Origin of the sequence: Streptomyces sp. cmx-4-9 (assembly GCF_046548835.1) — a bacterium.
Taxonomy (GTDB): Bacteria; Actinomycetota; Actinomycetes; order Streptomycetales; family Streptomycetaceae; genus Streptomyces.
On the sequence record NZ_JAEBEE010000005.1, the window covers coordinates 227,780 to 285,450 of the forward strand.

At 72.5% G+C, this 57,671-nt stretch carries 45 protein-coding genes, 2 tRNA genes, 1 pseudogene and 1 riboswitch (2 of these 49 running past the window's edge); of the genes and pseudogenes, 42 read left to right on the forward strand and 6 right to left on the reverse strand.

The window, feature by feature from the left end:
• From ACLJTM_RS17405 to ACLJTM_RS17470, 14 genes are all read left to right on the forward strand, one after another.
• Positions 1–552 carry the 3' portion of a sugar phosphate nucleotidyltransferase gene (locus tag ACLJTM_RS17405; protein ID WP_411104516.1) on the forward strand. It extends 201 nt beyond the left edge of the window, so 552 of the gene's 753 nt are visible here — the last part of the coding sequence; its start codon lies beyond the left edge, outside the window; it ends in the stop codon at positions 550–552.
• Positions 540–1,601 carry an iron-containing alcohol dehydrogenase family protein gene (locus ACLJTM_RS17410; protein ID WP_411104517.1) on the forward strand — a complete coding sequence of 354 codons (1,062 nt, stop codon included), beginning with the start codon at positions 540–542 and terminating at the stop codon, positions 1,599–1,601. The genes ACLJTM_RS17405 and ACLJTM_RS17410 overlap by 13 nt, the downstream gene beginning before the upstream one ends.
• A complete protein-coding gene (locus ACLJTM_RS17415; protein WP_411104518.1) occupies positions 1,579–2,358 on the forward strand; it encodes a CDP-alcohol phosphatidyltransferase family protein in 780 nt (259 codons plus the stop codon). The genes ACLJTM_RS17410 and ACLJTM_RS17415 overlap by 23 nt, the downstream gene beginning before the upstream one ends.
• Entirely contained in the window at positions 2,355–3,239 is an 885-nt protein-coding gene (locus tag ACLJTM_RS17420) for a glycosyltransferase family 2 protein (protein WP_411104519.1), read from the forward strand. The genes ACLJTM_RS17415 and ACLJTM_RS17420 overlap by 4 nt, the downstream gene beginning before the upstream one ends.
• Before the next feature lie 95 nt (positions 3,240–3,334).
• The gene (locus ACLJTM_RS17425) at positions 3,335–4,264 is read left to right on the forward strand and encodes an ABC transporter permease (RefSeq protein ID WP_411104520.1); all 930 of its coding nucleotides are present in this window, start codon (positions 3,335–3,337) and stop codon (positions 4,262–4,264) included.
• Entirely contained in the window at positions 4,257–5,039 is a 783-nt protein-coding gene (locus tag ACLJTM_RS17430) for an ABC transporter ATP-binding protein (RefSeq protein ID WP_411104521.1), read from the forward strand. The genes ACLJTM_RS17425 and ACLJTM_RS17430 overlap by 8 nt, the downstream gene beginning before the upstream one ends.
• A gap of 366 nt (positions 5,040–5,405) precedes the next feature.
• On the forward strand, positions 5,406–6,335 hold the full coding sequence (gene hpnC / locus ACLJTM_RS17435; protein ID WP_411104522.1) for a squalene synthase HpnC: 930 nt from the start codon (positions 5,406–5,408) through the stop codon (positions 6,333–6,335).
• Positions 6,332–7,306, forward strand: a complete 975-nt coding sequence (hpnD, locus tag ACLJTM_RS17440; RefSeq protein ID WP_411104523.1) for a presqualene diphosphate synthase HpnD — start codon at positions 6,332–6,334, stop codon at positions 7,304–7,306. Before hpnC ends, hpnD begins: the two co-directional genes overlap by 4 nt.
• A 169-nt stretch (positions 7,307–7,475) precedes the next feature.
• Positions 7,476–8,867, forward strand: a complete 1,392-nt coding sequence (hpnE, locus tag ACLJTM_RS17445; protein WP_411104524.1) for a hydroxysqualene dehydroxylase HpnE — start codon at positions 7,476–7,478, stop codon at positions 8,865–8,867.
• 53 nt (positions 8,868–8,920) lie between these two features.
• Complete coding sequence (locus ACLJTM_RS17450) at positions 8,921–10,021, forward strand: polyprenyl synthetase family protein (RefSeq protein ID WP_411104525.1); 1,101 nt, start codon at positions 8,921–8,923, stop codon at positions 10,019–10,021.
• 120 nt (positions 10,022–10,141) lie between these two features.
• On the forward strand, positions 10,142–12,292 hold the full coding sequence (shc, locus tag ACLJTM_RS17455; protein ID WP_411104526.1) for a squalene--hopene cyclase: 2,151 nt from the start codon (positions 10,142–10,144) through the stop codon (positions 12,290–12,292).
• Positions 12,292–12,942, forward strand: coding sequence for a 1-hydroxy-2-methyl-2-butenyl 4-diphosphate reductase (locus ACLJTM_RS17460; RefSeq protein ID WP_411104527.1), 651 nt, complete (start codon positions 12,292–12,294; stop codon positions 12,940–12,942). The genes shc and ACLJTM_RS17460 overlap by 1 nt, the downstream gene beginning before the upstream one ends.
• 5 nt (positions 12,943–12,947) lie before the next feature.
• Positions 12,948–13,979, forward strand: coding sequence for an adenosyl-hopene transferase HpnH (gene hpnH / locus ACLJTM_RS17465; protein ID WP_411104528.1), 1,032 nt, complete (start codon positions 12,948–12,950; stop codon positions 13,977–13,979).
• Positions 13,976–15,391, forward strand: coding sequence for an aspartate aminotransferase family protein (locus ACLJTM_RS17470; RefSeq protein ID WP_411104529.1), 1,416 nt, complete (start codon positions 13,976–13,978; stop codon positions 15,389–15,391). Before hpnH ends, ACLJTM_RS17470 begins: the two co-directional genes overlap by 4 nt.
• 21 nt (positions 15,392–15,412) lie before the next feature.
• On the opposite strand, the gene ACLJTM_RS17475 is transcribed toward ACLJTM_RS17470, so the two are convergent.
• A complete protein-coding gene (locus tag ACLJTM_RS17475) occupies positions 15,413–16,252 on the reverse strand; it encodes a tyrosine-protein phosphatase (protein WP_411104530.1) in 840 nt (279 codons plus the stop codon).
• A gap of 312 nt (positions 16,253–16,564) precedes the next feature.
• A riboswitch (cyclic di-AMP (ydaO/yuaA leader) is annotated at positions 16,565–16,726 on the forward strand.
• A 4-nt stretch (positions 16,727–16,730) separates the two neighbouring features.
• Between ACLJTM_RS17475 and ACLJTM_RS17480 the strand changes: the two genes are divergently transcribed.
• The 13 genes from ACLJTM_RS17480 to ACLJTM_RS17540 all read left to right on the forward strand — a co-directional run bounded on the left by ACLJTM_RS17480 (position 16,731) and on the right by ACLJTM_RS17540 (position 28,748).
• On the forward strand, positions 16,731–17,726 hold the full coding sequence (locus ACLJTM_RS17480; RefSeq protein WP_411104531.1) for a peptidoglycan DD-metalloendopeptidase family protein: 996 nt from the start codon (positions 16,731–16,733) through the stop codon (positions 17,724–17,726).
• Positions 17,727–17,888: 162 nt separating this feature from the next.
• Positions 17,889–18,674, forward strand: coding sequence for an SGNH/GDSL hydrolase family protein (locus tag ACLJTM_RS17485; protein ID WP_411104532.1), 786 nt, complete (start codon positions 17,889–17,891; stop codon positions 18,672–18,674).
• Positions 18,675–18,788: 114 nt separating this feature from the next.
• On the forward strand, positions 18,789–20,030 hold the full coding sequence (locus ACLJTM_RS17490; protein ID WP_411104533.1) for an MBL fold metallo-hydrolase: 1,242 nt from the start codon (positions 18,789–18,791) through the stop codon (positions 20,028–20,030).
• Positions 20,031–20,348: 318 nt separating this feature from the next.
• Positions 20,349–22,208, forward strand: coding sequence for a sensor histidine kinase (locus ACLJTM_RS17495; protein ID WP_411104534.1), 1,860 nt, complete (start codon positions 20,349–20,351; stop codon positions 22,206–22,208).
• Between the two features lie 35 nt (positions 22,209–22,243).
• Entirely contained in the window at positions 22,244–22,678 is a 435-nt protein-coding gene (locus tag ACLJTM_RS17500) for a roadblock/LC7 domain-containing protein (protein ID WP_411104776.1), read from the forward strand.
• The gene (locus tag ACLJTM_RS17505; protein WP_411104535.1) at positions 22,675–23,061 is read left to right on the forward strand and encodes a DUF742 domain-containing protein; all 387 of its coding nucleotides are present in this window, start codon (positions 22,675–22,677) and stop codon (positions 23,059–23,061) included. The genes ACLJTM_RS17500 and ACLJTM_RS17505 overlap by 4 nt, the downstream gene beginning before the upstream one ends.
• Positions 23,039–23,689, forward strand: a complete 651-nt coding sequence (locus tag ACLJTM_RS17510) for a GTP-binding protein (protein WP_411104536.1) — start codon at positions 23,039–23,041, stop codon at positions 23,687–23,689. Before ACLJTM_RS17505 ends, ACLJTM_RS17510 begins: the two co-directional genes overlap by 23 nt.
• Positions 23,686–24,234: a GAF domain-containing protein gene (locus ACLJTM_RS17515; RefSeq protein ID WP_411104537.1), complete on the forward strand. Its 549-nt coding sequence runs from the start codon at positions 23,686–23,688 to the stop codon at positions 24,232–24,234. Before ACLJTM_RS17510 ends, ACLJTM_RS17515 begins: the two co-directional genes overlap by 4 nt.
• Before the next feature lie 216 nt (positions 24,235–24,450).
• Positions 24,451–24,524, forward strand: a tRNA-Pro gene (locus ACLJTM_RS17520).
• 342 nt (positions 24,525–24,866) lie between these two features.
• On the forward strand, positions 24,867–26,012 hold the full coding sequence (locus ACLJTM_RS17525) for an MAB_1171c family putative transporter (RefSeq protein ID WP_411104538.1): 1,146 nt from the start codon (positions 24,867–24,869) through the stop codon (positions 26,010–26,012).
• 302 nt (positions 26,013–26,314) lie between these two features.
• Entirely contained in the window at positions 26,315–27,412 is a 1,098-nt protein-coding gene (locus tag ACLJTM_RS17530) for a mechanosensitive ion channel family protein (protein ID WP_411104539.1), read from the forward strand.
• Positions 27,413–27,442: 30 nt separating this feature from the next.
• On the forward strand, positions 27,443–27,775 hold the full coding sequence (locus ACLJTM_RS17535) for a ribosomal protein L7/L12 (protein ID WP_411104540.1): 333 nt from the start codon (positions 27,443–27,445) through the stop codon (positions 27,773–27,775).
• Between the two features lie 157 nt (positions 27,776–27,932).
• The gene (locus tag ACLJTM_RS17540) at positions 27,933–28,748 is read left to right on the forward strand and encodes an alpha/beta fold hydrolase (RefSeq protein ID WP_411104541.1); all 816 of its coding nucleotides are present in this window, start codon (positions 27,933–27,935) and stop codon (positions 28,746–28,748) included.
• A gap of 23 nt (positions 28,749–28,771) precedes the next feature.
• Here ACLJTM_RS17540 and ACLJTM_RS17545 read toward each other — a convergent pair whose 3' ends face one another.
• Entirely contained in the window at positions 28,772–29,398 is a 627-nt protein-coding gene (locus ACLJTM_RS17545; RefSeq protein WP_411104542.1) for a LysE/ArgO family amino acid transporter, read from the reverse strand.
• A gap of 69 nt (positions 29,399–29,467) precedes the next feature.
• Here ACLJTM_RS17545 and ACLJTM_RS17550 point away from each other — a divergent pair, with 69 nt between their 5' ends.
• From ACLJTM_RS17550 to ACLJTM_RS17575, 6 genes are all read left to right on the forward strand, one after another.
• On the forward strand, positions 29,468–30,364 hold the full coding sequence (locus ACLJTM_RS17550) for a LysR family transcriptional regulator ArgP (protein WP_411104543.1): 897 nt from the start codon (positions 29,468–29,470) through the stop codon (positions 30,362–30,364).
• An 83-nt stretch (positions 30,365–30,447) separates the two neighbouring features.
• Positions 30,448–30,840 (forward strand): TOBE domain-containing protein, encoded by a 393-nt coding sequence (locus ACLJTM_RS17555; protein ID WP_411104544.1) that lies wholly within the window; start codon positions 30,448–30,450, stop codon positions 30,838–30,840.
• Between the two features lie 144 nt (positions 30,841–30,984).
• Positions 30,985–32,067 (forward strand): magnesium/cobalt transporter CorA, encoded by a 1,083-nt coding sequence (gene corA, locus ACLJTM_RS17560; RefSeq protein ID WP_411104777.1) that lies wholly within the window; start codon positions 30,985–30,987, stop codon positions 32,065–32,067.
• 166 nt (positions 32,068–32,233) lie between these two features.
• Complete coding sequence (locus ACLJTM_RS17565; protein WP_411104545.1) at positions 32,234–33,088, forward strand: chitosanase; 855 nt, start codon at positions 32,234–32,236, stop codon at positions 33,086–33,088.
• A 187-nt stretch (positions 33,089–33,275) separates the two neighbouring features.
• Complete coding sequence (locus ACLJTM_RS17570) at positions 33,276–33,629, forward strand: DUF805 domain-containing protein (RefSeq protein WP_411104778.1); 354 nt, start codon at positions 33,276–33,278, stop codon at positions 33,627–33,629.
• Positions 33,630–33,893: 264 nt separating this feature from the next.
• Positions 33,894–36,113: an NADP-dependent isocitrate dehydrogenase gene (locus tag ACLJTM_RS17575; protein ID WP_411104546.1), complete on the forward strand. Its 2,220-nt coding sequence runs from the start codon at positions 33,894–33,896 to the stop codon at positions 36,111–36,113.
• Positions 36,114–36,253: 140 nt separating this feature from the next.
• On the opposite strand, the gene ACLJTM_RS17580 is transcribed toward ACLJTM_RS17575, so the two are convergent.
• Positions 36,254–36,751: a hypothetical protein gene (locus tag ACLJTM_RS17580; RefSeq protein ID WP_411104547.1), complete on the reverse strand. Its 498-nt coding sequence runs from the start codon at positions 36,749–36,751 to the stop codon at positions 36,254–36,256.
• A 532-nt stretch (positions 36,752–37,283) separates the two neighbouring features.
• Here ACLJTM_RS17580 and ACLJTM_RS17585 point away from each other — a divergent pair.
• Together ACLJTM_RS17585 and ACLJTM_RS17590 are read left to right on the forward strand one after the other, a co-directional pair.
• The gene (locus tag ACLJTM_RS17585) at positions 37,284–39,062 is read left to right on the forward strand and encodes a glycoside hydrolase family 71 protein (protein WP_411104548.1); all 1,779 of its coding nucleotides are present in this window, start codon (positions 37,284–37,286) and stop codon (positions 39,060–39,062) included.
• A gap of 233 nt (positions 39,063–39,295) precedes the next feature.
• Complete coding sequence (locus ACLJTM_RS17590) at positions 39,296–40,438, forward strand: aminotransferase class V-fold PLP-dependent enzyme (protein ID WP_411104549.1); 1,143 nt, start codon at positions 39,296–39,298, stop codon at positions 40,436–40,438.
• Positions 40,439–40,473: 35 nt separating this feature from the next.
• Here the strand turns inward: ACLJTM_RS17590 and cobF are convergent, their stop codons facing one another.
• Positions 40,474–41,226, reverse strand: a complete 753-nt coding sequence (gene cobF, locus ACLJTM_RS17595; RefSeq protein WP_411104550.1) for a precorrin-6A synthase (deacetylating) — start codon at positions 41,224–41,226, stop codon at positions 40,474–40,476.
• Between the two features lie 18 nt (positions 41,227–41,244).
• On the opposite strand from cobF, the gene ACLJTM_RS17600 reads away from it, so the two are divergent.
• The 4 genes from ACLJTM_RS17600 to ACLJTM_RS17615 are packed head-to-tail and all read left to right on the forward strand — an operon-like array spanning position 41,245 to position 44,481.
• Positions 41,245–42,000 (forward strand): (Fe-S)-binding protein, encoded by a 756-nt coding sequence (locus ACLJTM_RS17600; protein ID WP_411104551.1) that lies wholly within the window; start codon positions 41,245–41,247, stop codon positions 41,998–42,000.
• The gene (locus tag ACLJTM_RS17605) at positions 41,997–43,466 is read left to right on the forward strand and encodes a lactate utilization protein B (protein WP_411104552.1); all 1,470 of its coding nucleotides are present in this window, start codon (positions 41,997–41,999) and stop codon (positions 43,464–43,466) included. The genes ACLJTM_RS17600 and ACLJTM_RS17605 overlap by 4 nt, the downstream gene beginning before the upstream one ends.
• Complete coding sequence (locus ACLJTM_RS17610) at positions 43,463–44,083, forward strand: LutC/YkgG family protein (protein ID WP_411104553.1); 621 nt, start codon at positions 43,463–43,465, stop codon at positions 44,081–44,083. The genes ACLJTM_RS17605 and ACLJTM_RS17610 overlap by 4 nt, the downstream gene beginning before the upstream one ends.
• A gap of 5 nt (positions 44,084–44,088) precedes the next feature.
• Positions 44,089–44,481 (forward strand): VOC family protein, encoded by a 393-nt coding sequence (locus tag ACLJTM_RS17615; RefSeq protein WP_411104554.1) that lies wholly within the window; start codon positions 44,089–44,091, stop codon positions 44,479–44,481.
• Here the strand turns inward: ACLJTM_RS17615 and ACLJTM_RS17620 are convergent.
• Positions 44,461–44,943 carry a DUF309 domain-containing protein gene (locus ACLJTM_RS17620; protein WP_411104555.1) on the reverse strand — a complete coding sequence of 161 codons (483 nt, stop codon included), beginning with the start codon at positions 44,941–44,943 and terminating at the stop codon, positions 44,461–44,463. The two genes, ACLJTM_RS17615 and ACLJTM_RS17620, sit on opposite strands and share 21 nt — an antisense overlap.
• Before the next feature lie 108 nt (positions 44,944–45,051).
• Between ACLJTM_RS17620 and ACLJTM_RS17625 the strand changes: the two genes are divergently transcribed.
• A tRNA-Pro gene (locus tag ACLJTM_RS17625) sits at positions 45,052–45,125 on the forward strand.
• A gap of 135 nt (positions 45,126–45,260) precedes the next feature.
• Here ACLJTM_RS17625 and ACLJTM_RS17630 read toward each other — a convergent pair.
• Positions 45,261–45,728, reverse strand: a complete 468-nt coding sequence (locus ACLJTM_RS17630; protein WP_411104556.1) for a hypothetical protein — start codon at positions 45,726–45,728, stop codon at positions 45,261–45,263.
• 752 nt (positions 45,729–46,480) lie between these two features.
• Here ACLJTM_RS17630 and ACLJTM_RS17635 point away from each other — a divergent pair.
• Both ACLJTM_RS17635 and ACLJTM_RS17640 read left to right on the forward strand, forming a co-directional pair.
• Positions 46,481–55,903 (forward strand): SDR family NAD(P)-dependent oxidoreductase, encoded by a 9,423-nt coding sequence (locus tag ACLJTM_RS17635; protein ID WP_411104779.1) that lies wholly within the window; start codon positions 46,481–46,483, stop codon positions 55,901–55,903.
• 41 nt (positions 55,904–55,944) lie between these two features.
• Positions 55,945–57,671 (forward strand): annotated as a pseudogene (locus ACLJTM_RS17640) (SDR family NAD(P)-dependent oxidoreductase); its annotated part runs 3,031 nt beyond the window's last position; the annotation flags it as partial.

Consider the following 57,671-nt stretch of genomic DNA (forward strand, 5'->3'; position numbering starts at 1 on the left):
GAGCGCCGCGAGGCGCTGGAGGCCAAGTACGGCGTCTCGATCACGCTGATCGACAACGACAAGGCCGAGGAGTGGAACAACGCCTACTCCCTGTGGTGCGCGCGTGACGTCCTCAAGCAGGGCGTGATCCTCGCCAACGGCGACACCGTCCACCCGGTCTCCGTGGAGAAGACCCTGCTCGCCGCCCGCGGCGAGGGCCGGAAGATCATCCTGGCCCTCGACACGGTCAAGACCCTGGCCGACGAGGAGATGAAGGTCGTCACCGCCGAGGGCCAGGGCGTCCGCAAGATCACCAAGCTGATGGACCCGGCCGAGGCCACCGGCGAGTACATCGGCGTGACCCTCATCGAGCCCGAGGCCGCCGAGCAGCTGGCCGAGGCCCTGAAGACCACCTTCGAGCGCGACCCCGACCTCTACTACGAGGACGGCTACCAGCAGCTCGTCGACGACGGCTTCACCATCGACGTGGCTCCCATCGGCGACGTCAAGTGGGTCGAGATCGACAACCACGACGACCTCGCCAAGGGCCGGACCATCGCATGCCTGTACTGACGAGGCTCATCCCCTCGCCGGTCGTCGTCGACATCAGCCGCGGGGCGATGGACGACCTGGCCGGCCTCCTGGCCGACCAGCGGATCTCCGCCTCCGGGAAGCTGGCGATCGCGATCAGCGGGGGTTCCGGCCTGGCACTGCGCGCCAAGCTGGAGCCGGTCCTGCCGCACGCCGACTGGTACGCCGTCGTCGACGGCACCATCGACTCGGCCGTGAAGCTGGCCGACGACATAAAGGGCCGCCGCTACGACGCCGTCGTGGGCCTGGGCGGAGGCAAGATCATCGACGTGGCGAAGTACGCCGCGGCGCGGGTCGGACTGCCCATGGTGGCCGTCGCCACCAACCTCTCGCACGACGGGATCTGCTCGCCGGTGTCCATCCTGGACAACGACAACGGCCGCGGCTCCTACGGGGTCCCCACCCCGATCGCCATGGTGATCGACCTCGACGTGATCAAGGAGGCCCCGGTGCGGTTCATCCGCGCCGGCATCGGCGACGCGATCTCCAACATCTCCGCCATCGCCGACTGGGAGCTCTCGCACCGGATCACCGGCGAGCCCGTCGACGGCCTGGCCGCCGCCATGGCCCGTACCGCCGGCGAGTCCGTGCTGCGCCACCCCGGGGGCTGCGGCGACGACGAGTTCCTCACCGTGCTCTCCGAGGGCCTGGTCCTCTCCGGCATCGCCATGTCGATCAGCGGGGACTCCCGCCCGTCGTCCGGCGCCTGCCACGAGATCAGCCACGCCTTCGACCTGCTCTACCCGGGGCGCTCCGCGCTCCACGGCGAGCAGGTGGGCATCGGAGCCGCCTTCGCCATGCACCTGCGGGGGGCCGCCGAGCAGTCCGGCCTCTTCGTCGAGGTGCTGCGCCGGCACGGCCTGCCGGCGCTGCCCGAGGAGATCGGCTTCAGCACCGACGAGTTCGTCGCCGCCGTCGAGTACGCCCCGCAGACCCGCCCGGGACGCTTCACCATCCTGGAGCACCTCAACCTGTCCGCCGCCGAGATCAGGGACGCCTACTCCGACTATGCCAAGACCATCCGTAGCTGAACTCCGGCCCGTCGTGCACCCGGCGGGCGTGAAGGACCGGGTCAGCGGGGAGCACTGGGGCGGGCGCCTCTACATGCGCGAGATCTCCCTGCGCATCACCCGCCTCCTGGTCACCACCAAGGTCACGCCGAACCAGCTGACCTACGTGATGACCCTCGCCGGCGTGCTCGCCCTGCCCGCCCTGCTGGTGCCGGGCGTCTGGGGCGCCGTGCTCGGCGTGATCGCAGTCCAGCTCTACCTGCTGCTCGACTGCGTCGACGGCGAGGTGGCCCGCTGGAAGCAGCAGTTCTCGCTGTCCGGGGTGTACCTGGACCGGGTCGGCGCCTACCTCTGCGACGCGGCGGTGCTCGTCGGCTTCGGCCTGCGCGCCAGCGACCTGTGGGGGACCGGCCGGATCGACTGGCTGTGGGCCTTCCTGGGCACCCTCGCCGCCCTCGGCGCGATCCTGATCAAGGCCGAGACCGACCTGGTCGGCGTGGCCCGCCACCAGGCCGGCAAGCCCGTGGTCAAGGACGCTGCGGCCGAGCCGCGCTCCTCCGGCATGGCGCTCGCCCGCCGGGCCGCGGCCGCGTTCAAGTTCCACCGCCTGGTCCTCGGCATCGAGGCCTCGCTGCTCATCCTGGTGCTGGCCGTGCTCGACCAGGTCCGCGGCGACCTCTTCTTCTCCCGGCTGGGCGTGGCCGTCCTGGCCGGCATCGCGCTGCTCCAGACGGTGCTGCACCTGGTGTCGATCCTGGCCTCCAGCAGGCTCAAATGACGGCCCCGATGCGGCTGGGCGCCGTGATCATCACCATGGGCAACCGGCCCGACGAGCTCAAGGCGCTCCTCGACTCGGTGGCCCGGCAGGACGGCGACCCCGTGGAGGTGGTCGTGGTGGGCCAGGGCGTCGAGGTCGCCGGACTGCCCGAGGGCGTCCGCACCGTCACCCTGCCGGAGAACCTGGGCATCCCGGGCGGCCGCAACGTCGGCATCGAGGCCTTCGGTCCCGGCGGCCGGGACGTGGACGTCCTGCTGTTCCTCGACGACGACGGCCTGCTGGAGCGGACCGACACCGCCGAGCTGTGCCGCCAGGCCTTCGCCGAGGACGCGGCCCTCGGCATCGTCAGCTTCCGCATCGCCGACCCGCAGACCGGTGGGACCCAGCGCCGCCACGTCCCGCGGCTGCGGGCCTCGGACCCGATGCGCTCCTCCCGCGTGACCACCTTCCTGGGCGGCGCCAATGCCGTCCGTACGGCGGTGTTCCAGCAGGTCGGAGCGCTGCCGGGGGAGTTCTTCTACGCGCACGAGGAGACCGACCTGGCCTGGCGGGCGCTCGACGCGGGGTGGCTGATCGACTACCGCGCGGACATGGTGCTGCTGCACCCGGCCACCGCCCCCTCCCGGCACGCGGTCTACCACCGTATGGTGGCCCGTAACCGGGTGTGGCTCGCCCGCCGCAACCTGCCCGCTCCGCTGGTCCCGGTCTACCTGGGCGTCTGGCTCCTCCTGACGCTCGTGCGCAGGCCGTCCGCACCGGCGCTCAAGGCCTGGTTCGGGGGCTTCCGGGAGGGATGGACCACTCCCTGCGGTCCCCGGCGTCCCATGAGATGGCGTACGGTCTGGCGGCTGACCCGGCTGGGCAGACCGCCTGTCATCTGACGAGCCCGCGTCTGGGAACATGACGCGATCACGGGCCTCGTGCCACCAGCCTGATGCCCGACCTGGCCGCATCTTGAAGACGAAAGTTTCAACTTGTGAGTGACACAACCCACGACGGCGCCCTCGCCACGAGCAGGCCGCCGTCCGACGACGCGGGGCTGAGCGCCGCGGAGCTCGCCAGGAAGTACGGCCTCTCCGTGAGCGGCGCCCGGCCCGGGCTGGGCGAGTACGTGCGGCAGCTCTGGGGCCGGCGCCACTTCATCCTGGCCTTCTCCCGGGCCAAGCTGGTCGCGCAGTACAGCCAGGCCAAGCTCGGCCAGGTCTGGCAGGTGGCGACCCCGCTGCTGAACGCGGCCGTCTACTGGCTGATCTTCGGCCTGATCCTCGGCGCGGGCCGCGAGATGCCCAAGGGCGTCTACGTCCCGTTCCTGATGATGGGCATCTTCGTCTTCACCTTCACCCAGAGCTCGGTGATGGCGGGCGTCCGCGCGATCTCCGGAAACCTCGGACTGGTGCGGGCCCTGCACTTCCCGCGGGCCGCCCTGCCGGTGTCCTTCTCGCTCCAGCAGCTCCAGCAGCTGCTGTACTCGATGGTCGTCGTCTTCATCATCGCCATCAGTTTCGGCAACTATCCGCAGCTCTCCTGGCTGCTGGTGGTCCCGACGCTGGCGCTGCAGTTCGTCTTCAACACCGGCCTCGCCATGATCTTCGCGCGGATGGGCTCCAAGACCCCCGACCTCGCGCAGCTGATGCCGTTCGTGATGCGCACCTGGATGTACGCCTCCGGTGTCATGTTCCCGATCGGGATCTACCTCGCGAAGCAGCCCCAGTGGATCAGCGACGTGCTGCTGTGGAACCCGGTGGCGATCTACATGGACCTCATCCGGTTCGCCCTGATCGACGACTACGGCAGCAGCAACCTGCCCCCGCACGTCTGGCTCTTCGCCGTGGGCTGGGCCGTCGTGATCGGTCTCGGGGGCTTCGTGTACTTCTGGAAGTCTGAGGAGCGTTACGGCCGTGGCTGACAACAGCAGGGGACGCGTCCCCACCGTGATCGCGGACGGCGTCCACATCGTCTACCGGGTCAACACCGGCAGCGCCGGCAAGGGCGCGGCCACCGCCGCGCTCAGCAAGATCGTGCGCCGGCGCAAGGGCGACGCGCCGGGCGTCCGCCGGGTGCACGCCGTGCGCGGAGTCTCCTTCACGGCGTACCGCGGCGAGGCGATCGGGCTCATCGGGTCCAACGGCTCCGGCAAGTCCACCCTGCTGCGGGCCATCGCCGGGCTGCTGCCCTGCGAGGAGGGCAAGGTCTACACCGACGGCCAGCCCTCGCTGCTGGGTGTCAACGCCGCCCTGATGAACGACCTCACCGGGGAGCGCAACATCGTCCTCGGCGGTCTCGCGATGGGCATGACCCGCGAGCAGATCAAGCAGCGCTACCAGAGCATCGTCGACTTCTCGGGCATCAACGAGAAGGGCGACTTCATCTCGCTGCCGATGCGCACCTACTCCTCCGGCATGGCGGCGCGCCTGCGCTTTTCCATCGCGGCGGCCAAGGACCACGACGTCCTGATGATCGACGAGGCCCTGGCCACCGGCGACCGCAGCTTCCAGGTGCGTTCCGAGGACCGCATCCGCGAACTGCGGGAGAAGGCCGGCACGGTCTTCCTGGTCAGCCACAACAACAAGTCCATCCGCGACACCTGCGACCGGGTGCTGTGGTTGGAGAAGGGCGAACTCCTGATGGACGGGCCCACGGAGGAAGTCGTCTCGGCCTACGAGAAGGCGACCAGCGGCTGACCCGCCCGCCCCGCACCGGCCTTCGCGGGCCGTCCCGGGCGGACTTCCGCAAGGCCCCCGCCGCACTGCGCGGCGGGGGCCTCTGCGTGCCCCGCTGGACACCGGGACGACATTCGGTGGTGGAGCGAATACCCCAACGGCCCGTGCGCCGTTGTACAGCGTAAGCTGAAGCAGTCCGGAATCAGGGCCAAGAGGGACGATTCCCCGCAGGTGAACGGCCCGGGACGGCCCGGGGAATTCCCCGGCGGCGTGTCCGAAATAGGATGCATTGGGTCGGCAGTGTAGAACGGGAGATGTGACGGCAATGGCTACGGGAATTCTCCGGCCCCCAGGCAGTACGGCCGTCCCCGCCCCGGGCGGCGGGCGGTGACCCCGGGGCACAGCACCGGCACCCTGCCCGACACGGACCACGCCCGCGCCACCCTCGACAAGGCCAGGGCGGAGAACTTCCCCGTCGCCCCGTCCTTCCTGCCCCGTGCCTGGCGCGAGGGCCTCATGGCCGTCTACGGGTACGCCCGCCTCGTCGACGACATCGGCGACGGCGACCTCGCGCCCGGCGGACGCGACGCCGTGCTCCTCGGCCTCGACCCCGGCGCGTCCGACGACCGGCTCGCCATGCTCGACGCCTTCGAGGCCGACCTGCTGCGCGTGTTCGGCGCCGCCGGCGGCCCCCCGCGCCACCCCCTGCTCCTCGCCCTCCGGCCCGTCGTCCGCGACCACGGCCTCACCCCGGAGCCGTTCCTCGGGCTGATCGAGGCCAACCGCCAGGACCAGCGGGTCACGCGCTACGCGACGTACGCGGACCTGGCCGGCTACTGCGAGCTCTCCGCCAACCCGGTCGGCCGCCTCGTGCTCTCGCTCACCGGGACCAGCACCCCCGAACGGATCCGCCGCTCCGACGCCGTCTGCACCGCCCTGCAGATCGCCGAGCACCTGCAGGACGTCACCGAGGACCTCGGCCGCGACCGCATCTACCTCCCCGGTGAGGACATGCGCCGCTTCCACGTCGCCGAGTCCGACCTGCGGGCCCCGTCCGCAGGGGCCTCCGTACGCTCCCTGATCGCCTTCGAGGCGCAGCGCGCCCGGGACCTCCTCGACGAAGGCGCCCCCCTCGTCGCCAGCGTCCACGGCAGGCTGCGGCTGCTGCTCGCCGGATTCGTCGGCGGCGGGCGCGCCGCCCTGCGCGCCGTCTCCGCCGCCGGCTTCGACGTACTCCCCGGCCCGCCCAAGCCCACCAAGAGCGGCCTGCTCCGCGAGGTGGCCGCCGTCCTGCGCACAGCGCCGAGAAAGGGGTGAGCCCCATCGTGGAGGGCCCCGCACACCCGCCCGCACCGTTCGCGCCGTCCGCACCGGTCCAGGCGGCCTACAGCTACTGCGAGGCCGTCACCGGCTCACAGGCGCGCAACTTCGCGTACGGCATCCGACTGCTGCCCACCGACAAGCGCCAGGCGATGTCCGCCCTGTACGCCTTCTCCCGGCGCGTCGACGACATCGGCGACGGCACGCTGACGCCCGGCACCAAGCGGGACCGGCTGGAGGAGACCCGCGCCCTGCTCGGCCGGATCCGGGCCGGCGAGGTGGAGGAGGACGACACCGACCCGGTGGCCGTCGCCCTGACCCACGCCGCCCGCCGGTTCCCGATCCCGCTGGGCGGCCTCGACGAACTCATCGACGGCGTACTCATGGACGTCCGCGGCGCGACCTACGAGACCTGGGACGACCTCGCGCTCTACTGCCGCTGCGTGGCCGGCGCCATCGGACGGCTCTCCCTCGGCGTGTTCGGCACGGCCGGCGCCGCCACCGGCCCGGAGGCCGCACGCGCCGGGGAGTACGCCGACACCCTCGGCCTCGCCCTGCAACTCACCAACATCCTCCGGGACGTCCGCGAGGACGCCGCCAACGGCCGCACCTACCTCCCCGCCGAAGACCTCGCCAAGTTCGGCTGCTCCGAAGGCTTCCGCAGCGAACGGATGCCCGCCGGATCCGACTTCGCCGGGCTCGTCCACCACGAAGTGCGGCGCGCCCGCGCCCTGTTCGTCGAGGGATACCGGCTGCTGCCCCTGCTCGACCGGCGCAGCGGCGCCTGCGTGGCCGCCATGGCCGGCATCTACCGCCGCCTCCTCGACCGCATCGAACGGGAACCCGACGCCGTGCTGCGCGGCCGCGTCTCGCTGCCGACGCACGAGAAGGCGTACGTCGCCGTACGGGGCCTGTCCGGCCTCGACGCGCGGACCATCTCCCGCCAGAGCACCCGGAGGCGGACCTGATGGCCCCGCACCCGACCACCGCCGCCCCCGCATCCCGCGGCCCACGGACCGGACGGGCGTCGGCTGCCGCGCACGCAACCCCCGCGCGGGCGGCCGCGTCCGTCCATGCGGGGACCGCCCGGCACCGGCAGACGGCCGCAGCGCCGCGGCACACCACGGAGGAGGCCGCATGACCGGCAGGGACACCCGCGGCGGCGACCACGCCGTCGTCGTCGGCGGCGGCCTCGCCGGGGTCACCACCGCGCTGCAGCTCGCCGACGCCGGGCTCCGGGTGACCCTGCTCGAAGGCCGCCCGCGGCTCGGCGGCCTCGCCTTCTCCTTCCGGCGCGGCGACCTCACCGTGGACAACGGCCAGCACGTCTACCTGCGCTGCTGCACCGCCTACCGGTGGTTCCTCGACCGCGTCGACGGCGCCGCCCTCGCCCCGCTCCAGGACCGCCTCGACGTCCCCGTACTCGACGTGGCCCACCCGCGGGGGCCGCGCCTGGGCCGGCTGCGCCGCAGCGCCCTGCCGGTCCCCCTGCACCTGGCGGCCTCCCTGGCCGCCTACCCGCACCTCTCCCTCGCCGAGCGGGCGAGTGTGGGCCGCGCCGCCCTCGCACTGCGCCGCCTCGACCCGGCCGACCCGGCCCTGGACGGGCTGGACTTCGCGACCTGGCTCGGCCGCCACGGGCAGTCCCCGCGCACCATCGAGGCGCTGTGGGACCTCGTCGGGGTCGCCACCCTCAACGCCACCGCCGACCAGTCCTCCCTGGGCCTGGCCGCCATGGTCTTCAAGACCGGCCTCCTCTCGGAGAACGGCGCCGCCGACATCGGCTGGGCCCGCGTACCCCTCGGCGACCTGCACGACACCCTGGCCCGCAAGGCCCTGGACGCGGCCGGCGTACGGACCGTGCTGCGCGCCCGGGCCTCCCACATCCTGAGCACCCCGGAAGGCAGTTGGCGGGTCGACACCGACGAGGAGTCCCTCGACGCGGACACCGTGGTCCTCGCCGTCCCGCAGCGCGAGGCACACGCCCTGCTGCCCGAGGGCGCCCTCCCCGACCCCGACACGCTCCTGGACATCGGCACCGCGCCCATCCTCAACGTCCACGTGGTCTACGACCGCAAGGTGCTCAAGCAGCCCTTCTTCGCCGCCCTCGGCTCCCGGGTCCAGTGGGTCTTCGACCGCACCGAGTCCTCCGGTCTCCCCGACGGCGGCCAGTACCTCGCACTGTCCCAGTCGGTCGCCCAGGACGACATCGACGAACCGGTCTCGGCGCTGCGCGCCACGTACCTGCCGGAGTTGGAACGGCTGCTGCCCGCGGCACGCGGCGCCAAGGTACGGGACTTCTTCGTCACCCGGGAGCGGACCGCGACCTTCGCACCCGCCCCCGGCGTGGGACGGCTGCGCCCCGGGCCGCGGACCGACACGCCGGGGCTCTACCTCGCCGGTGCATGGACCGCGACCGGTTGGCCCGCGACCATGGAGAGCGCCGTCCGCAGCGGACTGAGCGCGGCGCAGGCCGCACTCGCCGCGCTCGGCCGCCCCGGCGAACACCCTCTGCAGGAGACGGCATGACGACGACCATCAGCACGACCGGCACAGCAGGTACAGGAACCAGAGGAGAGCCAGTGAACCCGGGGAATCCGGCTGTCGAGAACACGGATGCCGGTATGGGCGCGGCGGGCGGGGGAACGGAGAAGGCGGACACGGTGGCCCTCCTGGAGCGCGGCCGCACGCTGTCGACCCCGGTGCTCCGCGCCGCAGTGGACCGGCTCGCATCGCCCATGGACACGGTCGCCGCCTACCACTTCGGCTGGATCGACGCCCAGGGCAACCCGGCGGACGGCGACGGCGGCAAAGCCGTCCGCCCCGCCCTCGCCCTGCTGTCCGCGGAGGCCGCAGGAGCCGCCGCCGAGGTCGGCATCCCCGGCGCGGTGGCCGTGGAACTCGTCCACAACTTCTCGCTGCTGCACGACGACCTGATGGACGGCGACGAGCAGCGCCGCCACCGCGACACGGTCTGGAAGGTGCACGGCCCCGCCCAGGCCATCCTGGTCGGCGACGCGCTCTTCGCCCTCGCCAACGAAGTGCTGCTGGAACTGGGCACCGTGGAGGCCGGGCGCGCCGCACGGCGGCTGACCACGGCCACCCGCAAGCTCATCGACGGCCAGGCGCAGGACATCTCCTACGAGCACAGGGAGCGCGTCAGCGTCGAGGAGTGCCTGGAGATGGAGGGCAACAAGACCGGCGCCCTCCTCGCCTGCGCCGTCTCGATCGGCGCCGTCCTCGGCGGCGCGGACGACCGCACCGCCGACAAGCTGGAGGAGTACGGCTACCACCTCGGCCTCGCCTTCCAGGCCGTGGACGACCTCCTCGGCATCTGGGGCGACCCGGAGGCCACCGGCAAGCAGACCTGGAGCGACCTGCGCCAGCGCAAGAAGTCCCTGCCGGTCGTCGCCGCCCTCGCGGCCGGCGGCCCCGCCTGCGAGGAACTCGCGGAACTGCTCGCCGCCGACGCCAAGAGCAACGACTTCGAGAACTTCTCGGAGGAGGAGTTCGCGGCCCGCGCCGCCCTCATCGAGGCGGCCGGCGGCCGCCAGTGGACCGCCGACGAGGCACGCCGCCAGCACGCCGTGGCCATCCGCGCCCTGGACGACGTCGACATGCCGCAGCAGGTGCGCGAGCAGCTCGTCGCCCTCGCCGACTTCGTCGTCGTGCGCAAGAGGTGACCGCCGCCCGGTCGCAGATATGACTCGCAAGTCGCCGGCCGGCGCCACCGCCTGAGAGCGGCGTGCTCCGGCCGACGGCAGACCCCAGCACAGCACAGGACACTGCTCGAAGGGGAAGCCATGACAGCGAGGACCGACGACGCCGCGGACGCCCGCGGCGCCGACAGCGGGGTGGGCACCGGGCCCCGGACCGCCCCCCGTCCGGAGGCGCCCGGCCCCCCGGACGCCGGCCGCCGGACCGGCGCGGGCACCGCCCCGCCGGGCCGCGACCGGGACCCCGTACGCGACGGGGCCCTGCGCGAGGACGCCGTGCACGAGGCCGCGGCACACCGGGCCGCGGCCCGGCGCGACGCCGTACGGGGCGCGTACGAGGCCACCGAGCGGGCCACCCGGCACCTGCTCGCCCGCCAGGACCCCGAAGGCTGGTGGAAAGGCGACCTGGAGACCAACGTCACCATGGACGCCGAGGACCTCCTGCTGCGCGAGTTCCTCGGCATCCGGGACGAGGCCACCACCTCCGCCGCAGCCCTCTTCATCCGCGGGGAGCAGCGGGAGGACGGCACGTGGGCCACCTTCCACGGCGGCCCCCCGGACCTGTCCGCCACCGTCGAGGCGTACGTGGCCCTGCGGCTGGCCGGCGACGCGCCCGACGCCCCGCACATGGCCCGCGCCGCGGCCTGGGTCCGCGGCCGCGGCGGGATCGCCGCCGCGCGGGTCTTCACCCGCATCTGGCTGGCCCTGTTCGGCTGGTGGGACTGGGAGCACCTGCCCGAACTCCCGCCCGAGCTGGTCTTCCTGCCCCCCTGGGTACCGCTGAACATCTACGACTTCGGCTGCTGGGCCCGCCAGACCATCGTCCCGCTCACGGTCGTCTCCGCACTGCGCCCGGTCCGCCCCGCACCCTTCGCCCTGGACGAGCTGCACACCGACCCCGGGATGCCCTGCCCGGCGCGGCGCCTCGCGCCGCTGGCCAGCTGGGAGGGCGCCTTCCAGCGGATGGACCGGCTCCTGCACGTCTACCGCCGGTTCGCCCCGGACCGGCTGCGCCGGGCGGCCATGGCGACCGCGGGCCGCTGGATCGTCGAGCGGCAGGAGAACGACGGCTGCTGGGGCGGGATCCAGCCGCCCGCCGTGTACTCGGTGATCGCCCTGCACCTGCTCGGCTACGACCTGCGGCACCCCGTGATGCGGGCCGGCCTGGAGTCCCTGGACCGCTTCGCCGTCTGGCGCGAGGACGGAGCGCGGATGATCGAGGCCTGCCAGTCCCCGGTCTGGGACACCTGCCTCGCCGCGATCGCGCTGGCAGACGCGGGCCTGCCCGCCGACCATCCGGCACTGGTCAAAGCCGCCGACTGGATGCTCGGCGAGGAGATCGTCCGCACCGGGGACTGGGCCGTGCGACGGCCCGGGCTGGCCCCCGGCGGCTGGGCCTTCGAATTCCACAACGACACCTACCCCGACATCGACGACACGGCCGAGGTGGTCCTCGCCCTGCGCCGGATCGCGCACCCCGAACCGACCCGGGTCGAGGCGGCCATCGCCCGCGGGGTGGCCTGGAACCTCGGCATGCAGTCGAAGAACGGGGCGTGGGGCGCCTTCGACGCCGACAACACGAGCCCGCTCCCCAACCGGCTGCCCTTCTGCGACTTCGGCGAGGTCATCGACCCGCCTTCCGCCGACGTCACCGCCCACGTGGTGGAGATGCTCGCCTTCGAAGGACGGGCTGACGACCCCCGCACCCGCCGCGGCATCGACTGGCTGCTCGCCGAACAGGAGCCGGAGGGCGGCTGGTTCGGCCGCTGGGGCACCAACTACGTGTACGGGACCGGGTCGGTGGTCCCCGCGCTCACCGCGGCCGGGATCGACCCGGGGCACCCGGCGGTGCGGCGGGCGGTGCGCTGGCTGGAGACCGTACAGAACGAGGACGGCGGCTGGGGCGAGGACCAGCGGTCCTACCGGGACCGGACCTGGGCCGGCAAGGGCGCCTCCACCCCCTCGCAGACCGCCTGGGCGCTGATGGCCCTGCTGTCGGCGGGCGAGCGGGAGGGCGCGGCCGTCGAGCGCGGCGTCGCCCACCTGGTGGAGACCCAGCGCGAGGACGGCTCCTGGGACGAGCCGTACTTCACGGGCACCGGCTTCCCCTGGGACTTCTCCATCAACTACCACCTGTACCGCCAGGTGTTCCCGCTGACGGCCCTCGGCCGCTACCTGTACGGGGAGCCGCAGTGGCCCGCCGCGGCGCGCGCGGCGTCCGCCGCCGGGGAGGCGTGATGGCCGCCGCCGGAGCGGCGGACGCCCCGCTGCTGGTCGCGTGCGCGCTGCGGATCGAGCAGGCCGCGCTGCGCAGTGCGGGCCGCGCCGCGCGCGGCGCGGCCCCGCCCGGCCACACCCTGCTGCGCACCGGCATGGGCCCCCGCGCGGCCGAGCGGGCCGTCCGGCGGGCCCTGGAGCGCCCGGGCATGGACCGGGCGGCCGTCCTCGCGACCGGGTTCTGCGCCGGGCTGGCCCCCGGCATGCACCCCGGCGACCTGGTGGTCGCCGAGGAGACCCGGGACCCGCACGGGGTGGTCGCCTGCACCGGCGCCGGACTGCTCGCCGAGGCGCTGCTGCGGGCCGCCCCCGGCCGGACCGTGCACCTCGGCCCGCTGACCGGCTGCGACCACGTCGTCCGCGGCCAGGAGCGCGCGCAGCTGCGCGCCACCGGCGCCGTGGCCGTCGACATGGAGTCCGCGGCCACCCTGTGGGCCGCGGGCGGCGCCGACCGCCCGGTTGCGGCCGTCCGGGTGGTCGTGGACGCTCCGGAGCATGAGCTCGTCCGGATCGGTACGGTCCGCGGTGGAATATCGGCCTTCCGCGTACTGCGCGCCGTACTGCCCGCGTTTTACGAATGGCACCGTTCTTTGCTGCTCCCCAGGAGGTGAGCCAGATGGCCATGCCGCTGCGCCAGACCATCAGGGTCGGGACCTATCTTCTCGAACAGAAGCTCCGCAAGCGGGAGAAGTTCCCGCTGATCGTCGAACTGGAACCGCTCTACGCGTGCAACCTGGCCTGTGAGGGGTGCGGGAAGATCCAGCATCCGGCCGGGGTGCTCAAGCAGCGCATGCCGGTCGCCCAGGCGGTCGGCGCCGTGCTGGAGTCCGGGGCGCCCATGGTGTCCATCGCGGGCGGCGAGCCCCTGATGCACCCGCAGATCCACGAGATCGTCCGGCAGCTGGTGGCAAAGCGGAAGTACGTATTCCTCTGCACCAACGCGATGCTGCTGCGCAAGAAGATCGAGAAATTCACCCCGTCCCCCTACTTCGCCTTCGCCGTGCACATCGACGGCCTGCGCGAACGGCACGACGAATCGGTCGCCAAGGAAGGCGTCTTCGACGAGGCGGTCGCGGCCATCAAGGAGGCGAAGAAGCGCGGATTCCGGGTCACCACCAACTCCACCTTCTTCAACACCGACACCCCGCAGACGATCATCGAGGTGCTCAACTACCTCAATGACGACCTCCAGGTCGACGAGATGATGATCTCGCCCGCCTACGCCTACGAGAAGGCCCCAGACCAGGAGCACTTCCTCGGCGTGGAGCAGACCCGCGACCTCTTCCGGAAGGCCTTCGCGGGCGGCAACCGGCGCCGTTGGAGGCTCAACCACTCACCGCTCTTCCTGGACTTCCTGGAGGGCAAGGCCGACTTCCCCTGCACGGCCTGGGCCATCCCGAACTACTCCCTCTTCGGCTGGCAGCGCCCCTGCTACCTGATGAGCGACGGCTACGTGCCGACGTACCGCGAGCTCATCGACGACACGGACTGGGACAAGTACGGCCGTGGGAAGGACCCGCGCTGCGCGAACTGCATGGCGCACTGCGGCTACGAGCCCACCGCCGTCCTCGCCACCATGGGGTCGCTCAAGGAGTCCCTGCGGGCGGCCCGCGAGACGGTGGGCGGCGGCGGGGGCACCCCGGCATGAGCACCGGCCGGGCAGGGGAGGGCGGCCGCGGACAGGGCTTCGACCTCGGCGCCCTGCTGGCCGCGCGCGGCGGGGAGCGGTACGAGCTGCACGCCCGGCACCTCAACCACCAGCTGCCCCGGATGCTCCACACCATCGGCTTCGACAAGGTCTACGAGCGGGCCGAGGGGGCCCACTTCTGGGACGCCGAGGGCAACGACCACCTCGACATGCTGGCCGGGTTCGGGGTGATGGGCCTCGGCCGGCACCACCCGGTCGTCCGGCAGGCCCTGCACGACGTCCTGGACGCCCAGCTCGCCGACCTCACCCGCTTCGACTGCCAGCCGCTGCCCGGGCTGCTGGCCGAGAAGCTCCTCTCGTACAGCCCGCACCTGGACCGCGTCTTCTTCGGCAACAGCGGCACCGAGGCGGTGGAGACCGCCCTGAAGTTCGCCCGGTACGCCACCGGGCGGCCCAGGATCGTCTACTGCGACCACGCCTTCCACGGGCTCACCACCGGCTCCCTGTCGGTGAACGGGGAGAGCGGGTTCCGGGACGGCTTCGCCCCGCTGCTTCCCGACACGAAGATCGCCCTCGGGGACCTGGACGCGCTGGAGCGGGAGCTGCGGCGCGGGGACGTGGCCGCCTTCGTCGTCGAGCCCGTCCAGGGCAAGGGCGTCCTCGCCGCCCCGCCCGGGTTCCTCGCCGCCGCCCAGGAACTGCTGCGCCGCCACCGGGCGCTGCTGATCGCCGACGAGGTGCAGACGGGGCTGGGCCGCACCGGCGACTTCTACGCCTACCAGCACGAGCCGGGCGTGGAGCCCGACCTGGTGTGCGTGGCCAAGGCGCTGTCGGGCGGCTACGTGCCGGTCGGCGCGACCCTCGGCAAGGACTGGATCTTCAAGAAGGTCTATTCGTCCATGGACCGGGTGCTCGTGCACTCCGCCAGCTTCGGTTCCAACGCCCAGGCGATGGCGGCCGGGCTGGCGGTGCTGTCGGTCATGGAGGACGAGGAGGTCGTGGCCAACGCCCGGGCCATGGGCGACCTGCTGCGCGGCCGGCTCGCGGCCCTGGTGGACACGTACGAGCTGCTGCACGAGGTACGCGGCCGCGGCCTGATGATCGGCATCGAGTTCGGCCGGCCGTCCTCGCTGGGGCTGCGCAGCCGCTGGAGCATGCTCCAGGCGGCCCGCAAGGGGCTCTTCGCGCAGATGGTGGTGGTACCGCTGCTCCAGAAGCACCGGATTCTCACCCAGGTCTCCGGCGACCACCTGGAGGTGATCAAGCTCATCCCGCCGCTGATCATCGACGAGCAGGACGTCGACCGGTTCGTCGGGGCCTTCCGCGCGGTGATGGACGAGGCGCACGGCGGGTCCGGCCTCATGTGGGACTTCGGCCGGACCCTCGTCAGGCAGGCGGTCGGCAACCGCTGACCGCCCGCTGCGGCGCGGGCCTCAGGCCCCGTCGGCGCTCAGCAGGCGCTCGCGGAGCCGGCCGAGGGTCTCGGGCGCCAGCCTGAGACCCTCGGCGAGGTAGCGCCCGACCCCGCCCCAGCGGGAGTCGATGACCTCGAAGGCGGCCTCCAGGTACGCGGCCCGGGCGTCGAAGAGCGGGGCGAGCAGCTCCATCACCTCGGGGGAGCGGGAGCCGGCCGGCTCGCCGCTGCGGCGGACCCGGTAGCGCCGGTGCGGGGCGTTCGACTCCAGGTAGTCCGCCACGATCGCCTCGCGCGGGACGCCGAGCGCCAGCAGGGTGACGGCCACGGACAGCCCGGCCCGGTCCTTGCCGGCCGCGCAGTGCATGAGGGCCGGCACGCTGTCCTCGGCGAGGGCGTGCAGGACCCGGCTGTGTTCGGCGGTGCGCTGCTCGATGATGGTGCGGTACGAGTGAGCCATCCGGGCGGCGCCCTTGCCGTCGCCGAGGACGGCGCGGAGCTGGTCGAGCTCGCCCTCGCGGACCATCTTCCAGAACTCCCGGCCGTCGGCGGGGTCAGACAGCGGGATGTTCACGTTCCTGACGCCGGGAAGGTCGATGTCGGGACCCTCCAGCGCGTGGTCGGCGGTGTTGCGGAAGTCGAAGACGGTGTGCAACCCGAGCGAACCGAGGAACTCTGCATCGCTTTCGGTGGCATGTGCCAGATGTCCGCTTCGGAACAGTCGTCCCGTCCTGACCCACCGTCCACCGGAGGCCGGAAGCCCGCCCAGGTCGCGAAAATTGCGCACACCGGTCAATTCGGGCTCCGGGGCCCGCTCCGGGCCGGGCGCCGGCGGGGCCGGGGGTATCTGCTGGGTCACGGAAGCTCCTCCGCATCGTCGTGGGGATGTCCGAATTACACTGGTTGACGCCAACTTGCCGTAGGTGGGAGCGAGATCGGGTGCCTCCCCGTGAGCCAGATCATACGGTGACCGTGAGTGTCTGATCACGGAGTACGAATGGCCCGGCAGGGACGGTTGTTGACACCCCGGAATGGACAGAGGGTGACGGTAATTCCGCCCGCCCCCCGTCCCTGTGATTCCGTCAGCAAATTCATGGCTTGTTCGCCGCGGCCGAACTCGATTAGCTTCGCCCTCAATCCGGGCGGACCGCCGAATCCTGCCGCCGCTCGGGAACCGCACCCGACTATTCACGCGCGCGGCAGGAGCGGGGGAACCAGGTAAGCCGCTGTACCGGGGCGATGCACCGGGACAGCTCGGGGTGAAGCCGTATCCACGGCCGGACATCTCCAGTCCGAACCCGACAGCTCACCTCGCAGGCGACGGAGAGGAATTCGCCATGCCCGCAAAGGGAAAGCACCGCCGTCCCAAGTCCGGTTCCCTGTCGCGGGGATTCGCCGTCGCCGGAACCGGGGGCGCCGCCCTCGCACTGCCGCTGATCGGCGCCGCGGGCGCCCACGCCGCCGGTGCGCCGGCCTCCGCACACACCGCCGCCCCCGTGGTCCGTGCCGTGCAGGCCGCCCCGCAGGCCGCGCAGCTCCCCACCGCTCTGCAGGCCCCGCAGGCCCCGCAGGCCGCCGCGCCGGCCGTGTACACCGTCGTGCCGGGCGACCACCTCTCCAAAATCGCCGCCGAGCGCCACCTGACCGGCGGCTGGGAGCAGCTGTACGCCGACAACCGCGAGGCGGTCGGCGCGGACCCGTCGCTGATCCACCCCGGTCTGCAGCTGACCCTCGGCGCCGAGGGCGCCCCGGCCCCTTCGCAGCCGGCCCCCGCCGAGCCCGCCCCGGCCCCCGAGCGGTCCGCGAAGAAGGCTCCGCAGAAGCCGGCCCCGCAGCAGGCGGCCCCGCGCAAGGCCGCCCCGCAGAAGGCCGCCCCGCAGAAGGCCGCCCCCGAGCAGCAGGGCTCCACCGCGAAGGCCCCCTCGGGCGCCGGATTCGTGGCGCCGGTCAGCGGCGGGATCTCCACCCAGTACAAGGTGTCCGGCAGCATGTGGTCCTCCGGCTACCACACCGGTGTCGACTTCATCGCCCGCTCCGGCACCAGCGTCAAGGCCGTCGGCGCCGGCACCGTGGTCTCGGCCGGCTGGAGCGGCTCGTACGGCAACGAGGTCGTCATCCGGCACGCGGACGGCAAGTACTCCCAGTACGCCCACATGTCCTCGCTGTCCGTCTCCTCCGGCCAGAGCGTCACCGCCGGCCAGCAGATCGGCCTCTCCGGCTCCACCGGCAACTCCACCGGCCCGCACCTGCACTTCGAGATCCGCACGGGTCCGTCCTACGGCTCGGACCTGGATCCGATCGCCTACCTCCGCTCGAAGGGCGCCAGCCTCTGACGGCACCCGCCGCCGGACCACGACCCGCGAGGAGCCGGGACCCGAGGGGGGTCCCGGCTCCCCGCGTACCCCCGTCCGGGCGGCCGGGTGGCGCAGATCACGGCCCGTCAACCCCTGCTTACGTTGGCGTAGGTTGCGGGCTGAGGTGAAGGATGTCGTCCCGTGGCAGCGACGACGACGAAACTCAAGACCATCGGCTCGTACGCGGCGATCGGGGACAGCTTCACCGAGGGCGTCGGGGACCCCGGACCGGGGGACTTCTACCTCGGCTGGGCGGACCGGTTGGCCGTGCTCCTGGCCGACCGGCGCGACGAGCACGACTTCCGGTACGCGAACCTGGCCGTGCGCGGGAGGCTCCTCGACCAGATCGTGGCCGAGCAGGTGCCGAGGGCCAAGGCCCTCGCACCCGACCTCGTGACCTTCTGCGCCGGGGGCAACGACATCATCCGGCCCGGCAGCGACCCCGACGACGTGGCGGAGCGGTTCGAGGCGGCCGTGGCCGACCTCGCCGGGGCCGTGGGCCAAGTCATGATCACCACCGGCTTCGACACCCGGGGCGTTCCCGTCCTGCGGCACATCCGGGGCAAGGTGGCGACGTACAGCGCCCACGTGCGGGCCATCGCCGACCGCTACGACTGCCCGGTGCTCGACCTGTGGTCGCTGCGGTCCGTGCAGGACCGGCGGGCCTGGGACACCGACCGGCTGCACCTCTCACCGGAGGGCCACACCCGCGTCGCCCTGCGCGCCGCCCAGGTCCTCGGCCTCCAGGTGCCCACCGACCCCGACCAGCCGTGGCCGCCGCAGCAGCCGCGCGGATCGGTGGACGTCACCCGCGACAACATCCAGTGGGCGCGCGAACACCTCGTGCCCTGGATCGGCCGCCGCCTGCGCGGAGAGTCCTCCGGCGACCACGTGGCGGCCAAGCGGCCCGACCTCGTCCCTCTCTAGCCCGCTCCTGCCGGGGCACACGGCGGACGCAAGCGGAATCCTTGGGGCCAGGTGTGCGTTGGGAGGGGGTAGAGCCCGACGACCACTGCACACCCCACCCTCCCAGGAGGCGCCTTGACCGGCTCCCGTCCCCTGCGTCCACGGCTGCGCGCCCTGCGGCCCGAAGCCTTCGGCGCGGACCCGTCCGGCGCCCGGCTCGAGCGGATCCGCCGCTCGCCGAACTTCGCCGACGGCATCTTCCAGAACCCGGTCGGGGCCCGTACCCGGCCCTCCGGGTCGAAGAAGGAATTCGCCAAGATCTACTTCCACAAGGAGCAGAGGCTCCGCAGGAGTCCCGGCGCCCCGATCCCGGTGCACCCGACGACCCTGGCCGACCTGGCGAAGCCGCCGGCCACCGGCCTGCGGGTGACCTGGATGGGCCACTCCAGCGTGCTCGCGGAGATCGACGGCCACCGCGTGCTCTTCGACCCCGTCTGGGGCGAGCGCTGCTCCCCCTTCCCCTTCGCCGGACCCCGGCGCCTGCACCCGGTGCCGGTGCCGCTGGCCTCGCTGGGCACGGTCGACGGGGTGGTCATCTCCCACGACCACTACGACCACCTCGACCTGCCGACCATCAAGGACCTGGCCGGTACGGACACGGTCTTCGCCGTCCCGCTCGGCGTCGGCGCGCACCTGGAGCGCTGGGGCGTCCCGGCCGACCGGATCCGCGAACTCGACTGGAACGAGAGCACCGGGGTCGGCGGCCTCACACTCACCGCGACCCCGGCCCGGCACTTCTGCGGGCGCGGCCTGCGCAACCAGCAGCACACCCTGTGGGCCTCCTGGGTCGTCGCCGGACCCGAGCACCGGATCTACCACAGCGGGGACACCGGCTACTTCCCCGGCTTCAAGGAGATCGGCGCCGCCCACGGCCCCTTCGACGCCACGATGATCCAGATCGGTGCCTACTCCGAGTACTGGCCCGACATCCACATGACGCCCGAGGAGGGCATGCGCGCCCACCTCGACCTCCAGGGCGGCGCCCCGCACGGCACGATGCTGCCCATCCACTGGGGCACCTTCAACCTGGCGCCCCACCCGTGGGACGAACCGGGCGAAGGCACCCTGGCAGCGGCGGACCGGGCCGGTCAGGGCATCGCGCTGCCGATCCCCGGGCAGCCCTTCGAACCCGGCTCGCCCGGCGTCCCCGCCACGCAGTGGTGGAGGCCCTTCACCCACGACGCCTCCACCGGACGCCGGGACGCCCCGCCCTCCGCACCGCCGGGGGACGCGGGCGCGACCGCAGCGGCGGCAGCGCGCATCGCCTCCGCCACCACGAGCGGGCCCGGGGAGTCCGAGACGATCAAGGCTTCCTGACGCCGTCGGACGCCCCGCACCGGCCGCTCCCGCACGCGGAGGCGGCCGGTGCGGGGCGTCCGCGCGCGGGAGCGGCCGGTGCCGCGTCCCGCGCCGCCTCGGGCCGGTCCGGGGGTGCGCCGCGCCGCTCCGTGCGCCGGAGGCGACCCCGGGGAATCGGGCGGCCGTACGAGCGCTCCACCGGGAGCGGTAAGCACCGCGGCGAACTTCCCCAACTGGCGCTCCCGGGCGGGAGCATGCGGTCTAGCGTGGGTATTCGGTGATCAACACCGGCCCCGGGAACCACTGGGGGCCGGGCCCCACGTACCGAGGACGCCGATGTCCGGACTCCGCGCCGCCCGCCACTCCCCGTCGAGACACGCCGTCACCGGTCCCGGCCGGCAGATACGCCCCCCCTTGCTCCGCGCCGCCCTGCTGCCCACCCTCGCCGCCGGGCTCAGCGGAGCCGCCGCGGTCATCTTCACCCTGCAGCTCGGCGGCGGCGCGGGCGAGCGCGACGCCCGGCTGTGGCCGGTGCTCGCCGGCTGCGCCCTGCTCGTCGCCGGGGCCCTCGCCGCCGCCCTGCTCGGCGCGCTCCGCTGCGCCAGGACCGTCCAGGACCGGTGCGAGGCACTGCGCCGCTCCAGCGTGCGCGGCCGCCAGGAACTGCGCACCGCCGCCGAACGACTCGAACGCGGCGAGGCCCCGCCCCGCCCGGTGCGCGGCGGACCGACCTCCCCACCGGTCGGGACGGACCCGGCCGGCGTGGACGAGTTCTGGCTGCTCTCGCAGGAGCTGCGCGGCGCCCGCGAACAGGCCCATGCGACCCTCGTCCGCCTCGCCGTCCCCGCAGCCCCGTCCGACAGCGAGCGCAAGGTCGAGGTCTTCGTCAACCTCGCGCGGCGCCTGCAATCCCTGGTGCACCGCGAGATCTCGCTCCTCGACGACCTCGAGGACACCGTCGAGGACCCGGACCTGCTCAAGGAGCTCTTCCACGTCGACCACCTCGCCACCCGGATCCGCCGCCACGCGGAGAACCTGGCCGTGCTCGGCGGCGCGGCCTCCCGCCGCCAGTGGACCCGGCCCGTCGACCTCAGCGAGGTGCTCCGCTCCTCGGTCGCGGAGGTCGAGCAGTACACGCGGGTCAAGGTGGTGCCCCCGGCAGGCGGCAGCATCCGCGGGCACGCCGTCGCCGACGTGGTGCACCTGCTGGCCGAACTCGTCGAGAACGCCACCGTGTTCTCCGCCCCCGACACGGACGTCGTCCTGCGCGCCGAGCGGGTCACCGCCGGGATCGCGGTCGAGGTCGAGGACCGCGGCCTGGGCATGCCCGCCGACGAGCAGCACCGGATGAACGCCCTGCTGGCCGACCCCGACCAGATCAGCGTCCGGCACCTGCTGGCGGACGGCCGCATCGGCCTGTTCGTGGTCTCGGCACTGGCCCGCCGGCACGGCATCGCCGTCGAGCTGAAGTCCAACATCTACGGCGGCGTCCTGGCCGTGCTGGTGCTGCCGCAGGAACTGCTCGGGGCGCAGGCCCCGGCCGCCGCCGACGCGGCCGGGGGCTCCCGCGCCACGTCCTGGGGGACGGGGGACGGGGCCGCGGTGCCGCCCCTGGAGCCCGTACGGGTCGGGCCGCGCCAGGAACCCGCCGCGCCCAACCGGCCGGGCGGCGCCGGGAGCCGCACGGGCCCGGCGCCGCAGGCGGCCCCCGCGGCTCCGGCCGCCGCGGCGGGCCCGGACACCGCCGCCGACACGGCGGACCCGCGCCCGGAGGTCTGGGCCGCCGACCGGTCCGGGACGACCCTGCCCGGGCCGCGCACCGGCGCCGGGGCCCGGCCGGCCGGCCCCGCGCAGAACGCCGACCCGGGGGCCGCCACCCCCGCGGCCGGCCCTCCGGCGGGCGCGGGACCCCGCCTCGCGCGGTGGGCCGAGCCGAGGCCCGATGACTGGCCCGGGGCCGCTGCACCCGCATCCGCGCCCGCGTCCGCGCCCGCGGAGAGCGGCCCCGGCGGGGCCGGCCCGGGGGAGCGGCCGCCGCTGCCCCGGCGCCGGGCCCAGGAGCACCTCGTACCCCAGCTGCGCGAGGCGCCGGCCCCCCGGCGGGCCGAGGAAGCCGACCGCCCCGTGCACGACCCGGGCCTGATGGCCGCCTTCCAACGCGGCTTCGGCCGCGCGCAGTCGGACCACCGGGCATGACCCCCACCCCCCACCCCGGCAAGGAGCACACCCTCATGGGCGGCGAAACGGCGACGAAGACCGGCACCCGGCTCTCGGACCTCGACTGGCTGCTCAGCGGCCTGGTGCAACGCGTGCCCTACACGCGCAGCGCCGTCCTGCTCACCGCGGACGGGTTGGTGACCTGCGTGCACGGACTGGACCCCGACAGCGCGGACCACATGGCGGCCCTGGCCGCCGGCTTGTACTCACTGGGCCGCAGCGCCGGCTCCCGGTTCGCCGAAGGGGCCGAGGTCCGGCAGGTGGTGGTCGAGCTCGACAGTGCGCTGGTCTTCGTCTCGGCGGCGGGCTCCGGGACCTGCCTGGCGGTCCTCGCCGACCGGGAGGCCGACGCCGGAGTGCTCGGGTACGAGATGGCGATGCTGGTCAAGAGCGTCCGCCCCTATCTGGCGGCGCCGCCCCGGCGGCCGGCCGCCGACCCGGAGCGATGAGGGGCCGGGACACGCCGTGGCTGGACGCCTCGGCGGGCCGGGTCATGCGCCCGTACACGGCCAGCGGAGGGCGGACCCGGGCAGGGGTCGTCCTCGACCTGCTCTCCCTGGTCACCGCGACCGGGGTGCGGCCGCGCGGACCGCTCGGCGCGGAGCACGCCCTCGTGCTGAGGCTGTGCGCGGGCACCGCGGCGGTCACCGTCGCCGAGGTGGCGGGGCAGCTGCGGCTCCCGGCGGCCGTGGTGAAGGTGCTGCTCGCCGACCTGATGGACCACGGCGCGGTCATGGTGCAGGCGCCCCGCTACCCGAGCGGCACGTCCTTCGCCCTCGACGACCAGAACCTGCTCTTGGCGGTGCTCGATGGCCTGCGCAGACGACTGTGACACCGGGGCGCCGGCGGCCCGGCGGCAGCCGGCGCCCCCGGCGGCCGCCGCCCCGGTCACGCTGAAGGTCCTGGTCGCGGGCGGTTTCGGGGCGGGCAAGACCACCTTCGTGGGGGCGGTCAGCGAGATCGCACCGCTCAGCACCGAGGAACTGCTGAGCGGGATCGGCGAGGCCGCGGACCCGCTGGACGGCGTCGCCCGCAAGACCACGACGACCGTGGCACTGGACTTCGGCCGGATCACCCTGGACGGGAGGCACGTGCTCTACCTCTTCGGCACGCCCGGGCAGGAGCGCTTCTGGTTCCTGTGGGAGGAGCTGTGCGCGGGCGCCCTCGGGGCGGTGGTGCTCGCCGACACCCGCCGCCTCGCCGACTGCTTCCCGGCCGTCGACTTCTTCGAACGGCGCGGGATCGCCTTCATCGTCGCCGTCAACGAGTTCGACGACGGCCACCGCTACGCACCCCACGAGGTGCGCGAGGCGGTGGGGCTCGGACCGGACGTACCGGTCGTACGGTGCGACGCGCGCCTGACGAGCTCCGGGACGGGGGCGCTGGCCGCCCTCGTCCGCCACCTGCTGTGCAGGTCGACAGCCAGCTCATCGCTCTCGGAGTCGGGGGAACCGCCATGACGTACTACGAATCGACCGGACACCTGCTGCTGACACCGGTGGACCGGGAAGCACCCGGCCGGGTCCTGCGGCTGCGCGAGCTGGGCCTGGGGGAGCGGACGGACACCGAACTGGACGCCTTCGCCCGGCACGTCTGCGACACCCTGGAGACGCCGTACGCCGGGGTCAACTTCATCGGTGAGGAGCGGCAGTTCTTCGCGGGCCTGCACCACCGCGCGCAGGCCCCGGCGAGCGGCTACCCGGCACGGGTCCTGCCGCGGGACCACGGCTACTGCCCGCACGTGGTGGTGCGGCGCAGAGCGCTGGTACTGGAGGACGTCCGGGACTTCGCGCGGTTCGCGGGCAACGTGGTGGTCGACGAGAGCGGCGTACGGTCGTACGCGGGCGCACCGCTGACCGACCGGCAGGGCGTGGTCCTCGGCACGGTGTGCGCGGTGGACGTGGTGCCGCGCCGGTGGGGGACGGAGGGGGTGGCGGCCGTCAAGGGCCTGGCGGCGGAGTTGGTGGCACTGCTCCACGAGCGGGAGGACCGGCGGACCCGGTGACGGCGCCGGGGCCGGACCCGGCCCCGGGCCCGGCTCTCCCGCGGCCCGGCCACGACGACCAGGCCCGGCTCCGGGTCCGGCCCGGATCCGGGCGGCCGCCGTACGGGACACGGCCGGGCGGAGAGCGGGAACCGGGAGGTGCGCGCGACCACCCCGGGAAGTGCGGTATTGTTCTCCTGCGCGTTCAACCAGGGGAAACCCCAGGTCAACGGGCATCGGGACGTGGCGCAGCTTGGTAGCGCACTTGACTGGGGGTCAAGGGGTCGCAGGTTCAAATCCTGTCGTCCCGACTCGAAAGAGTCGCAGATCAGGGGCCGTTTCAGAGACATCTGAAACGGCCCCTCGGTCGTTCGTGCGGGAGGTCTGCGGGAGGTCTGCGGGGGCCGTCGGCCGCTGTGCCGCCGCCGGTCGGCCGCCGCCCGGCGGCGGTCCGGCACCGTGCCCGGCTCCCCAGGACACCGCGGGCGGGGGCCCTGCCCGGAGGGGGCGGCGGGTACGCAGGGGGGCGGCGGTAGGGAGGCGGCGGCGGGTACGGTTCCGCGTGGACCGTTTCGCCCTCGCCCCCGTCCTCCCGACCGAGAACGCCGGCCGGACCCCTCCGCCGCGCGGCCGCAGCACCTGCAGGAAAGCCCGTGAACACCATCAGAACCCTCTGCTTCCTCCTCGCGGCGTCGTCGTCGTACGCAGCGCTCGGCTACCGGCTGTACCAGGGGCGGCGCAGCTGGCACGACCTCGCCTACCGCACGCTGGTCACCACCCTGGTGTTCCAGTGCCTGACCTTCACCCTGGGCGCCGTCGCCATGCGGCACGCCGACCTGCTGGGGATCGGGAACCTGGCCATCCTCCTGATGCACCTGGCGGCGGTCGCCTTCTGCATCAGCGCGCAGGTCATCCTGCTGCAGTGGGCTCAGGCCGGCGCGGAAGCGGCGCGCAAGCGGCGGTTCTGGGTGGTCCTCGGCCTCGTGCTCGACGCGACCCTGACAGCCCTCTTCTTCCTGGCCGACGGTCCGGGCCGGGAGCCGCTGGACTTCGACGGCAACGGTGACCCGCTGCTGCTCGTGTACCTGCTCGCCTTCATCGCCTCCCAGGCGGTCCCCTGCATCACCCTCTTCCGACAGTGCGGCCCCTACGCCCGGATGACCGGCCACGCCTCGGTCCGCCAGGCCCTGCGCCTGATGTCCGCGGCGGCGGGGATCCTGCTGCTCTACAGCCTGGTCAGGACGGTGAACGTCCTCACTCTCGCCGCGGGGACCGACATCGGGCCGGGGAAGGAGGCCGTCGCCTCCGTCCTCAACGTGCTGGGCATCATCTCCCTGTCCCTCAGCCTGACCATGCCCGCCTGGGGACCCGCGGCCAGCCGGTTCCTCGCCTGGTACCGGGCCTACCGCTCCTACCGGGCGCTCTACCCGCTCTGGCGCGACCTGTACGAGTCCTCCCCGGACATCGCCCTCGAACCGCCCGGCACCCGGATGGGCGACCTCGACTACCGCCTCCACCGGCGGGTCATCGAGATCCGGGACGGCTGGCGGGACCTGCGCCCGTACATCACGCCCGGCCCCGTGGCCCTCGACCGGGCCGTGGCGGAGGAGTCCCGCCAGGCGTTCACCGAGGCGGCGCAGATCGGGCAGGCCCTGCGCGCCAAGCGGACCGGCACGGCGCCCCGCGACGGCGAGGACGCCGAGGACCTCGGACACCGCGATTCGGGAAATTTCCCAGCAGAGGTGGCCTGGCTGACCAAAGTAGCTGTGGCCTACAGTAAACTGGGCAGCGCGAGTTGAGAACTCCCGCCAGGTTTGCATCCCCCGTCGAACCGGGCGGGTCCTCGCCCCCTTGCCCCGCCCTCCTCCTTCCTTGCCCTGCCCTCCGCATCCCTGTCTCCCGTCCCGGCGGTCCTGCCGGTGCGGACCGGGTCCGGGGCGGGCGGCTGGGGCGTGCCGGTGCCCATGGGGCAGGATGGCAGCCCGTTCCGGATGCGTGCTCACACGCATGAACGCGGCCCGTCCCCGCACGACCTGACAGGTGGCAATGTGACGACACAACACATACGGCAGTCCGCCCGGCACATCGCGGAGGGGGTCCGGTGAACCGGGACCTCGTCCTGCACGACTGGGTGGTGGCCGCCGTGGCGTTGGCCGCGGGCGCCGTGGCGGGGCTCCTGCTGCGAGCCGTGCTGCGCTGGCTGGGCAAGCACGCCCGCCGGACGCAGTGGAGCGGGGACGACGTCATCGTCGAGGCACTGCGCACGATCGTCCCGTGGGCGGCCGTCATCGCGGGGGCCGCGGTGGCGGGTTCGGCGCTGCCGCTCACCGACCGGGTCGCGGGCGTCGTGAACCGCTCGCTGACCGCCCTGCTGATCCTGATCGCCACGGTGACCGCGGCCCGCGTGGTCGGAGGCCTCGTCCAGTCCCTGGCGCAGTCCCGGACGGGCGTGGCGGGGTCTGCGACGATCTTCGTGAACATCACCAGGGTCGTGGTCTTCATGATGGGCGTCCTCGTCGCACTGGAGACGATGGGCGTGTCCATCGCCCCCCTGCTCACCGCCCTGGGCGTGGGCGGACTGGCGGTCGCCCTCGCCCTTCAGGACACCCTCGCCAACCTCTTCGCGGGCGTGCACATCCTCGCCTCGAAGACGGTGCAGCCCGGCGACTACATCCGGCTCAGCGGGGGTGAGGAGGGCTACGTGGTCGACATCAACTGGCGCAACACCGTGGTGCGCAACCTGTCGAACAACCTCGTGATCATCCCCAACGGGCGCCTGGCGCGCACCAACATGACCAACTACACCCAGCCGGAACGCCAGTTCTCGATCCTGGTGCAGGCGGGTGTGGGCTACGAGAGCGACCTGGAGCAGGTGGAGCGGGTGACGCTCGACGTGGTCGACGCGGTGATGGCCGATGTGGCCGGCGCGGTACCGGAGCACGAGGCCCTGGTCCGCTTCCACACGTTCGCCGACTCCCGCATCAACTTCACGGTGATCCTGGGCGTGGGCGAGTTCAGCGACCAGTACCGGATCAAGCACGAGTTCATCAAGCGCCTCCACCAGCGCTTCCGGGCGGAGGGCATCTCGATTCCGGCCCCCACCCGCACCGTTTCGCTCCACCCGGACCAGGCGCAGCCGCCGCAGCCCGCCCCGGTCCCGCACCAACGCGAAGCACCCCCGGCGGGACGCTGGGGCTAGGCCCCGAGGCCGCCTGTCAAGGAGGGCGTGATGGAAGAGCCGGGGTTCCGTGTGCTGCTGACGGAAGCAGGGGACCGGACGAGGGAAGCAGTCCGGGCGGTGCGGACCGTCACGGGGCTCAGCCTCTGGAACAGCAGGCTCCTGCTGGCCGGCGCCCCCGTGGAGGTCGAATGGTCCGGACGGTGCGCAGCGGCCGAGGAAGCGGTTCGGGTGCTCGAAGACGCGGGCGCCCGCGCCGTACTGCTCTGCGACTGCTGTGGCCGCACCGTCCGGCGGGGGGCTTTTCCCGTCGACCGGTGCCGGACCGGCGGGTCCTGGTTCCTCGAAGCCTGCTGGGCGGGGGAGCCGCCCGCCGTGGGCTGAGGGGGGAGGGGAGCCGGCGGCTCCGCTCGGCGGTCACGCGCCGGACCCGGCCGTCGGTCCCTTCGGGGGGCTTGGTGCAATGGACGGTGCCGCTTCCACCCGGACCGCCGGCCGCCGGGTGCAGGCGCGCACCTGTGCGCGCCTCAAAGGAGTGCTCATGCCCGTCCTGTTCAACGAGGGGTTCCGACTGGACTACCAGGACACCGGGACCGGCGCCCCGGTGGTGCTCGTCATGGGATCGGGCGGCTCCGGAAGCGTGTGGCACCTGCACCAGGTGCCCGCGCTGGTGGCCGCAGGCCACCGGGTCGTCACCCTGGACAACCGAGGCGTCGCCCAGGACGGCTCCGGCGGCGCCGGATTCACCGTCGCCGACATGGCGGGCGACGTGGCCGCGCTGATCGAGCACCTCGGCATCGGCCCGTGCGCGGTCGCCGGCACCTCCCTGGGGGCGCGCGTCGCCGCGGAACTGGCGCTCACCCGCCCGGAACTGGTGCGGCGGCTCGTCCTCATGGCGGCGCGCGGCCGCAGTGACGCGCTCAGCACGGCGATGGTCCTCGCCGAACAGGAACTGGACGAGCTCGGCATCGAACTCCCCGCCCGCTACCGGGCAGTGGTGCAGGCGCTCCAGCAACTGTCACGGCAGGTCCTCACCGACGACACGCGGGCCACGGACTGGCTCGACCTCTTCGAACTCTCCGAGCCGGCGCGGGCGACCGTACGGGCGCAGCGCCGGTTGTACCCGATGCCGGACCGGCTGGCCGCGTACCGGGCCATCCGGGCGCCCACCCATGTCATCGCCTTCGCCGACGACATGCTGGCCCCGCCCGTCCGGGGGCGGGAGATCGCCGCCGCGGTCCCGGGGGCCACCTTCGAGGTCATCGACGGCTGCGGCCACCTCGGCTACCTGGAGGAGCCGGAGACCGTCAACGCCGCCCTGGTCGCCGCGCTCGGCCTGCCGCCCGCCGTGGTCTGACCCGGCGCCCCCGCGGGGCCGGCTCAGGCGCGGGCCAGCAGCAGCCCGCCCATGGTGACCATGGTGGCGGCCACCAGGCCGTCCAGGACCCGCCAGGCGGACGGCCGGGCGAGGAGACCGCTGAGCAGCCGGGCCCCGTAGCCCAGGGTGCTGAACCAGGTCAGGCTGGCCAGGCCCGCCCCGATGCCGAAGGCCCACCGCAGGTCGCCCCGGTCGGCGGCGAGCGAGCCGAGCAGGAGGACGGTGTCCAGGTAGACGTGCGGGTTGAGCCAGGTCATGGCCAGGCAGGTCAGCACGGCGCGGCGGCCCGATCCCGGTGCGGCGGCGCCCTGGACGGTGAGGGCGGCGCCGGGGACGGGCCGCAGCACGCGGCGGGCCGCGAGGATCCCGTAGCAGATCAGGAATCCGCCGCCGGCGATCCCCACGACGGTGAGCGCGGCCGGCCAGGCGGTGACGAACGCGCCCACTCCCGCGACGCCCAGTGCGATGAGCAGGGCGTCGGAGACGGCGCAGATGGCGACGACGGCGAGGACCGCGTGGCGGCGTGCGCCCTGGCGCAGGACGAAGGCGTTCTGAGCGCCGATGGCGACGATGAGGGAGAGGCCGGTGCCGAAGCCGGCGAGGGCCGCCGTGATGATGCCGTGTGTCATGACGTCGACGCTAGGCAGCATCTCCCCTTCAGTACAGCTAAAGATTTTTACGTACCGTTAGCACTTGTGATGGACGAGCTTCCCCTGGACCAGGTACGGACCCTGCTGGCGGTGGTCGACGAGGGCACCTTCGATGCCGCGGCGGCCGCCCTGCACGTGACGCCGTCGGCCGTCAGCCAACGGGTCAAGGCCCTGGAGCAGCGGACCGGGCGCGTGCTGCTGATGCGCTCGAAGCCGGTGCGGGCCACCGAGTCCGGACAGGTGGTGGTGCGTTTCGCCCGGCAGCTGGCCCGGTTGGAACGCGACGCGCGCGCCGAGCTCGGCATGGCCGACGGGGCCGGCCCCGTGCGGCTGCCGATCGCGGTGAATGCGGACTCCCTCTCCACCTGGTTCCTGCCGGCACTGTCCGCGGTACCGCAGGACCCGCCGGTCTGCTTCGAGCTGCACCGCGAGGACGAGTCGCACACCACGGCGCTGCTGCGCGAGGGCCAGGTGATGGCGGCGGTGACCTCCTCGCCCGATCCTGTCGCGGGGTGCTCCGTACGGCGGCTGGGGCTGGCCCGGTACCTGCCCGTGGCGGCTCCCGGCTTTGCCGCCCGCCACCTGGCGGGGGAGCTTGAGCGGGACCTGCGGGAGGCCCCGACCATCGTGTTCGACCGCAAGGACGACCTCCAGGACGCCTTCGTCCGGACGCTGGCCGCGGACCCCGCGGCGGCCGCGGGGGCGGTGCGGCACTCCATGCCGACCTCGGAGGGCTTCCGCGACGCGGTGGTTGCCGGGCTGGGCTGGGGGCTGGTGCCCGAGCCCCAGGCGGATCCGCTGCTGCGGACCGGCGCGCTGGTCCTGCTGACGCCGGCGCGGCCGATGGACGTCCCGCTGTACTGGCAGCAGTGGAAGCTGGACTCGCCCGTGCTGTCGGCGGTGGCGGACGTGATCGCCGCGGCGGCGGCCCGCGCCCTGCGCTGAGCCTGCCCGCGCCGCCCTGCGCCGCCCTGCGCTGAGCCGGCCCGCGCCGCCCTGCGCTGGCCGGCCCGCACTAGGCTGCGGCCATGGAGTCCTACACGATCGGCCAGGCGGCGCGGCTGCTCGGGGTCAGCGTCGACACGGCGCGGCGCTGGGCGGACGCGGAGCGCTTCCCCACCCGACGGGACGGAGCCCGGCGCATGGTGGCGGGGCCTGACCTGGCCGCGTTCTGCGTCGAGGCCGCCCAGGAGGCCGGGGACGGCGAGCAGGCCCCGTACACCTCGGCGCGCAACGCCTTCCCCGGCATCGTCACCGGGGTGAAGCTCGGGACGGTCGACGCGCAGGTGGAGATCCAGGCGGGGCCGCACCGGATCGTGTCGCTGCTGACCCGGGAGGCGGTGGAGGAGCTCGGCCTGGAGGTGGGTGCGCGCGCCACCGCCCGGGTGAAGTCGACCAGCGTGTTCATCGACCGGACCTGAGGCTCCCGCGCGGAGGGGGAACCCGGCGCCGGCCCCGCGGGGCGGGCGCCCCGTCGCGGCGCCGGTGGCGGGCCCCGGAGGGAGCGGGTCCGCGGCGGTGGCAGACTTGCCGCTGATCCGCCGAAGGGGAGCAAGCCGTTGTCCATGTTCAGCAACCTGCGCCGGGCCGTGCGCCGCAGCTACCGCCGTGCCGTCGACCTGAGCCACCCGGCGCGTTCCCCGCTCGGCAGCGCGGTGGTCAACTGCGTCGTGTACCAGAACGGCGTGCGCCAGGACGGGTGCGGGGAGGCCGAGGAGGCGCTGCGCCGGGTCCGCAAGAGCGGGAGCGGCTTCGTCTGGATCGGCCTGCACGAGCCCTCGCAGGAGGAGCTGGCGGGACTCGCCGAGCTCTTCGGGCTGCACCCCCTCGCCGTCGAGGACGCCGTGCACGCGCACCAGCGGCCCAAGGTGGAGCGCTACGACGACATACTGTTCTCGGTCTTCAAGACCGTGCGCTACGTCGAGCACGAGGAACTGACCGCCACCAGTGAGGTGGTGGAGACCGGCGAGCTGATGGCCTTCACCGGCAACGACTTCGTCATCACCATCCGGCACGGCGGCCGCGGCAGCCTCGGCCCCGTCCGTGAGGCGCTGGAAGCCCACCCGGATCAACTGGCGGCCGGCCCCGCGGCGGTTCTCCACGCCATGGCCGACCACGTGGTCGACGACTACGCCGCGGTCACGGACGCGGTGCAGAACGACATGGACGCGGTGGAGACCGCGGTCTTCTCCGAGCACGGCAGCCGGGGCGACGCCGGGCGGATCTACCAGCTCAAGCGTGAACTCCTGGAACTGCGCCGGGCGGTGGCCCCGCTGGACCGCCCGCTCCAGCAGCTCGCCACGCAGCCGATACCGGTCATCCCGCCGGAGTGCCGGGCGTACTTCCGGGACGTGGCCGACCACCTGACCCGGGCCACCGAGCAGATCGGCGCCTACGACAACCTGCTCGACTCGGTCCTCCAGGCACACCTGGCCCAGGTGACCGTCGCGCAGAACGAGGACATGCGGAAGATCACGGCGTGGGCGGCGATCGTCGCAGTGCCGACCATGGTGTGCGGGATCTACGGGATGAACTTCGAGAGCATGCCGGAGCTGCACTGGACCTACGGCTATCCGTTCGTGGTCGGTGTCATGGCCGTCGCCTGCTTCGTCATCCACCGGGGCTTCCGCCGCAACGGCTGGCTCTGACCGGGACGGGAGTGGGGTCGGGGAGACCACGGCGGGGGACGGCGGGAGACGGCGGCGGCGGAGCGGGCCGGGGAATCGGGGGATCCAAGGGGCTTGAGTCTCGGGAACATCTGATAATAAAGTTTCCTAACGACCGGGACAGCCTCAACTCCCCCACGGAGGCCTTGTGTTCGCCCCTCACCGCACCAAGATCGCGATCGGCGCCCTGCTCGGCAGCGCCCTCCTCGCCGTACCGGCCACCGCCCACGCCACCGCCGAGGACGCCGGCTCCGCTCCCGTACGGGCGCAGTCGGCAGCCGTCGCCGCGGCGGCCGTCGGGCTCGACGATCCGGCGAAGAAGGAGATCGCCATGCAGCTCGTCTCCAGCGCGGAGAACTCCTCGCTGGACTGGAAGGCCCAGTACAAGTACATCGAGGACATAGACGACGGGCGGGGCTACACGGCCGGCATCATCGGCTTCTGCTCCGGCACCGGCGACATGCTCGACCTGGTCGAGCACTACACCCGGGCCAAGCCCGGCAACGTGCTCGCCCGGTACCTGCCCGCCCTGCGCCAGGTCGACGGCAGCGACTCCCACGCGGGCCTCGACCCGAACTTCACCAAGGACTGGGCGAAGGCCGCCCAGGACGCGGAGTTCAGGAAGGCGCAGGACCACGAGCGCGACCGGGTCTACTTCGACCCGGCCGTGAAGCAGGCCAAGTCCGACGGGCTCGGCGTGCTCGGCCAGTTCATCTACTACGACGCCATCGTCATGCACGGCGACGGCACCGACCCCACCAGCTTCCGCAACATCCGCAAGCGCGCCCTGTCCAAGGCCAAGCCCCCGTCCCAGGGGGGCAGCGAGGCCGCCTACCTCAACGCCTACCTCGACGCCCGGGTCTGGGCCATGAAGCAGGAGGAGGCGCACAGCGACACCAGCCGCGTCGACACCGCGCAGCGGGTCTTCCTCAAGAAGGGCAACCTGAACCTGAACACCCCGCTCGACTGGAAGGTCTACGGAGACTCCTTCCACATCGGGTGAGCCGAGCGCCGCGGCCCGGGGCGGGAACCCCTCCTCACGCTCCGGGTCGCCCCCCCAACTACCCCCGGGCGCGGCTGATTTGTGATCCTGCGAAGTGGCTTGACCGTGCTGTAAAGGGGGCATAAATTCTGCGCCCCGGCCTGCTCCAGCAGGAAGGGCCCACGCACTGTCCTCTGGGGGGATGCACATGCACTATTACACCGACGTCCTGAAGAAGTACGCCGAGTTCTCCGGCCGCGCGCGCCGCCAGGAACTCTGGATGTTCGTCCTGTGCAACATCGCCGTAGCCGCCGTCGTCCTGCTCGTCGACACTCTGCTCGGCGCGGGCCTGATCCTCTACTGGATCTACGCCCTGGCCACCCTCGTCCCCTCCATCGCCCTCGCCGTGCGCCGTCTGCACGACCTCGGCAAGTCCGGCTGGTGGTACCTCATCGGCCTGATCCCCTTGATCGGCGGCATCTGGCTGATCGTCCTGTTCGCCACCGAGGGCCAGCCCCAGGCGAACGAGTACGGCCCCAGCCCCAAGGCCGTCCACGCCTGACGGGCACCCGCCCGCCCGTACCACCGAACCACCCGCACGCCCGCCCGTGCCCTCCGTACGGGCCGAACCATCCGCGCACCTCCTGGCGCCGCCGCCGACGCGATCCGTCGGCGGCGGCGTTTTCGCCGTTCCGGCAGCTGCGCGGGTGACGTGCGTCTCGCCCGGCTTGTGGCAGGGGGCTGTCCAGACCGGCCCGATCACGAGATATCTTGATGTCGAGCAATGTTGCAGACGAGAGACGCAGACTGTGGAGCGGAGCATCCGGTGACTGACTCGACCATCATCTACACGCACACTGACGAGGCCCCGGCCCTCGCGACGTATTCGTTCCTGCCTGTGATCCAGGCCTACGCGTCGACGGCCGGTGTGAATGTCGAGACCCGTGACATCTCCCTGGCCGGTCGGATCATCGCCAGCTTCCCCGAGCACCTCGAGGAGAGCCAGCGGATCGCCGACGCCCTCGCCGAGCTGGGCGAACTGGCGAAGACCCCGGAAGCCAACATCATCAAGCTTCCGAACATCTCGGCCTCCATCCCGCAGCTCAAGGCCGCGGTCGCCGAGCTCCAGGGCCAGGGCTACGCCCTGCCCGACTACCCGGACGACCCGAAGACCGACGAGGAGCGCGAGGTCCGCGCCCGCTACGACAAGGTCAAGGGCAGCGCCGTCAACCCGGTCCTGCGCGAGGGCAACTCCGACCGCCGCGCCCCCGCCTCGGTCAAGAACTACGCCAAGGCGCACCCGCACCGCATGGGCGCCTGGAGCTCCGAGTCGAAGACGAACGTCGCCACCATGGGCGAGAACGACTTCCGCTCCACCGAGAAGTCCACGGTGATCGCCGAGGCCGGCACGCTCCGCATCGAGCACGTCGCCGCCGACGGCGCCACCACCGTCCTGCGGGAGTCGGTACCCGTCCTCGCCGGTGAGGTCGTGGACGCGTCCGTCCTGCACGTCGACGCGCTGCGCACCTTCCTCAACGACCAGATCGAGCGCGCCAAGGCCGAGAACGTCCTGTTCTCCGTGCACCTCAAGGCCACGATGATGAAGGTCTCCGACCCCATCGTCTTCGGTCACGTGGTCCGCGCCTTCCTCCCGAAGACCTTCGCCCGCTACGGCCAGACCCTCGCCGCCGCCGGCCTGTCGCCCAACGACGGCCTCGGCGCCATCCTCAACGGCCTCGGCGCCCTGCCCGACGGCGACGCGATCAAGGCCTCGATCGACGCCGAGATCGCCGAGGGCCCCGCCCTCGCGATGGTCGACTCCGACAAGGGCATCACCAACCTGCACGTCCCGTCCGACGTCATCGTCGACGCCTCCATGCCGGCCATGATCCGCACCTCCGGCCACATGTGGGGCCCCGACGGTGCCGAGGCCGACACCCTCGCCGTCCTCCCGGACAGCAGCTACGCCGGTGTCTACCAGGCCGTCATCGACGACTGCCGTGAGCACGGCGCCTTCGACCCCTCCACCATGGGCTCGGTGCCGAACGTCGGCCTCATGGCGCAGAAGGCCGAGGAGTACGGCAGCCACGACAAGACCTTCGAGATCGCCGCCGCGGGCACCGTCCGCCTCGTCGACGCCTCGGGCGCCACGGTCCTGGAGCAGGAGGTCGCCGCCGGCGACATCTTCCGCGCCTGCCAGACCAAGGACGCCCCGATCCAGGACTGGGTCAAGCTCGCCGTCACCCGCGCCCGCGCCACCGGCGTCCCGGCCGTCTTCTGGCTCGACGAGGACCGCGCGCACGACGCGCAGCTCATCGCCAAGGTCACGACGTACCTCGCCGAGCACGACACCGACGGCCTGACCATCAAGATCCTCTCCCCGGTCGAGGCCACCGCCTACTCCCTGGCGCGCATCCGCCGCGGCGAGGACACCATCTCGGTGACCGGCAACGTGCTGCGCGACTACCTGACCGACCTCTTCCCCATCCTGGAGCTGGGCACCAGCGCCAAGATGCTCTCGGTGGTCCCGCTGATGAACGGCGGCGGCCTCTTCGAGACGGGCGCCGGCGGCTCCGCCCCCAAGCACGTGCAGCAGCTCGTCAAGGAGAACTACCTGCGCTGGGACTCGCTCGGTGAGTTCCTCGCGCTGGCCGTCTCCTTCGAGCACCTCGCGGTCACCACCGGCAACGCCAGCGCCCAGGTGCTGGCCGACACCCTGGACCGCGCCACCGGCACCTTCCTCAACGAGGACAAGTCGCCCAGCCGCAAGCTCGGCGGCATCGACAACCGCGGCAGCCACTTCTTCCTCGCCCTGTACTGGGCGCAGGAGCTGTCGCGCCAGACCGACGACCCGAAGCTGGCGGCTGCTTTCGACCCGCTGGCCAAGACGCTCGCCGAGTCCGAGCAGAAGATCGTCGCCGAGCTGGCCGCGGTCCAGGGCTCCCCGGCCGACATCGGCGGTTACTTCCAGCCCGACGCCGCCAAGGCCGCGGCGGTCATGCGCCCGTCCGCGACCTTCAACCAGGCGATCGCGACCCTGGGCTGACCCGCGTCACGGCGCCGACCCGGCGTCACGCGCCGACCGGCGTCACTGCGCACGTCCCGCCCCGGCCAGGCACCCGCCCGGCCGGGGCGGACCCGTGTCCGCGCCCCGCCGCCGCTGATGCGCGGGGGAGGTGCGCCGCGTCAGAGCCGGTGGACCCGCTCCTGCTCGAAGGCCAGCGGGGACCGGCCCGCCGCCAGGATGCGCAGGCCGGGGGCGACGGAGAGCAGTCTGCGCAACCAGGCCCGGGCGTCGGGGGCAAGCTGCTCGATGCCGTCCAGGACGAGCAGCATGTCGCGTTCGGCCAGCCGGGAGGCCGCGTCGTTCGCCGTCCCGCACGGCGGCGGGGGCATACCCGGTACGGAGCCCAGCTGCGCCGTCAGTTCACGAACCCCGTAGAGCCCGTGCAGGGGATCCATGGCGACCACGGCCGCCCCGTCGTAGAAGTTGGACGAGATCCGCCGGGCGATCTCCCGCACCAGCAGGCTCCGCGGCTCGGGTAAGCCGCCCGTGACGGTCAGCACCCGCCCCCGCCGGACGGTGGTGAGCAGCCGGGACAGCTCGTCGGACGTCGTGGGCAGCGACCCCGTCGCTCCCGCATCCCCCATCGGCACGATGCCCCCCATTGCATACGTGACCACGCGCGACGACCGGGCTCCTTCAGGCCGCGTGACGACGATTATGCGCCACCTGGGCTGCGAGGCCAGGGGAATGGCGTATTCCGTCAGCGGTTCCGTGCAGTTCGTTCGGCGCGGCCGCCGGGAGCCACGAAAAGTCCCTGGTCGGGCGCGAGCGCGGGGGCATGGGTGTGACGGGGGCGCGGGCCCGGGCGGCGCGGGCTGCTGTCGCAACCGGTGCGCACACCCGGCTCTCGGACCCCGTTGCGGTCCGGAACCGAAGCCGCCTGGTCGAGTTCCCGTAGACGGGTGGTCGCGGCGCGCCGGGCAGCGGCGCCGGACGGACACCGGCCAGCTCACGGCCGAGGCGCCGGCCCGCGCCCGGGCCGGGCGGGGGCTCGGGCACCGGGGCCGGGCGGGGCGGGCGGCGTAGTCCCTGTGGTCCCCGTGACGTACGTGTCCGGCCCCGGCCCCCGGGGAACGGTTGTCCGACCGCCGGTAATGGGCTCTACTGCTGTGCAGCCCCCACTCGGGGCATATTCCGGGGAGGGACCAGATGACAGCGGACCGGCGAGCGCAGCGGCGGGCCGAGCGGCACGCGGACCGGCGGACGGGGCGGAGCGCAGCCGGCCGCAGGGGTGCGCGGGCGGACCGCCCGTTATCGCACCGCCGCAGACCGGGCTTCCGCGGTCGCCGCCCCCTGCTCGCGACCCTGCTCTCGGTCTTCCTCCTCGTCGGCGTGTGCGCGGCCACCGGAGTCGCCTGGGACCCCTTCGGCGGCGCCTCCGTCCAGGGCACCGCCGCCACGGACACCGGTGCGCCCTGGCCCGTCGGCCCGCTGCCCGACACCACCCCCGAAGCCACCGTCCCGGCCGTCCCGCAGCCCGAGCAGAGCCCCGCGCCCACCGCGGGCACGGACACCGGGAACGACGCCGGCGCGGCCGACGCGGCTCCGGCCGGACGCCCCACCGGAGCACTGCCCTTCGACCTGCCCCAACCCGCCGCGCTGCGCTCCGGCGACGCGGGCCGCAAGCTCGTGTTCGCCCACTACTTCACCCCGTACCCGCTGTCCCTCGACAACGCGAGCGCGGACAGCGACTACTACACCCGCAACTACCTGAAACCGGACGGCGAGAGCGGCAAGCACGAGAGGTACGGCGGCCTGCTGCGCGACCGGCCGCTGCCCGTCACGCCCAAGAACGGCTCCTGGGAACTGGCCAACCTCCAGCAGGAGGTGCGCACCGCCCGCGCGGCCGGCATCGACGGGTTCACCCTCGACATGCTCTCCCTCTCCGGCAAGAACTGGGAGCGGTCCCACCTCCTGATGGAGGCGGCCCGGTCGGTGGATCCCGCCTTCAAGGTCATGCTGATGCCCGACATGACCTCCCTGAAGACCGACGACCCCGGCGTCCTCGCCGACGCCGTGGCCGCCCTCGGCAAGACCCCCGCCGCCCACCGGCTCCCCGACGGCCGGCTCGTCGTGTCCCCCTTCAAGGCGGAGGAGAAGAGCGTGGCCTGGTGGACCTCGGTGATGGACATCCTGGAGTCCCGGCACGGCATCCGGACCGCGTTCGTCCCGCTCTTCCTCGACTTCGACGGCAACAGCGCGGACTTCGCCCCGATCAGCCACGGCTTCTCCGAGTGGGGCAGCCGCAGCTACGTGGGCCAGGAAGGCTCCACGCGCGACGTCAAGCGGGCCCACGGCCTGGGCAAGATCTGGATGCAGCCCGTGTCGGTCCAGGACGCGCGGCCCAACCAGGGCATCTACGACGAGGCCGGCAACACCGCCACCCTGCGCGCCACCTGGACCCGCGCCATCGACGACGGCGCGGACTGGGTGCAGCTCACCACCTGGAACGACTACTCCGAGGGCAGCCAGTTCGCACCCTCCCTGCACAACGGCCACGCCTACCTGGACCTGACCTCGTTCTACCTGACGCGGTTCAAGACGGGCAGCTGGCCCAAGATCGTCCGGGACACGCTGTACCTCACCGCGCGCACCCAGTTCGCCTCGGCCGACCCGACGGGGGACCAGTCGTTGCTGATGTCCCTGCGCAAGGGCAGCGCCGCGCCCCGCGACACGGTGGAGGTGCTCAGCTTCCTCGTCGCTCCGGGAGACGTCCGTACCGCCGTCGGCCCCGTGAAGGCCTCCCACCGTGCGCCCGCCGGGGTCCATGCCGAGCTGCTGCCGCTGAAGGCGGGCAGCAGCTCCGCCCGGCTCGTCCGCGAGGGGAAGGCCAGGGCAGAGGTGGAGCTGCCGCAGCCGGTCGACCCGACGGTCGAGATCCAGGACCTCCAGTACCAGGCCGCAACGAGCGGACGGGACACCCCGTAGGACGGCCCGTTCCCGCCCGGCCCGGTCCCGCCCGGCCCGGTCCCGCCCGGCCCGGTCCACGGCCCGCCCGGCCCACGGCCGGCCCCGGGTACGGCCCCGGGTACGGCCCCCGGCAGGGTCCGCAGGCCACGACGGCGGAATTGGCCTTCGCGTCCGGCCCCGCGCCCCTGCATCATCCGAGAGGAGAGCGCCGAGCGACCGAGAGCGCCGCACCCCACGACCCGGAGGCATCCGTGACCGAGCACGCCACCCCGTCCGCCTTCCCCGGCGGCCCCGGCCTCTTCCGGCTGGACCCGGAGACGGCCCACCTCAACCACGGCTCGTACGGGGCGGTGCCGGTCCCGGTGCAGGAGGCGCAGCACGCCCTGCGCACCGAGGCCCACGCGGACCCCGATGCCTTCTTCAACACGATGCCCGACCGGCTGGACCACGCCCGGGGCCGCATCGCCTCCCGGCTCGGAGCAGACCCCGCGGGCATCTCCTTCATCTCCAACGCCACCGAGGGCGCCCACCTGGCCCTCGACGCCATCCCCCTCGCCCCGGGCGACGAAATCCTCGTCACCGACCACGGCTACGGCACGGTCGTCGCAGCCGCCGCCCGCCGTGCCCGCGTCACCACCGTGGCCCTGGATCCGCTGCTGCCCGACGAGGACGCCGTACGCGAGACCGTGCTGGCCGCGCTGACCCCCCGTACCCGGGTCGCACTGCTCGACCACGTCAGCTCGCCCACCGCCCGCCTCATCGCGAGCCCCCGGCTCCTCGCGGACCTCGCCGCCCGGGGCGTCACCACCGTCGTGGACGGCGCCCACACCCCCGGCACGCTGGCCCGGCCGGTCGCGGAGGGCGCCGACTTCTGGTTCGGGAACCTCCACAAGTGGGGGTACGCCCCCTCCGGCAGCGCCGTCCTGGCCGTGGCCCCCGCCCACCGGGCCGCGGTCCGCGCCCTCTCGCCCTCCTGGCACGAGGACCGCGGCTTCCCCCTCGCCGTCGAGTACCGGGCCACCGTCGACTACACCGGCTGGCTGGCCGCCCCCGAAGGGCTCGCCTTCATCGACAGCCTCGGCGGCGACCGGGTCCGCGCCCACAATGCCGCCCTCGCCGCCTACGGGGCGGAGCTCCTCGCGCGGATCCCCGGACTCACCGCCCTGCCGCACACCGAAGGGCTGCCCATGCGCTCCCTGCTGCTGCCGCCCGGGACCGCCGAGACCCAGGACGCCGCCGCGGCCCTGCGCGAGGAGATCGCGGCGAAGCTGCGCACCCGGGTCCTGGTCTGGGCCCGCCCGGGCGGCGGCGGCATCCGGGTCTGCGGGCAGATCTACAACCGGCCCGAGGAGTACGAACGGTTCGCCGCCGCCCTCCCCGGCTTCCTCGCCTGACCCCGCGGCCCCGCTGGACCGCCCCTCCCGGTACGTCAGCCGCGCCGAAGCAGGTACGTGTCCATGATCCAGCCCTTGCGGGCCCGGGCCTCCGTACGGAGTTCCTCGATCCGGCCGGAGACCTCCGACAGCTTCCCCGACACCAGGATCTCGTCCGGCGTGCCGACGTACGCCCCCCAGTAGATGAAGAGGTCCTGGTCCAGATGGGCGGTGAAGGCGTGCCGGGCGTCCAGCATCACCACCACGTCGTCCACGTCCGCGGGCCAGCCCTCGGCGAGCCGCCGCCCGGTGGTGATCTGCACCGGGCGGCCCACCCGGTTCAACGGGGTGCGGTGGCGCGCCAGCAGCGCCGAGATGCTGCTGATGCCGGGCACGACCTCGTGCTCGAAGGCCACACGGCCGCGCTCCAGCACCTCGTCGAGGATCGCCAGGGTCGAGTCGTAGAGCGAGGGGTCGCCCCACACCAGGAACGCCCCGGTCTCACCCTCCGCGAGATCCTCCGCGATGAACCGCTCGAAGAGCTCGGCCCGCGCGCTGCGCCAGCCGTCCACGGTGGGGGTGTAGTCGGCGGGGGTCCGGTCCCGGTCCGGGTCCCTGCCCTCCACCAGCCGGTGCCCGGGGCGGGCGTGCGCGTCGAGCATCGCGCGCCGCAGCCCGGTCAGATCTGCCTTCTCCTCGCCCTTCTCCAGAATGAGGAATGCGTCCGCCGCGCCGATCGCCTTGACCGCCTGGAGGGTCAGGTGGTCCGGGTCGCCCGCGCCTATGCCGATCACTGAGAACTTCTTCACCCCGCTATTCTGCCCGTCATGCGTGTCGCCCTGTTCGTCACCTGCGTCAATGACGCGCTCCACCCCCGGACCGGCATCGCCGTCGTACGCCTCCTGGAGCGGCTCGGCGTCGGCGTGGACTTCCCGGCGGGCCAGAGCTGCTGCGGCCAGCCGCAGTACAACACCGGCTACCGCCGCGAGAGCGAACCGCTGGTGCGGCGCACGGCGGAGGCCTTCGCGGGCCACGAGTACGTGGTCACTCCCTCCGCATCCTGCGCCGCGATGATCCGCGAGCACTACCCGCGCATCGGCCGCAAGGCGGCGGGGGAGGGGCGCGGCACCGCACTGGCCGAGGCGGCCGACTCCCTCGCGCCGCGCGTGTACGAGCTGACCGAATTCCTGGTGGACGTGCTCGGGGTGACCGACGTGGGCGCGTACTTCCCGCACACCGTCACCTACCACCCCTCCTGCCACGGCTTGCGGAGCCTGCGCCTGGGAGACAGGCCGCGCCGACTGCTCACCGCCGTCAAGGGCTTGGAGCTGGTCGAGCTGCCAGGCGCCGAGGAGTGCTGCGGCTTCGGCGGCACGTTCGCCGTCAAGAACCCGGACGTGTCGGCCGCGATGGGCGCCGACAAGACCGGCCGAGCCGGCGCCACGGGAGCCGAGGTGCTGTGCGGCGCCGACAACTCCTGCCTCGCCCACCTCGACGGGCTGCTGCGCCGCGCGGACGCCCCGCTGCGGACCGTGCACCTCGCGGAGATCCTGGCCGCGACCGAGGAGGAACCGCTGTCGTGACCGGTACCCACCTGGGCATGCCCGCCTTCCCCTCGGCCGCGCGGGACGCCGTACGGGACGAGGTGCTGCGCGCCAACCTGCGGCACGCCACGCACACCATCCGCGACAAACGGGCCCGGGCCGTGGCCGAACTGGAGGACTGGGACCGGCTCCGGGCCGCCGGAAAGGCGATCAAGGACCATACGCTCCGGCACCTGGACCGCTACCTCCTCCAGTTGGAGGAGGCGGTGACGGGCGCCGGCGGAACCGTGCACTGGGCCGCCGACGCGGACGAGGCCAACCGCATCGTCACGGAACTGGTCCGCGCCACCGGAGAGCGCGAGGTCGTCAAGGTCAAGTCCATGGCCACCCAGGAGATCGGGCTCAACGAGGCGCTGGAAGCCGCCGGCATCGCCGCGTACGAGACCGACCTCGCCGAGCTCATCGTCCAGCTCGGCCGCGACCGCCCCTCCCACATCCTGGTCCCCGCCATCCACCGCAACCGGACCGAGATCCGCGACATCTTCCGTACCGAGATGGGTCATTGGGGGCGACCCGCCCCGGACGGCCTGGGCGACGACCCGAGGGAACTGGCCGAGGCCGCCCGCCTGCACCTGCGCGAGAAGTTCCTGCGGGCCAAAGTCGCCGTGTCCGGCGCCAACTTCATGGTCGCCGAGACGGGCACGATGGTCGTCTTCGAGTCCGAGGGGAACGGCCGGATGTGCCTGACCCTGCCCGAGACCCTGATCTCCGTCGTCGGCATCGAGAAGGTCGTCCCCACCTTCCGCGACCTGGAGATCTTCCTCCAGACCCTGCCGCGCTCCTCCACGGCCGAACGGATGAACCCGTACACCACGATGTGGACCGGCACCACCGACGGCGACGGCCCCACCGCCTTCCACCTCGTCCTCCTCGACAACGGCCGCACCGACACCCTCGCCGACGAGACCGGCCGCCAGGCACTGCGCTGCATCCGGTGCTCCGCCTGCCTCAACGTGTGCCCCGTCTACGAACGCGCCGGCGGCCACGCCTACGGCTCCGTGTACCCGGGCCCCATCGGGGCCGTCCTCAGCCCCCAACTCCGCGGTACGGACAGCAGGATCGACGCCTCCCTGCCCTACGCCTCCACCCTGTGCGGAGCCTGCTACGAGGTCTGCCCCGTCGCCATCGACATCCCCGAGATCCTCGTCCACCTGCGCGAACGCGTCGTCCAGGGCGGCCCCGTGACCCGCGAAGGCATCCGGGTCCACATCCGCCCCGCACACGGCCACACCGCCGAACGGGCCGCGATGCGCGCCGCCCGGCTCCTCCTGGACCGACCGGGCACCCTGCGGGCCGGCGAACGCCTGCTGGCCCGCGCCCGCCGCCTCACCCCGCGCCGCCTCCCGGGGCCGGGCCGCGCCTGGACCGACAGCCGCGAGCTGCCCGCCCTCCCCGCCGAGTCCTTCCGCGACTGGTGGGCCCGCGAACGGGGGACCGCCCGGTGAGCAGCAGGGAACGCATCCTGGGCCGCATCCGCCGGGCCGCCTCCGGCCCGGACCCCGACGTGCCCCGCGACTACCTCCGCGTCCACGGCACCCGCACCCCCGCCGAGCGCACCGACCTGCTCGCCGCCCACCTCACCGAATACCGGGCCCACGTCCACCGCACCGGCGAGGACGGCCTCCCGCCCCTGCTCGCCCGGCTCCTCTCCCGGCACCAGAGCGTCCTCGTACCGCCCGCCCTGCCCGCGCACTGGCTGCCGGCCGCCCACCCCGCCCGGATCGAGGACCGGGCCGCCTCCACCGCGGCCGAGCTGGACCGCGTCACCGGCGTCGTCACCGGCTGCGCGCTCGCCATCGCCGAAACCGGCACGATCGTCCTCGACGCGAGCCCCGACCAGGGACGCCGACGCATCACCCTGGTCCCGGACCACCACGTCTGCGTGGTCCGCGTCCCGGACCAGGTGGTGGACTCCGTCCCGCAAGCCCTCGCCCGCCTCGACCCGACACGCCCGCTGACCTGGATCTCCGGCCCCTCGGCGACCAGCGACATCGAACTCGACCGGGTGGAAGGAGTCCACGGCCCCCGCACCCTGGACGTGGTCCTGCTGGGCGCACAATAGGGGCCATGCCCGCACACATCGCCCTGACCGCCCTCCTCGTCCACGACTACGACGAAGCCATCGACTTCTACACCCGAGCCCTCGGCTTCGACCTCGCCGAGGACACCGCCCGCCCCGACGGCTCCCGCTGGGTCGTGGTCCGCCCGCCCGGCGCCCGGGAGGCGGCGCTGCTGCTGGCCCGCGCCAAGGACGAGGCCCAGCGCTCCCGGGTCGGCGACCAGACCGGGGGCCGCGTCGGCTTCTTCCTCCACACCGACGACTTCGCCCGGGACCACGCCCGGATGACCGCCGAAGGCGTCCGCTTCCTGGAAGCCCCGCGCCACGAGCCGTACGGCTCCGTCGCCGTCTTCGAGGACCTCTACGGCAACCGCTGGGACCTACTGCAGCCCGCCGCCTAGCCGCGGCGCCTCCCGGGCCGCATCGACGGCCGGGCCGCCCTGCTCCACCCGCCCGGCCAGCTCCCGGGCCCAGCGGACCAGGCCCGGCACGTCGACCCCGTACGGGCCCCCGTCCAGGCCCTCGACCCCCGCGGCCCCCCGCAGCAGCAGCCGCGCCCCGCCGACGGCATTGCCCCGTGCCGCATGCGTCAGCCCCACCGCGAGCTGCGCCAGCGCCCGCCAGAGCGGAGCCGCCTCCTCAGGCCCCGACTTCCAGGCATCCTCGAACACCTCGTGCGCATGGAAGGGCATGCCCGCATCCAGCAGCCGCTGCGCCTCGCGTCTGGTCTCCTGCGGGGAGCGCACCACCCCTTCCGGCTGCCGCTCCACCCCCGGCGCTCCGTAGGGCAGCGGCCGCCCCAGCCCGTCCCGGGGCCGCGCGCTACGCGCCCGCCCCTCCTCGTCCCTGTCCCGTGCATCCACCCCCTCATCCTGCCTGCCGCCGATTACCGGTGCATGAACACCCCTCGCCGTGGGGTAATGTTCTGCATGTGCCGCAGGGCCGGGGGAAGCCCCAGGTCGCAGGCACATCGGGACGTGGCGCAGCTTGGTAGCGCACTTGACTGGGGGTCAAGGGGTCGCAGGTTCAAATCCTGTCGTCCCGACTCGAAAGAGTCGTAGAACGAGGGGCCGCTTCGGAGCAATCCGAACCGGCCCCTCGTTCGTTCGCGCCTTGGGCTCCTTCGGCCCCTCGTGTGCGCCCTCGTTTGCGCGCCCGCGCGTGCGCGCCCTCGCGTGCGTCAGCCGCGGTGACGATGCTCCGCCTTCCGTCCGATCTCGCGGATCATGCGGCGGACAAGAATGCGATGGATCCCGGAGCCGAGGACCAATCGACGGTAAACCGTCCCGGCAATGCCCGGAAAAACTGCGTAGGAACGCGCACCGAGCATCGTTCCGTCCTCGTGCCCGCCGAGGACGAATACCAGCGCATACTGCGCGAAGCGGTGGCGGCCCGTAAGGACGAGGTGCTGTCCGGAGCTGCTTTCGGTAACTGCGAAGCCGGGAAATGTGGATCCCTTTTCGGGCACGGTGCCGGTGACGGCCCGGGGCTCCGTTCCCACGAGATGCGCAAATCCGCCATTGATCCCCAGATGGGTCCGTGCCACCCATGTCGTGAGCGAATCCCAAGTGATCGGCACGGGGGCTGCAACGAACAGCCGGTGATCGTCGAGGAGGGGAAGTCGAGGTGTGATATCGGGGGATTCCATCGGTATGGACTCTCTATGAGCGCAGTTGAGCAGGGCTGTTGTACATCCGGTTGTTCGTGTATATGCGCACATGCCCGCCGGCTGCGTGCCGACCGCGCGCGGCTCGCATGCGGCAGGTGGCAGCTTCCCGCCGGCGGTGCGGGTGACCGTGCGGCTCCGGTCGCCCTCCTGCGGCCCTCCTTCCTTCGTCAACCGGCTTTCAGGCCGCGGGTGCGGGGCAGGCGATCCGCCCCAGGGCCTGTCTACCGGCAGAGAGGGCCCCTCGGCAGGCCGACGGTCGGCCGTCACGTCTCGGCCATCGCACACGTCACTCGCATCCCGCTTGAGAACCGCTTGAGGCGGTGGTCCGAGGCGTGAGACGCGCGCAGCGCCGTGGCAGTCGCCCCGCGACGGAGGCAAGGGCGGGATCCGGCCGGTGCGGGGCTAAGAAGTAGCTGCTCCGGTCGTGTGCCGGCCTTGTTTTCAGGGTGGAGGCGGGGTCCTTGAAGCTGCGTAACGCCGACGTCAGAGGCGTGATCAACAGGGAATGCGAAAAGGCTACTTGCAAGTAACGAGGTTACTTGCAAGTAGTGCGGATGTGACGTGTATCACAGGTCAATGTGTCGGCGTGATCGGGCTGCTACCTTCTGCGAGGCGTGAGCTCGTGAACCCATTCACCAGGGTCAATTGGCGAGTTTCCGCGCAGGAGACAACGGGGGTTGTCATTGGCAACGGGGGATGTCGTGACTGGTGTGCGTACTTAACGGATCGCCATTGTTGGAATTGCGGCCCGATTTCCGGATTCGTCGGGGACCGACGAGCTCTGGACCCTTTTAAGTGAAGGCACCGACGCAACCCGAGACCGTCCTGCCGATCGTCCTTTCGGGCCTGATCGCGGCGGATTCATCGACGGCGTCGACCAGTTCGATCCGGAATTCTTCCGCATAGCACCGCGCGAAGCACCGTCCATCGACCCCCAGCAGCGACTGGCCCTCGAACTCGCCTGGCAGGGGCTGGAAGACGCCGGAATCGTCGTCGCACCGGCAAGCGCGCCGAGGATCGGCGTCTTCCTCGGCGTCATGGCCGCCGACTACGCCGACCTCGTCGCCCGGTCGGGCGCACACGGCATCACCCGGCACACCCTCACCGGTCTGGGACGCGCGATCATCGCCCACCGGATCTCCTACACCCTGGGCCTCGCCGGCCCCAGCATGACCGTCGACACCGGACAGTCGTCCTCCCTGGTCTCCGTCCACCTCGCCTGCGAGAGCCTGCGCAGCGGCGAAAGCGAGATCGCCCTCGCAGGCGGCGTACACCTCAACGTGTCGCCCCTCAGCACCACCGTCGTCGAGGCGGCTGGCGCCCTGTCCCCGGACGGCACCTCCTACGTGTTCGACGAACGGGCCAACGGCTACGTCCGCGGCGAAGGCGGCGGCCTGGTCGTACTGAAACCCCTCGACCGGGCCATCGAGGACGGCGACCACGTATACGCCGTCATCGAGGGCAGCGCCGTCGGCACCGGTTCGGGCGACGGCGGACTGACGGTCCCCAGCAGCGACACCCAGGCCCGCACCCTGGGCGAGGCCCTCGCCAACGCCCGGATCGACGCCTCCCAGGTCCAGTACGTCGAACTCCACGGAACGGGCACCCGGGTGGGCGACCCGATCGAAGCCCGGGCGCTGGGTGCGGTGTTCGGCTCCGCGCGCCCGTCCACGAGCCCTCTCGCGGTCGGCTCGGTCAAAACCAACATCGGCCACCTGGAAGGCGCCGCCGGCATCGCGGGCCTCATCAAGACCGCGTTGTGCCTCAACCGGCGCGAACTCGTCCCGAGCCTGAACTTCGTACGGCCCCACCCGCAGATCGACCTGGACGAGCTCGGCCTGCGCGTCGTCACGGACAACGAACCCTGGCCCGCCACCGAGCAGCCCGCCACCGCGGGGGTGACCTCGCTCGGCATCGGCGGCAGCTGCTGCCACATGCTGCTCACGGCCCCCGCCGCCGCCCCCACCGCCGCCACACCCCGACCCGAGCCGCGCGTCGGTCCGCAGGTGCTGCCGGTGGTCGTTTCCGGTAAGAGCGGTGAAGCACTGGCTGCGCAGGTGGAGCGGCTGCGCGCGCATCTGTTGGCGCGGCCGGAGTTGGACGTGCTGGATGTGGCGTACTCGGCGGTGACGTCGCGGGCGCAGTTCGAGCGGCGTGCCGTTGTGGTTGCCGCTGATCGGGATGGTCTGCTGGCCGGGATGCAAGCTCTGGCGGAGCAGCCGACCGGTGTGGGTCTGGTTCCGGGGAAGACCGGGTTCCTCTTCACGGGGCAGGGCGCGCAGCGTGCCGGGATGGGTGCGGGTCTTGCCGCCGCGTATCCGGTGTTCGCCTCGGCGTTGGATGAGGTGTGTGCGCAGCTGGACGGCCTGCTGGGTCGGTCGCTGCAAGAGCTGCTGTTCGCGGCTGAAGGGTCGCCGGAGGCGGCGCTGTTGCACCGGACGGAGTTCACGCAGCCTGCGTTGTTCGCCGTGGAAGTGGCTCTGTTCCGGTTGCTGGAGTCCCTCGGGATTCAGACGGATGTGCTGGTCGGGCATTCGGTCGGCGAACTGGCCTGCGCGCACGTGGCGGGAGTGCTGTCCCTGGAGGACGCCTGCACGCTGGTTGCTGCCCGCGGTCGGCTGATGGGCGCGCTGCCTGCGGGTGGCGGAATGGTCGCCGTCCAGGCGACCGAGGCGGAGATCGCCGGGTCGCTGGTCGGCTTTGAGGGGCGCCTGTCGATCGCCGCGGTGAACGGTCCGTCGGCGGTGGTGGTCTCAGGTGCTCTGGAGGCGATCGAGGAATGGCTTCCGGCTTGGCGGGAGTCGGGTCGTAAGACGTCACGGCTGAAGGTCAGTCATGCGTTCCATTCGCCGTTGATGGAGCCGATGCTGGATGAGTTCCGTGCGGTTGCGGAGGGGTTGACTTTCCACCGGCCTCGCCTGGCCGTCGTATCGAACGTGACCGGTGGCCTGGTGTCGGCTGAGCTGACGGACCCCGGCTATTGGGTGGCTCACGTACGTGAGGCCGTCCGTTTCGCCGACGGGGTGCGTACGTTGGCTGCGGAGGGTGTGACGCGTTTCGTCGAGGTCGGCCCGGATGCGGTGCTGACTGCTCTGGCCCAGCAGACACGCGGCAGAGAAGGTGCCGTGTTCGCTCCGGTGCTTCGTGCGCGCACGTCCGAGGTGGAGGCGTTCGCCGCCTTCCTCGGTCAGGTGCATGTGGCCGGTCTGCCGGTGAACTGGGCTACTTACTACGCCGGTTCGGGTGCGCGGCGCGTCGAGCTGCCGACGTACGCCTTCCAGCGCGAGCGGTACTGGCTGGAGCCGGGGGAGGGCGCCGAAGGTCCGGCTGCCGCCGAACGGACCGCGCCGGAGGCGCCGGAGGTACTGGAGGCGCCGGACTGCGCGGACGCCGAGCCCGTCAGCGGATTCCTGGCCCGGAAGTTGGCCGGTGTCGCCGACGCCGAACGAGAACAACTCGTACGAGACCTCGTTCTGGGCCAGGTGGCAGCCGTCCTCGGCCACGCCTCCGCGTCAGCCGTCGATCCCGCCCGCGCTTTCAAGGACCTCGGCTTCGACTCTCTGGCCGGCGTCGAACTGCGCGACCGGCTCATGGAGACGACGGGTCTCGACCTGCCGACGACCTTGGTCTTCGACCATCCGACGTCCATCGCGGTCGCCCGTCTGCTCCTGGCCGAGGTCTCGGGCGGCGAAGCCTCCCCGATTCCGGTCCCGACGACACGGCGTGACCGGTCCGACGAACCGTTGGCAATTGTCGGCATGGCCTGCCGCTACCCGGGCGGGGTGGCCTCGCCGGACGACCTGTGGCAGCTCGTCGCGGACGGCCGCGATGCCGTCGGCGGGCTGCCGACCGACCGGGGCTGGGACCTGGAACGTCTCTACGACCCGGACCCCGAGCAGGTCGGCACCATCTACATGCGGGGCGGCAGCTTCCTGAACGGGATCGGCGAGTTCGACGCCGGCTTCTTCGGGATCAGCCCGCGCGAGGCAGCCGCCATGGATCCGCAGCAGCGGCTGCTGCTGGAGGCTTCCTGGGAGGCCCTGGAGGACGCCGGGCTCGATCCGGCCTCGCTGCGCGGCAGTGACACCGGCGTCTTCGCGGGTGTCATGGCCATGGACTACGGCACGTCACCGGAGTTCGGCGGCTCGATGCCGCCGGAGGCAGAGGGCTTCCGGTTGACGGGGACGACCACGAGTGTGGTGTCGGGTCGGATTGCCTACAGTCTGGGGTTCGAGGGTCCGGCTGTGACGTTGGACACGGCGTGTTCCTCGTCGTTGGTGGCGATGCATCTGGCGTCGCAGGCGTTGCGGTCCGGTGAGTGCTCGTTGGCGCTGGTGGGTGGCGTGACGGTGATGGCGGGTCCGTTCCTGTTGCAGGAGTTCAGCCGCCAGCGGGGGCTCGCGGAGGACGGTCGTTGCAAGTCGTACGCGGCCTCCGCGGACGGCACCGGCTTCTCCGACGGCCTCGGCCTGATCGTTCTGGAGCGCCTGTCGGATGCCCAGCGCAACGGACACCGCATCTTGGGGGTCATCCGAGGCAGCGCGGTCAATCAGGACGGCGCGAGCAACGGGCTGACGGCGCCGAACGGGCCTTCCCAGGAGCGGGTGATCCGCCAGGCGCTGGCGAGCGCCGGCCTGTCACCCGCGGATGTGGATGCGGTGGAGGGCCATGGGACGGGGACGCGGTTGGGTGATCCGATCGAGGCGCGGGCGTTGCTGGCGACGTATGGCCAGGGGCGGGTGAATGGTCCGCTGCGGTTGGGTTCGATCAAGTCGAATATCGGTCATACCTCGGCTGCTGCGGGTGTGGCGGGTGTGATCAAGATGGTGAAGGCGATGCAGCACGGTGTGCTGCCGCAGACCCTGAACGTGGATGCACCCTCGCCGCACATCGACTGGACCGCGGGCGCCGTCGAGCTCCTGACCGAAGCCGCGGAATGGCCTGCGACGGGGGACCGGCCGCGCCGTGCGGGTGTGTCCTCGTTCGGTGTGAGCGGCACGAACGCGCACCTGATTCTGGAGGAGGCGCCGGCCGAGCAGCCGGTGGCCGCCTCCGGTGAGGGGTCGCGCGCGCGGCCGCCGGTGGTGCCGGTGGTCGTGTCGGGCAAGAGCGGTGAGGCGCTGGCTGCGCAGGCGGGGCGGCTGCGGGCGCATCTGCTGGCGCGGCCGGAGCTGGATGTGCTGGATGTGGCGTACTCGACAGTGACGAGCAGGGCCCAGTTCGACCGGCGCGCTGCAGTCACCGCGGTGGACCGCGAAGGTCTGCTGGCGGGACTGGGCGCACTCGCTCAGCAGCCGAATGCCGCGGGTCTGGTTCCGGGGAAGACCGGGTTCCTGTTCACGGGGCAGGGCGCGCAGCGTGCGGGGATGGGTGCGGGTCTTGCCGCCGCGTATCCGGTGTTTGCTGCAGCGCTGGATGAGGTGTGCGCGCAGCTGGACGGCCTGCTGGGCCGGTCGCTGAAGGAGCTGCTGTTCGCGGGCGAGGGCTCGCCGGAGGCGGCTCTCCTGGGCCGGACGGAGTTCACGCAGCCTGCATTGTTCGCGGTCGAAGTGGCTCTGTTCCGGCTTCTGGAGTCCCTCGGGATCCAGGTGGATGTGCTGGTGGGGCATTCCGTTGGCGAACTGGCCTGCGCGCACGTGGCGGGGGTGCTGTCCCTGGAGGATGCCTGCACGCTGGTTGCTGCGCGTGGGCGGTTGATGGGTGCGCTGCCTTCGGCCGGTGGCATGGTGGCCGTCCAGGCGACCGAGGCGGAGATCGCCGAGTCGCTGGTCGGCTTTGAGGGGCGCCTGTCGATCGCTGCGGTGAACGGTCCGTCGGCGGTGGTGGTCTCGGGTGCTCTGGAGGCGGTCGAGGAGTGGCTTCCGGTCTGGCAGGAGTCGGGTCGTAAGACGTCACGGTTGAAGGTCAGCCACGCGTTCCATTCGCCGCTGATGGAGCCGATGCTGGATGAGTTCCGTGCGGTTGCGGAGGGGCTGACCTTCCACCGGCCTCGGCTGGCCGTCGTATCGAATGTGACCGGCGGGCTGGTGTCGGAGGAGCTGACGGACCCGGGCTACTGGGTGTCGCATGTACGTGAGGCCGTCCGTTTTGCGGATGGGATTCGCACGCTCGCTGACGAAGGTGTGACCCGGTTCGTTGAGGTGGGCCCGGATGCGGTGCTCACCGCCCTGGCCCAGCAGACCCTCGACAGTGATGCCGACGGCGGTGCGGTGTTCGCCCCGGTGCTTCGTGCACGCACCCCGGAGGTGGAGGCGTTCGCCGGCTTCCTCGGTCAGGTGCATGGGGCGGGTGTGCCGGTGGATTGGGCCGCGTTCTACGCCGGTTCGGGTGCGCGGCGCGTGGAGCTGCCCACGTATGCGTTTCAGCGGGAGCGGTATTGGCTGGCGCAGAGTTCGGGGGCTGGGGATGCGGTGGCTGCCGGGCTCGGGCGGATGGATCATCCCGTGCTCAGTGCGGTGGTTGCGGTGGGTGATCGGGACGAGTGGGTGTTCACCGGTGTGCTGTCGCAGGATGCGGCGCCGTGGGTGCGGGATCACGTGGTCTACGGGTTGGTGATTGTTCCTGGTACGGCGTTGGTGGAGCTGGCTGGTGCTGCCGGCCGGTATGCGGGCAGTGCGGTGGTTGAGGAGCTGGTGCTGGAGGCGCCTCTGGTGTGGGAGGGCGGTGCGGCGGTTGGGGTGCAGGTGACCGTGGGCGCTGCTGATGGTGGGGGTCGTCGTGAGGTGGCGGTGTACTCCCGTTCTGTGGTGGCGGGGAGTGGGGAGGGGGCGGAGGCGGCGACGTGTCATGCCCGCGGCACCCTGACCGCCGCCCCGGTGGAGGCGGAGGCGGAGGCGTTCGCCGACTGGTCGGCGCAGTGGCCCCCGGCCGGCGCGCAGCCGGTGGCGACCGATGTGCTGTACGCCCGGCTCGCCGATCTCGGCTATGCCTACGGGCCGGCGTTCCAGGGTGTCCAGGCCGCCTGGCGTGATCAGGACACCGTCTATACGGAGATCATGCTGCCCCAGGAGCACGCCGAAGCCGGGGCTGCGTTCGGGATGCACCCTGCCCTGTTCGACGCGGCATTGCACGGCGGTCTCGAAGGGCTGACCACCGGCGACACCGCGGTCACCCAGTTGCCGTTCTCGTGGTCCGGTGTCCGCTTCGGCCGGCCCGGCGAAGCCCCGCAGCGGGCGCGCGTACGCATCATCCCGACGGAGGGCCCCGGGCTGCGGGTCGACCTGGCCGACGAACACGGTACGCAGATCGGCGGTGTCGACCGCCTGGTGTTCCGCCCGGCCGAGCGGGCGAAGTTCGGGGGCGGCCGCCCCACGACGCACCAGTCGCTGTACCGCGTGGACTGGACTGACCTCACCGAGGTCACGCAGCCCTATACCGGCCGCATGGTGGCCCTCGGCGATCAACCCGTGCCCGTCCCCGTACAGCGCTTCAAGGACCTCGATGCGCTGGAGGACGCCCTCGCCGCGGGCGACCCCGTCCCCGGGGCGGTCGTCGTCCAGATCAGGAGTGCCCGTCCCCAGGACGACGCCCTTGCCGCCCGGACCGTCGCCCGTGACACGCTCGCCCTCGTCCAGCGGTGGTTGGCGAGCACCCGGTGGGACGACGCGCGCCTGGTCGTGCTGACACACCACGGCGTCGCCGTAGGTGACGACGCCCCGGATCTGGCCCTGTCGCCGGTCTGGGGGCTGGTGCGCTGCGCCCAGTCGGAGCACCCGGGTCGGTTCGTCCTCGTCGACATCGACGAGGCCCGCGGCGACATACCGTGGGGCGCGCTTCTGGCCTCGTCCGAACCGGAGTTGGCGGTCTGCGACGGACGCGTACGCGTCCCTCGTCTGGTACGCGCCGGGCAGAGCACGGCGGCCTTCGACCGTGCATGGCGCCTGTCGATCGAACGCAAGGGATCGCTCGAAGACCTGGAGATCGTGCCCTCGGACGCCGGCCGTCCCCTGCGTACCGGCGAGGTACGGATCGGCGTACGGGCCGCGGGCCTGAACTTCCGCGACGTGCTCATCGCTCTCGGGACGTACCCGGGTGAGGCGCCGCTGGGCAGCGAGGCGGCCGGGGTCGTCCTGGAGGTCGGCGCCGAGGTGACCGGTCTCGCGCCCGGCGACCGGGTCATGGGGCTGGTGCCCGACGGGTTCGGCTCGGTCGCGGTCACGGACGGCCGGATGGTCGTGCCGATGCCGAAAGGCTGGACCTTCCCCCAGGCGGCCTCGGTGCCGCTGGTGTTCCTCACCGCGTACTACGGCCTGGTGGATCTGGCGGGTGTGCAGTCCGGTGAGCGGCTGCTGGTGCACGCGGCGGCCGGCGGGGTCGGCATGGCTGCGGTGCAGCTGGCCCGTCACTGGGGCGTCGAGGTGTACGCGACGGCGAGCGAGCCGAAGTGGGACGCGGTGCGGGCGCTGGGTGTGGCGGGGGAGCGGATCGCGTCCTCCCGGGACCTGTCCTTCCGCGAGGAGTTCCTGGCGGCCACCGGCGGTGCGGGCGTGGACGTCGTCCTGAACGCCCTGGCCGGCGGGTTCATCGACGCCTCGCTGGACCTCCTGCCACGCGGCGGCCGGTTCCTGGAGATGGGCAAGGCCGACCTCCGCGACCCGGCGCAGGTCGCACACGACCGTCCCGGCGTCCGCTACCGGGCATACGACATGTTCGAGGCGGGACCGGAGCGGATCCAGGAGATGCTGTCCGAGGTCGTGTCCCTGTTCGAGAAGGGGGTGCTGGAGCACGCGCCGATCCGCACGTGGGACGTACGCCGGGGCGCGGAGGCCTTCCGGTTCCTGCGCGAGGGCCGCAACACCGGCAAGGTCGTCCTGACCGTCCCGGCCCCCCTCGACCCCGACGGCACCGTCCTGATCACCGGCGGCACCGGCGGCCTGGGCGCCCTCTTCGCCGAACACCTCGTCCGGCGGTACGGGGCACGGCACCTGCTGCTGGTCAGCCGACGCGGCCCTGCCGCCGACGGCGTACCGGAACTGCTCGCCGAATTGGCGGCCTTGGGCGCACAGGTGCGCGTCGCGGCCTGCGACGTCGCGGACCGCGCCGCACTCGGGAAGCTGATCGACTCGCTGGAGCAGCCGCTGACAGCGGTGATCCACACAGCCGGTGTCCTCGACGACGGGACGATCGAGTCGTTGACCCCGGAACAGGTCGAGCGGGTGATGCGGCCGAAGATCGACGCAGCCCTGCACCTGCACGAACTCACCGCGGACATCGATGTGTCGGCGTTCGTCATGTTCTCCTCGGTCGCTGCCCTGATCGGCAGCTCCGGTCAGGCGAACTACGCCGCCGCCAACTCCGCCCTGGATGCGCTGGCCGCCCGGCGCCGGTCCGCGGGACTTCCGGCGCTCTCCTTGGCCTGGGGCCTGTGGGCGGAGGCCCGCAGCATGGCCGGCACTCTCGACGAGAGCAGTGCGGCCCGCTGGACCCGCAGGGGAATCGAGCCCCTGTCGAACGAACTGGGCCTCTCGTTGTTCGACGCCGCACACCTGCTGGACACCGCCGTCCCGGTACCGGTGCGGCTGGACTCGGGGGTGCTGCACACCCAGGCCCAAGCGGGTGGGCTGCCCGCGCTGATGCGCGGCCTCGTCCGCGAACCCGCCCGGCGCACCGAGTCCGCCGGCCGATCCCTGGCGGAGCAGCTGGTCGCCGTGCCCGAGCGGGACCGGCCGCAGGCCGTCCAAGAGCTGGTACGGACGCATGTGGCAGCCGTCCTCGGCCATGCATCGGCATCGATGGTCGACACCGACCACTCCTTCAAGGAGATCGGACTCGACTCGCTGGCCGCGGTCGAACTGCGCAACCGGCTCATCAAGGCCACGGGACTGCGGCTGCCCACCACGCTGGTCTTCGACCACCCCACCCCGGGCGCCGTCGCCCGACTCCTCATGGAGCGCGTGGGCGGCGAACGGGAGCAGACGCCCTCCCCGTTGGACCAGGCGCTCAAGCAGATGGAAACGCTGCTGGCCGCAGGGGACGGCAGGGAACTCGTCGGCTACGAGCTGAGACTGCGCTCCCTGGGCAATCGCCTGCGCTCCGTCCTGAGCGGCATGGACGGCGACGGGGACGACCCGCTCATCGAGGGTGTCGACGACTTCGACGAAGTATCCGACGACGAGATATTCGACTTGATCGACAAAGAGATCGGAATGGCATGAACCAGGCCGCGGGGGATGTTGCACGGAGCGGCTCGACGACGATCGACGAGCAGAAGCTGCGCCTGTACCTACGCAAGGTGACGGGTGAGCTGCGCACGGCCAATCGGCGGATCCGGGACCTGGAACAGCGCGACGTCGAGCCGTTGGCGATCGTGGGTATGGCCTGCCGGTATCCGGGGGGAGTGGGTTCGCCGGAGGAACTGTGGGAGTTGGTGGCGCAGGGCCGGGACGCGATCTCGGGCCTGCCGACGGACCGCGGCTGGGACCTGGAGCGGCTCTACGACGCCGACCCGGAACAGGCTGGGACCGTGTACACGCGCGGCGGCGGCTTCCTCGACGACCCGGGCGACTTCGACGCCGGTTTCTTCGGGATCAGCCCGCGCGAGGCCCTGGCCAGCGACCCGCAGCAGCGCCTGTTGCTCGAAGCGGCATGGACGGCCCTGGAGGACGCCGGGATCGATCCGACGTCCTTGAGCGGCAGCGACACCGGCGTCTTCGCCGGAGTGGTGCCCATGGACTACAGCCTGGCGATGCCGCCCGAGCTGGAAGGCTTCCGGCTGACGGGGACGACCACGAGTGTGGTGTCGGGTCGGATTGCCTACAGTCTGGGGTTCGAGGGTCCGGCTGTGACGGTGGACACGGCGTGTTCCTCGTCGTTGGTGGCGATGCATCTGGCGTCGCAGGCGTTGCGGTCCGGCGAGTGCTCGTTGGCGCTGGTGGGTGGCGTGACGGTGATGGCGGGTCCGTTCCTGTTGCAGGAGTTCAGCCGGCAGAGGGGGCTCGCGGAAGACGGTCGCTGCAAGTCGTACGCCGCGGCCGCCGATGGCACCGGCTTCTCCGACGGCGTCGGCTTGGTCGTCCTGGAGCGCCTGTCGGAGGCCCGGCGCAACGGCCACCGGGTGCTCGCCGTGATCCGCGGCAGCGCGGTCAATCAGGACGGTGCGAGCAACGGGCTGACGGCGCCGAACGGGCCTTCGCAGGAGCGGGTGATCCGCCAGGCGCTGGCGAGCGCCGGCCTATCGCCTGCGGATGTGGATGCGGTGGAAGGCCATGGCACGGGGACGCGGTTGGGTGATCCGATCGAGGCGCAGGCGTTGCTGGCGACGTATGGCCAGGGGCGGGTGAATGGTCCGTTGCGGTTGGGTTCGATCAAGTCGAACATCGGTCACACCTCGGCTGCTGCGGGTGTGGCGGGTGTGATCAAGATGGTGAAGGCGATGCAGCACGGTGTGCTGCCGCAGACCCTGAACGTGGATGCGCCGTCACCGCACATCGACTGGACCGCGGGGGAGGTCGAACTGCTCACCGCGGCCGCGGAATGGCCGGCGACGGGGGATCGGCCGCGCCGTGCGGGCGTGTCCTCGTTCGGTGTGAGCGGGACGAACGCGCACCTGATTCTGGAGGAGGCGCCGGCCGAGCAGCCGGTGGCCGCCTCGGGCGAGGGGTCGCGCGTGCGGCCGCCGGTGGTGCCGGTCGTCGTTTCCGGTAAGAGCGGTGAAGCACTGGCTGCGCAGGCGGGGCGGCTGCGGGCGCATCTGCTGGCGCGGCCGGAGCTGGATGTGCTGGATGTGGCGTACTCGGCGGTGACGTCGCGGGCGCAGTTCGAGCAGCGTGCCGCTGTGGTTGCCGCCGATCGGGACGGTCTGCTGGCCGGGCTGCAAGCTCTGGCGCAGCAGCCGACCGGTGTGGGTCTGGTTCCGGGTAAGACGGGGTTCCTCTTTACGGGGCAGGGTGCGCAGCGTGCGGGGATGGGTGCGGGTCTTGCCGC

Coding starts and splice junctions, on each gene's coding strand:
- ACLJTM_RS17410 (WP_411104517.1), top strand. CDS start 540: ATGCCTGTACTGACGAGGCTCATCCCCTCGCCGGTCGTCGTCGACATC.
- ACLJTM_RS17415 (WP_411104518.1), top strand. CDS start 1,579: ATGCCAAGACCATCCGTAGCTGAACTCCGGCCCGTCGTGCACCCGGCG.
- ACLJTM_RS17420 (WP_411104519.1), top strand. CDS start 2,355: ATGACGGCCCCGATGCGGCTGGGCGCCGTGATCATCACCATGGGCAAC.
- hpnE (WP_411104524.1), top strand. CDS start 7,476: ATGACCGGCAGGGACACCCGCGGCGGCGACCACGCCGTCGTCGTCGGC.
- shc (WP_411104526.1), top strand. CDS start 10,142: ATGACAGCGAGGACCGACGACGCCGCGGACGCCCGCGGCGCCGACAGC.
- ACLJTM_RS17460 (WP_411104527.1), top strand. CDS start 12,292: ATGGCCGCCGCCGGAGCGGCGGACGCCCCGCTGCTGGTCGCGTGCGCG.
- hpnH (WP_411104528.1), top strand. CDS start 12,948: ATGGCCATGCCGCTGCGCCAGACCATCAGGGTCGGGACCTATCTTCTC.
- ACLJTM_RS17470 (WP_411104529.1), top strand. CDS start 13,976: ATGAGCACCGGCCGGGCAGGGGAGGGCGGCCGCGGACAGGGCTTCGAC.
- ACLJTM_RS17480 (WP_411104531.1), top strand. CDS start 16,731: ATGCCCGCAAAGGGAAAGCACCGCCGTCCCAAGTCCGGTTCCCTGTCG.
- ACLJTM_RS17495 (WP_411104534.1), top strand. CDS start 20,349: ATGTCCGGACTCCGCGCCGCCCGCCACTCCCCGTCGAGACACGCCGTC.
- ACLJTM_RS17500 (WP_411104776.1), top strand. CDS start 22,244: ATGGGCGGCGAAACGGCGACGAAGACCGGCACCCGGCTCTCGGACCTC.
- ACLJTM_RS17505 (WP_411104535.1), top strand. CDS start 22,675: ATGAGGGGCCGGGACACGCCGTGGCTGGACGCCTCGGCGGGCCGGGTC.
- ACLJTM_RS17510 (WP_411104536.1), top strand. CDS start 23,039: ATGGCCTGCGCAGACGACTGTGACACCGGGGCGCCGGCGGCCCGGCGG.
- ACLJTM_RS17515 (WP_411104537.1), top strand. CDS start 23,686: ATGACGTACTACGAATCGACCGGACACCTGCTGCTGACACCGGTGGAC.
- ACLJTM_RS17535 (WP_411104540.1), top strand. CDS start 27,443: ATGGAAGAGCCGGGGTTCCGTGTGCTGCTGACGGAAGCAGGGGACCGG.
- ACLJTM_RS17540 (WP_411104541.1), top strand. CDS start 27,933: ATGCCCGTCCTGTTCAACGAGGGGTTCCGACTGGACTACCAGGACACC.
- ACLJTM_RS17545 (WP_411104542.1), bottom strand. CDS start 29,398: ATGACACACGGCATCATCACGGCGGCCCTCGCCGGCTTCGGCACCGGC.
- ACLJTM_RS17550 (WP_411104543.1), top strand. CDS start 29,468: ATGGACGAGCTTCCCCTGGACCAGGTACGGACCCTGCTGGCGGTGGTC.
- ACLJTM_RS17555 (WP_411104544.1), top strand. CDS start 30,448: ATGGAGTCCTACACGATCGGCCAGGCGGCGCGGCTGCTCGGGGTCAGC.
- corA (WP_411104777.1), top strand. CDS start 30,985: ATGTTCAGCAACCTGCGCCGGGCCGTGCGCCGCAGCTACCGCCGTGCC.
- ACLJTM_RS17570 (WP_411104778.1), top strand. CDS start 33,276: ATGCACTATTACACCGACGTCCTGAAGAAGTACGCCGAGTTCTCCGGC.
- ACLJTM_RS17585 (WP_411104548.1), top strand. CDS start 37,284: ATGACAGCGGACCGGCGAGCGCAGCGGCGGGCCGAGCGGCACGCGGAC.
- ACLJTM_RS17600 (WP_411104551.1), top strand. CDS start 41,245: ATGCGTGTCGCCCTGTTCGTCACCTGCGTCAATGACGCGCTCCACCCC.
- ACLJTM_RS17615 (WP_411104554.1), top strand. CDS start 44,089: ATGCCCGCACACATCGCCCTGACCGCCCTCCTCGTCCACGACTACGAC.
- ACLJTM_RS17630 (WP_411104556.1), bottom strand. CDS start 45,728: ATGGAATCCCCCGATATCACACCTCGACTTCCCCTCCTCGACGATCAC.